Here is a 56,399-nt window from a genome sequence, read left to right on the forward strand (position 1 = left end):
TGTCCTTGACGAAGACCGCTGACGCTGGTGTTTGGAACGCTGGGAACCCCAGGTTCGCCAACCCCTCGATCGGTGTCGCCGCAACCGGGTTCCGCTGCAGATCCTGAAAAAACGCGTGTGCAGCGCCCGGGTCCGAGGCTTCCTTGACCGAGAGCACGAGCGCACCGCCCGGCAGAGCATAGGTGCAGGTATACAGCTTGTCTGCCCAAGTCGCCGCGGTGCCCGGAACAGACGGAAGGGCCAGGATCTGCACGATCTTCTCCTGGATCTCCTTGCTGCACACCATCAACGCCGCCGCCGAGGGCCCACCGGCCGCGGCAACGGGAACATCAGCCAGCGGCGACGCTGATGGGGAAACGGCACCCGGGTCAACACTGGGGGAGGCGGACACCGAAACGCTGGGCCCGGACACAGTGGCGCCGGGACCAGTGCCGCATCCGGCCAGAACCAGCACCGATAACCCCACAAGAGCCGGCGCCAGCACCCGATGCGCACGCCGGCCTCCTGACCATCTGACTCGCGCCACGAGCACCCACTTTCCACAGGTCTTCCCGGCCTACACTTTATCGCCCCTCCACCGGTTATCGGTTACCGGAGCGGCCCCGGACGGCCTTGCAACAAGTCCTGCGTCCCGGGTCCTTGCATGTCGGGACCGTGACGCGGGCAGAGGGCTTTGGGCGCGACGCGCCCGTGAACCCGCTGCATAACATGATCGACCTGGCCACTGGAGCGGCAATGTTGCTGGCGGGTCTGAAGTCCGTACCCGCGGCCCGCTCCGGTCGGGCATGTAACCCGCCACCGGGGCCGGCTCCTGGCCGAAGCTCACGGCCGCAAGCCACTGGACAATGACCGGAGCCGTCGGTGCCGGCCTTTGGGGGCTTGGCACTCACAGTGTGGGCGGTACGGAGGCTGCGCACCGGTACCCTAGTGTGGATCCGCGCGGTGCGAGTGGCCACCTGCCGGGGTGTCCTCCTAGTCCTCGTTCCTGGTGCTCCTGGCCAAGGGCCGCGGGACCAACGCCGCATGAGCCCACACTGCCTGCCACGCCCCGATCTCCGAAAGGCCCTCCCCATGAAGCGCCGCTTCCCGCACGTGAGCGAACTCCGCCCGCTGCTGCAGTTCGAGCTGCCCACTCTCGACCGCCGCGCCGCGCGGCTCGCCCACGCCGCGGACGTGTGGGACCTGAGGGCCATCGCGAAGCGGCGCACCCCCAGGCCCGCCTTCGACTACGTGGATGGCGCGGCCCAGCGGGAGCTCACGGTGCGCCGGACGCGCGAGGCGTTCGACGCCGTCGAGCTTCTCCCCCGCATCCTGCACGGGACCGAGAAGGTGGACCTCTCGACCACGATCGCCAGTGGGACCTCGGCGCTGCCGTTTGGCATCGCCCCCACCGGGTTCACCCGGTTCATGCATGCCGAGGGCGAGGACGGCGGCGCGGCCGCGGCCGCAGCGGCTGGCATCCCGTTCTCGCTGTCCACGATGGGCACGCGGTCGCTCGAGCACGTGGCCGCCGTCTCGGGCAGCGTCTCGCCGGGCGCGCGGCGCTGGTTCCAGCTGTACCTGTGGAAGGACCGGCAGAAGTCGCTGGACCTGCTCGAGCGCGCGGCGGCGAGTGGCTACGACACCCTGCTCGTCACCGTTGACACGCCGGTGGCAGGGCAGCGGCTCCGCGACGCACGCAACGGCATGGTCATCCCGCCCAAGCTCACGCTCAAGACCGTGCTCGATGCCTCCTACCGGCCCGAGTGGTGGTTCAACTTCCTCACCACCGACCCGCTCACGTTCGCCTCGCTCTCGGGGACGAGCCAGAACATCCCCACGCTCATCAACTCGATGTTCGACCCGACGCTGTCCATCGCCGATCTGGAGTGGATCCGGTCCGTTTGGCCCGAGAAGCTCTTCGTCAAGGGGATCCTCACGGCTGAGGACACCCGCCGGGCCCTCGGCGCCGGGGCTGATGGGCTCGTGGTGTCCAACCACGGTGGCCGGCAGCTCGACCGGGCGCCCGTCTCGCTCCGCGCCCTGCCCGAAGTGCGCGCCGCTGCCGGAGACGACGTGGAGATCATCCTCGACTCCGGCATCATGTCCGGGGCGGACATCGTCGCGGCCCTGTGCGCTGGGGCAGACTTCACACTCATCGGCCGCGCATACCTGTACGGGCTCATGGCCGGCGGCCGCGAGGGCGTGGCCCGCGTCATCGAGCTGCTCGCGAAGGAGATCGAGGTGACGATGCAGCTCGTCGGCGCCGCGACGGTCAAGGACCTGGGTCCGCACCTGCTGCGCCAGGCCTAGACTCGCCATGTGAGCGAGTCCTTCGGCCGGCAGGTCCAGTCGCGGATCTACCGCAATGGCGTGTTCGGGCACCGGCCCGCGGTGCCCACGAATCCCGCCGAGCTCGAGCGCCGCGCCCTCGCCCGGATGGGCCGCGACGCCCGCGGCTACGTGGCCACCGGGGCGGGGATGGGCTCGACGATGGCGGCGAACCGCGCGGCGTTCGACCGCTGGTGCCTCGTCCCGCGCCTGGCGCGGGACGTCTCCGCGCGGGACACGTCCGTCGAGCTGTTCGGCCGCCGCCACGCCTCCCCCTTCCTCGCGGCCCCAATCGGCGTCCTCGAGCTCGCGCACCCCGACGGGGACCTCGCCGTCGCCCGCGCCGCCCGAACCACCGGGGTGCCGATGATCATCTCGTCCCAGGCCTCGCACCCGATGGAGGCGATCGCGGCCGAGCTCGGCGACGCCGAGCGCTGGTTCCAGCTGTACTGGAGCAGCGAGGATGCGGTGGTCGAGTCGTTCGTGCGGCGGGCCGAGCGCATCGGCTGCGGCGCCGTCGTCGTCACCCTCGACACGATGGTGCTCTCGTGGCGCACGTTGGACCTCGACAACGCGTTCCTGCCTTTCGCGCGCGGGATGGGCATCGCGCAGTACACGTCCGACCCGGCGTTCCGCGCGCTCGTCGAGGAGCGGGTCGCCCACGGCAGTTCGGGGTCCGGGGAGCGTACGACGGCGCGCCCAACCCCCGCGGCGCTGCGCTCGCTCGTGCAAATGGCCCGCAACCACCCGGGCAGGCTCAGGGAGAACCTCGCCTCACCGGCGCCAAGGGCGAGCGTAGAGACGTTTCTGGATGTGTTCTCGCGGACCACGCTCACGTGGTCTGACCTCGCATGGCTGCGCGATCGGACCAAACTGCCGATCTTGGTCAAGGGGCTCCAGCACCCCGACGACGCGCGGGCCGCGCTCGAGCACGGCGCGGACGGGATCATTGTGTCGAACCACGGCGGGCGACAGCTGGACGGGTCGATCGGGTCGCTGGACGCGCTGCCCGGGATCGTCGAGGCCGTGGGCGGGCGTGTGCCGGTGCTGTTCGACTCCGGTGTGAGGTGCGCAGCGGACGCGTTCAAGGCGCTGGCCCTCGGGGCCTCGGCGGTGTGCATTGGGCGGCCGTACATGTACGGGCTCGCCCTTGCCGGCGAGGACGGGGCGCGCGAGGTGTTCGAAGGCTTCCGCGCGGAGTTCGACCTCACCATGGCGGTGGCTGGGGTGACGAGCGTTGACGAGATCCGGCGAGAGGGGGTGCTCCGATGGAGCTGACGTTCCACGGCGACGTGATCGAGTGGCATGGGCCGGCGCCGTTCGTGTTCGTCCGGGTGCCGGCCGAGGACTCGGAGGAAATCCACGCCGTCTCCAGCGAGCTCACGTACGGCTGGGGCTGCATCCCGGTATCCGTGCGCCTCGGCGGCTCAGAGGGGATTACGGCCCTCATGCCCAAGGACGGCCGCTACCTCGTCCCGCTGCGGAAGGTATTCCGCGAGGCAGAGGGAATCGAGGTCGACGACGTCGTGCCGGTCACCCTGACGTTCGCAGTGTGAATAATGAACCCGTGGAACTCTGGCAGAAGCTGCAGATAAGGCCCGCAGGTCTCGCTCGATGAGACGTGGTCGGCGCTGCGGTTCCGACCCGCGTTCCGCAGCGCCTAGCCGATCACGCCCGCGAGCTGGTCCAGGGACGTGACCGTCAGCTCCGGCCCGGCAAAGTAGCTCGGGTACGTCGCGCCGTCGCGGTTCACCCACGCCGTTCGCAAGCCCGCACGGGACGCGCCGTGGATGTCCCACGGGTGAACGGCAACGAGGAGCATCTCCTCCGGGGCGGTCCCACAAGCCTGAGCCGCGTACGCGTAGGACGACGAGTGCGGCTTCCAGGCGGGCGCGTCCTCGACGGAGAGGAGCTTCTCGAACTCGTCCAGGATGCCCGCAGCCGTGAAGAGCTTCTCGGCAACCTTCGCCGAGCCGTTGGTGAGGGTCACAAGACGGCATCCCGCCGCGTGCAGGGAGCGGACGCCATTGACCACGTCTGGGTGAAGGGGAAGGTCAGAGACGGACAAGGCGATGCGCTGCGCGGCTTCCCCCGGCTGGGCGACGCCGGCCGCAGCGAGCAGCGGCGTGAGGAGCTCGACACCGACGGCCGCGAAGCCGGCGGAATCACTCGTGGCGGCGAGGGCGAACCCGTCCCGGAGCAGCGTTGCGAACCACTGCTTTGCGAGAAGGGCCGGCGCCCCGGCTTCGGCGAAGCGCTCCCCCATCGGAGACATGTCGGACAGGGTCTCGTTGACGTCGAAGACGATGACGCTGGGCGTGCTGGGCATGGTGTCCTCTCGAAGGATTGGGGCCTTGTGCCAGCCTCTGCCAGCACCGTGCCTGTGCGCAACCCCTTGGGAAGAGCAGTCCCTCGACAAGAGCGGTATGGTCAGAAGCCGGCGCGGGCCACCTGCCCGAAGGCCCACCGCCGCACCCACGCGTGCATCGCGATCGCAGCAGCCGACGCCGCGTTGATGGACCGCGTCGATCCGAACTGCTCGATCGAGAGCGTCGCCTGGGCTGCTGCGTGCACCTCAGGGGTGAGCCCGGGCCCCTCCTGCCCGAACACGAGCACGCAGCGCTGCGGCAGCTCGTAGGTCTCGAGCGGCACCGAGTCGGGGAAGATGTCCACGCCCAGGATCGGCAGGTCCTCGGCTCGCGCCCACTCGACGAAGTCCTCCACGGATGCGTGGTGCCGGATGTGCTGGTAGCGGTCGGTGACCATCGCCCCGCGACGGTTCCAGCGCCGTCGTCCGATGATGTGCACCTCCTTGGCGAGGAAGGCGTTCGCGGTGCGGACCACGGTGCCGATGTTGAGGTCGTGCTGCCAGTTCTCGATCGCCACGTGGAACTCGTGCCGGCGCGTGTCCAGCTCGGCGACGATCGCCTCATGTGTCCAGTACCGGTACTTGTCCAGGACGTTGCGGCGGTCGCCGTGCGCGAGCAGCTCGGGGTCCCAGTGGTCGCCCTCGGGCCACATGCCCTCCCACGGCCCCACTCCTACCTCGTGCACTGATTGGTGCGCCCCAGCGGGCGTGGGACTGTGCTTGTGGCGCACGACGCCGCCCCCCTCCTCGCGCTGTTCAGTCACCCCGCCAGCCTAGCGGCGACTGGCTAGGAGCACTTCCCAGGGTTGGCGGTGCACCACTGCTGGTACTGGGCAACGTTCGCCTTGTGCTCGGCGTAGGTCTTGGCGAACTTGGTCTCACCCGTGTCGAGGTTGACCGTCACCCAGTACAGGTAGTCGTTGGCAGTCGGGTGCGCCGCCGCCGCGATTGCCTTCGACCCCGGCGAATCGATCGGCCCCGGCGGGAGCCCGGGATGCGCATAAGTGTTGTACGGGTTGTTGGCGTCCTGCTTCTGCACGTCCGTGAGCTGGACGGTTCGGGTGCCGAGTCCGTAGGTGACGCTCGCATCGGACTGGAGGAGGCCGCCAGTCTGGTCGTTCGGCTTGAGCCGGTTGTTGATGGCTCCGGCCACAGTGCCGTAGTCGGCACGTCCGCCCTCGGCCTGGACAATGCTCGCCACCGTCAGCACCTGGTACTGCTGGGCGGGATCGGTGATGCCGTCCTGCTTGAGTTCATCCACAGTGGTGGCGACGAGCTTGGCAACGATGTCCTTCGACGAGGTCCCGACCGGGAACCTGTACTCCCCCGGTGCTAGATAGCCCTCCAGGGTCTTCGCCCCGGCCGGCAGGCCGAAGTCGCCTGGCCTGCTGTTGAGCGCGTCGAGGTCCTTTCGGTCGGCCGATGACGCCTTCGCGATCGCGTCGAGGGACTCGTTAATCCGCATCCCAGCGCTCAGTGCGAAGTAGACGATCTTGTCGCTCGAGTTTCCCGCGAGGATCTGCGCGGCGTCGGACGCCTTCATCTCCTTCTTGAAGGTGAAGTCACCCGGGCTGACCTTTCCGCCGGTCTCGGCGAAGGCCCGGAGGAAGGCATCGGCGTCAGCCACGACGCCTTCCTGCTCAAGTTCCTTCGCCACCGCCAACGGGCCAGTTCCCTTCTGCACACTGACGTGGACCTCCCCAGTGCCCGGACCCGGGTAGTCGGTCACCCGATCCATCTTCAGGGCGGACCGCAGTACCAGCGCGACCACGACCGATGCGGCGATGGTGAGCACGATGAGGACTCCGAGGGCGGTTACGGCGATGCGGAACCTACGCCGGCGGCGGTGGCCGGGATTGCCCTCCGGGACTGGTTCGCCGATCGGCTTCTCCGAGGGGTCCTGGCCGGGCAAGATGCCTTCGAGGCCGTCGACCGGGTGGTGGCCAGCGGCAGCAGGCGTGTCTTGTGGCCCGGTGATCACCGTGTCAGTGCTCCTGTCGTGTACTGCGCCACACCTCACCGGGTTGGGGTGCCCGGCCGCGCAGACTTGAAGATTACCCGCACTCTGAGTGGGTGAAACGAGCGGACTCCCCTCAGGCCACGTAGACGGTCACCGCGGCAGCCTTCGCCACGAGCACGACGGCGGCCCCCGGGCCCAGGTCGAGGTCGGCGGCGGCGGCCGGGGTCAGATCCGCGACGACCGCATGCGCGCTGGCGGCGGTCCCTGCCTCACAGTGCACCCGCACCTGGGCGCCACGCGGCTCGAGTTCGCGCACGATCCCGCGCCAGGCGTTCCGGGGCGAGCCGTGAGGCGCCTCATCCGGCCGGAACACCGACACGTCCGCGGGACGGAACACCGCGATCGCCTCCTCGCCCGGCTCTGGCGCGTCCACGCCGCTCGGCACTGTCCCCAGCACCTGGCCGAGCCCGTCGACGGTGAGGTGCCCGGGCGGCGTCGTCCGCGCAGGGACCCGCCCCCGCAGGAAGTTGAGCCCCGCGAGGCCAGCGGCGAAACGGCTGCGGGGCCGTTCGAGGAGCTCGTCCGTGCGGCCGGATTCAGCCACGCGGCCGCCCTCGAGCACCACGACGCGGTGGGCGAGGAGGTGCGCGTCGAGCGGTTCGTGCGTCACGACGAGCGCGGTGCGCTCCGCGAGGACGCGCCGCAGGAGGCGGCGGAGCGCCGGGGCTGCGGCGACGTCAAGGGCCGCAAAGGGCTCGTCGAGCAGGAGGACTTGCGGCTCGGCCGCAAGCGCCCTGGCGATGGCGACACGCTGGGCTTGGCCGCCCGAGAGCTGGGAGGGGCGCCGGGAGGCGAGTTCGGCGGCGTCGACCTCCTCGAGCCAGCGCTCCGCGGCCGCTCGGGCGGCCGTCCGCGTCGTCCCGACGGCTCGGGGTGCGAACGCGACGTTCTCGAGCACGCTCAGGTGCGGGAAGAGCAGCGGCTCCTGCGCGAGCAGCGCGATCCCGCGCCGGTGCGGGGGAACCCATGCGCCGCCGGCATCGGCCAAGACCCGGCCTCTCAGCACGACCCGGCCGGTATCGGGCCGCAGCAGTCCCGCGCACAGGCCGAACAGGGTGGACTTCCCGGCGCCGTTCGGCCCCATCACGGCCACCGTCTCGCCGTCCTCGACGCCGAGGGTGAGCTGCACGCCGCGCGCGGTCACGGCGGCATCGACGGCCAGGAGACTCATCGCGCTCCTCCGGTACGCCGCCCATACGCGAGCCCGACCACAGCCGCCGCGACCGCCACCAGCACGAGCGCGAGGGCGACAGCCGCGTCAGGATCTGTTTCACGCTGGAGGTAGACCTCGAGCGGGAGGGTGCGCGTCACTCCTTGAAGACTTCCCGCGAACGTGAGCGTGGCCCCGAATTCGCCCAGCGAGCGAGCGAAGGCGAGCACGAGGCCGGATGCGAGCCCGGGCAGCACCAGCGGGAGGGTGACGCGGCGGAACGCGTGGGTCGGGGACGCGCCGAGGGTTGCTGCCACCGCCTCGTACCGTCCGCCGGCGGTGCGCAGCGCGCCCTCGAGGCTGACCACGAGGAACGGGAGCGAGACGAACGCCTGCGCCATGACCACGGCCGTGGTGGTGAACGCGATCTGCACGCCCACAACGTCGAGCCAGCGGCCCACGAGACCAAGCCTGCCGAAGGTGTACAGGAGCGCGAGGCCGCCCACCACGGGCGGCAGCACGAGCGGCAGGAGCACCAGGGCGCGCAGCCACCGCAGCCCCGGCACGCTGCCCCGAGCGAGTGCCATGGCCATCGGCACGCCGAGCACGAGCACCACCGCGGTGCTCGCCAGCGCCGTCTCGAGGCTCAGGCGGAGCGCGGCGAGGGACGAGCCCGAGGTGATGAGCGGGACGAAGTGCGCCCAGTCCACCCGGGCGAGGATGCCCACGAGGGGCACGACGACGAACAGCGCAGCCACGCCAGCTGGCACCCAGATCCAGCCCGGGAGGCCCGTGAATCGCCGGTCAGGGCGCGCCGAATCCTGCATCCCCCAACACCTTCCGCCCCTCCGGCCCGGCCACGAAGTCCGCGAACTCGCGGGCAAGCGCCGCCTCCTTCGACCCGCGCAACGCTGCGATGGGATACCGGTTCACTGCGGCCGAGGACTCGGGGAATGCGACGGCGTCCACCTTGCCCGCCGCTCCTTTGACGTCGGTGGTGTACACGAGCCCGGCGTCCGCCTCCCCGGCAATGACCTTGCCCAGCACGTCCGTGACGCTGGACTCTTCAGACACGGGCTTCAGGGCCACCCCCGCAGCCTTCTCCGCTGACCGGGCGGCCGAGCCACACGGCACCTGGGGCGCGCAGGCAACGAACTTCAGGCCCGGCTTCGCGAGGTCAGCGAGGCCCGTGATCCCTGACGGATTCCCTGGGCGCACGGCGATCGTGAGCACGTTGGTCGCGAACACCTTGGCGGACCCATCCGATAGGCGCGGCCCGGTGACCTTGTCCATAGTCGCCTGATCCGCCGAGGCGAACACGTCCGCCGGCGCCCCCTGCGCAATCTGGGCCGCCAAATCAGAGGACCCCGCGAAGCTGAACGCCACCGAGGTCCCCGGGTGCGCCGCCTGGAACTGCTGCCCCAGGGCAGTGAACGTCTGCTTGAGCGAGGCCGCGGCGAAGACCCTGATACTGTGCTGCCCCGCACCGCCGGTTGCGGACGACGCCGCTGGCCCGCCCGCCGTCGTCATCCCGCCGCACGCGGCGAGCAGCCCGGCGAGCAGTGCCGCGAGGAGCGCCACGAAGCCGGCAGGTGCGGCCCTCATGGGGCGCGGCCCGCGGGGGTCTCGACGATCACGGTGGTCGCCTTGACCACGGCGGTGGCCACAGATCCGGGTTCGAGGCCCAGTTCCCGCACCGCTTCAGAACTCATGAGGGACACGACGCGGTGGGGACCGCACTGGAGCTCCACCTGCGCCATGACCCCGTCCACCGTCACCCCGGTTACGAGTCCCACGAACTGGTTGCGCGCGGATCTGCCCACGCCTGACGGGTCCGCGGGCGCCGCCGAGATGCCGCGCGCGTGTGCCGCGAGCTCCGCGCCGTCAACTGCGGCGCGGCCCGAATCGTCCTTGTGGGCAGTGAGCGTGCCGGCGTCCACCCATCGGCGCACAGTGTCGTCGGAGACGCCGGTGAGGCGTGCGGCGTCGGCGATGCGGATGAGTGCCATGCGCCGAGTCTAGTTCCGCGCATGCGGAAGCCAAGCTCGTTTTGCTCCGCAAATGCGGTATCGATCTGAGAATGAGGAGGACATGGAAGAATTGGGGGTGCGTCCACCGCCGCACGCGTGCCCTCCACCCCCCACCAAGCGAGGAGCCGTCCATGAGCGAGTCCGCCCCGCACGAGCCCGAAGAGCACAACCGCCTCCAGCCCGACCCCACGAATCCAGCCGGGCCAGTCGTCTACCGCAGCGGCCAGGAAATCGAGTGCTGGCTCACCGATATGGACGGGGTGCTCGTCCACGAGAACCACCCCATCCCCGGTGCCTCGGAACTGATCCAGCGGTGGGTGGACACGTCCCGCCGCTTCCTCGTGCTCACCAACAACTCGATCTACACCCCGCGCGACCTCACCGCGCGGCTGGCCACCTCCGGCCTGAACGTGCCGGAGGAGAACATCTGGACCTCCGCACTCGCCACCGCGGGGTTCCTCAAGGACCAGATGCCCGGGGCGCGCTGCTATGTCATCGGCGAGGCGGGCCTCACGACGGCGCTCCACGAGGCCGGAATGATCCTCACCGACCAGGATCCGGACTATGTGGTGCTCGGCGAGACCCGCACCTACTCGTTCAACGCGATCACCATGGCGATCCGCCTCATCGTCGAAGGTGCCCGCTTCATCGCCACCAACCCGGATGCCACCGGCCCTTCGCGGGAGGGGATCCTCCCCGCCACCGGCTCCATCGCCGCCCTCATCACCAAGGCGACCGGCCGCGAGCCCTACACGATCGGCAAGCCGAACCCCATGATGTTCCGCTCGGCCATGAACCAGATCGACGCCCACTCCGAGACCACGGCGATGATCGGCGACCGCATGGACACCGACATCATCGCGGGCATGGAGGCCGGGCTGCACACGGTCCTCGTCCTCTCGGGGATCACCCAGCGGGAGGACATCTCGGCGTACCCGTTCCGGCCCAACCAGGTGCTCCCCTCGGTCAAGGACCTACTGCAGCAGCTCTAGGTGTCTGCCGCGTCACTCGGGGGTGTCGGCAACGAGACGCCGAGGCGCGAAATACCACCGTTCCTTCCGACGCTTACGTGAATAGTTCCCCGATAGCGGAGCAGAAGGAGATCGACATGGCACAGTTCACCGGCAGGGTAGCCCTCGTCACGGGGGGCGGTTCGGGCCTCGGAGAGGCGATCGGCAAGGAGCTCGCGGCGAAGGGCGCAAGCGTGGTCCTCACGGACATCAACCTCGAGGCGGCCCAGCACGTGGCGCAGGAGATCACGGACGCGGGTGGGACGGCGTCGGCCTTCCAGCAGGACACGGCAAAGAAGCAGGACTCCGAGAGGGCGGTCCAGTTCGCCGTGGAGACGTACGGAAAGCTCAACTACGCCGTCAACAACGCCGGAATCGGCGGGAAGAACGCCCCGACAGGCGAACTCGACCTCGATGATTGGGACAAGGTCATCGACATCAACCTGAACGGTGTCCTCTACGGGATGCGCTACCAGATCCCGGAGATGCTCAAGGCTGGGGCCAAGGACAGCGCGATCGTGAACATGGCCTCGATCCACGGCGCAGTCGCGGCGCTGGGCAACAGTGCCTACACGGCAGCCAAGCACGGCGTGGTGGGCGTGACGAAGAACGCCGCCGCCGAGTACGGCCCGCAGGGGCTGCGCATCAACGCGGTCGGCCCGGGATACATCCAGACCCCACTGTTGGAGAACAGCCTCTCCGCGGAGGTCATGGAGGCCCTCAAGGCCAAGCATGTCCTGGGGCGCCTCGGCCGGCCGGAGGAGGTTGCCCACGTCGTGACGTTCCTGCTGTCCGACGACGCCTCGTTCGTCACGGGCGGCTACTACCTGATCGACGGCGGCTACACGACCGTCTGACCCAGCCGCACCACGGCTGAAACGAACGACGCCGGCCGGTCACCTCCCGCGCGAGGTGACCGGCCCGCGTCGTCGTGCGCACTTCAGGTCCAGGCCTAGCCCGGACCGCCTCCCCCGCCGCCGATGCGGCGCGGCAGCGGCAGGAGCTGCGGGAGGATCTGGCTGAGCAGCCTGTTGTAGACGATGCCGCTCCACTGCGGGCTCGCGTGCGCCGGGAAGGCGCCGACGGTCTGGAGGTCCGAGCTCACGAGGTTCGGCGCGAAGAGCCGTTCCCAGCGGGAGCGTGCGGAGGCGTAGGCAACCGTCTGGTCGCCGGGGTTCCCAAAGAACGCCATCTGCGCGGTACCGAGGGCGCCCCCGAACCGGGTCGCGTCCCAGTCGTAGATGTACTGCGACTCGGTTTGGATGAGCACGCTCGAGGGAGCGAGCGGCGAGAGCTGCTCAAGAGTCTGGTTCAGGATCTGGGTCCACGTGCGCTCGTTCTTGTGGATCGCCCGTTCGCCGAACTCGTACCCGCCACGCACCACCGAGGGAATGCGGATCCCGATGTCGTACAGGTACACGACCGAGTCGAACCAGGTCTGGTCGAGGACGTCGAACTTCGAGGCCGGCGTCGAATCGAGCAGGATCACCTGGACCTGCAGCCCGTCCTCAGCGAGCAGCCGGGACGCGGCCTCGACCGCGACCATGCCTCCGAAAGAGTGGCCATAGAAGTACAGCGTCCGCAGGCGCTTCTGGCGGACGTACACCCGCAGCGTGTCCAGGACCTCGTCGATATCGAGGCCCGTGTTCGAGTAGCCCACAGCTGCGAGCTGCCCTCGCTCTGCAAGGGACGAATGCAGCGAGGCGAGAATGATCCTCGCCTCCTCCCAGCTCGTCTTGTAGCCGGGGAACAGGATCCAGGAGGTGCCGGGGAAGCGCTGCCGAGCGTCGTCGTCCGCCACCTCGAGGAGCACGGTCTGCCGGCGCCGGCTCTGCACCTCGCGGGTGACGAACGTGTCCGCCGCGAGCAGCGCCGAGGCCGTTGCACCTCCCAGAAAGGCCCGGCGGGAGAACGATCTGACCCGCCGCGCGGAACGCAGCAGGGACAGGTCAATCCCCGGCGGGCCCTCGGGTGGTCCTGGCACGTCTCCGCCCGGGCTAGGCCCCTCAGTCGAGGCCGAGCTCGTCCTTCCCGAACGCGAAGAGGTACGGCACGCCGGCCTCGGCCTCGATCCGCTCCTTTGCGCCCGTGGCTCGGTCCACGATGACGGCGACGGCGGCAACCTCACCGCCCGCGGTGCGCACGCCCTCGACGGCGGCAAGCGCCGACCCTCCCGTCGTCGAGGTGTCCTCGAGCACCACCACCTTGCGGCCTTCGACTCCAGGCCCCTCGACCTGCCGGCCCATGCCGTAGGACTTCTGCGCCTTGCGCACCACGAACGCGTCAACTGCGCGACCGGCCTCGCGTGCCGCGTGCATGACGGCTGTCCCCACCGGGTCGGCCCCCATCGTGAGGCCGCCTGCGGCGTCGACCTCGACGCCTGCTGAGTCGATGAGGTCCAGCATGACCTGGCCCACGAGTTGGCTCGCCTCATGGTGCAGCGTGATGCGGCGCAGGTCCACGTAGTAGTCGGCCTCCTTGCCGCTTGAGAGGATCACCTTGCCCCGCACCACGGCCAGCTCCTTGATCAGCTCGAGGAGGCGGGCGCGGGCGGCGGCGATGTCAACGGGGGCGGCGTCAGTCATGCTTGCGATTCTAGTAGCGACGACATCGGTGAGTGGCGGCGTCGTGCGCCTATCATGTGCCTTGAGTGAGCCACCCCAATGCGCCCTGAGGAGGCCAGTGAATACATCCCTCACCCCTGCCGAGGTCTACCATGCCACGCCTGACCCCGAAGAGGCCGCGCCTCCCGTGCTCGAGGTCACCTCGGCCGCCGCCGGGCGCCGGCTCTCGGACCGGGACGATCTGGTGCGCTTCAAGAAGCGCGGCTACGCACTGGTCAACACCACCCGGACACCCCACGAGGCAATGGTCGAGGACCTGCTGTTCGTGCGCGATGTCCTGGACCGCGCGGACATCCCGTACCTTCTGGTCCGCGGCAACGATGCCCGGCCCGTCATCGCGGTCGATTGGACCACCCGCAAGGACCTTCGCCGTGCCCTCGTCGAAGCATGCCAGGACGAGCCGTTCTACTCCCTGACGGTGGATACGCGGAAGGACAGGGCGCTGCTCGTCGCTGACGGCAGGCTCGCCGAGTCCGGACAGGCACGCATGTTCCGTCTCTACCGGCCCCGCATCGAGCCGAAGGGCGGGCTGCGGTACGGCCAGGAGACCGGCGTCCAGATCGAGCTGTGGAAGTGGGAGGGCGAGGACCTGCACCTCCCGATCGAGAACTCCCTCACCCGCCGCACCCTGCCGCGAAACGAGGCTGTGCGCGGGACGGTCGAGCGCTTCGGCCGGACCTGGCCCACCATCGAGAACATGTTCGCCGACCATGCCACGGACATCGACTTCCAGATCGACATCGTCTTCTCGTGGGTGGACGGTGCGGACGCCGAGTTCCGCAAGTATCGCGCCTCATTCCTGCCGGGTGTGGTGCTCGGTGAGGGCGACGACGCCGAAGCCCGCCACCGGCAGATCGACGAGCTCAAGTACGCCCTGCGCAGCGTCCACATGTTCGCGCCGTGGATCAACCGAATCTTCATCTGCACCGACTCCAAGCCGCCGGAATGGCTCGATCCGTCCAATGAACGGATCACCATCGTCCCGGCGGCTGACCACTTCAAGGACCCGTCGGTGCTGCCCGTGTTCAACTCGCAGGCCATCGAGTCGCAGCTCCAGCACATCAAGGGGCTCTCGGAGTACTTCCTGTACTCGAACGACGACATGTTCCTCGGCCGGCCCCTCGGCCCGGACATGTTCTTCTCCCCGGGTGGGATCACCAAGTTCATCGAGGCCCCGACCCGGATCGGGCTCGGGGACAATCACCTCGACCGCTCGGGCCACGAGAACGCTGCCCGTGTGAACCGGCGCCTCCTCTACGAGCGGTTTGGCCGGATCACCACGCGGCACCTCGAGCACACGGCCGCCCCGCTGCGAAAGTCGGTGCTGCTCGAGATGGAGCGCGAGTTCCCCGCGGAGTTCGCCAGGACGGCCGCCGCGCGCTTCCGCACGTGGGACAGCATCTCGGTGACGAACTCCTTCTACCACTACTACGCGCTCCTGACGGGGCGGGCCGTGACGAACATCACGGCGAAGGTCCAGTACGTCGACACGACCGTGCCGTCAGGGCTGGACCTCCTGGACCGGCTCCTCAAGAAGCGCAACCAGGACTTCTTCTGCCTCAACGACGGGTCCTTCCCCGAGGTCTCCCCTCAGGAGCGCCAGGAGCGCGTGACGGACTTCCTCGAGAAGTACTTCCCCATCCCGGCACCGTGGGAGCGCTGAGCGACCGCCCAGAGGCCCAGAGGCTCAGGGGCTCAGGGGCTTAGACCACGGGGAGCATGCCCGTTGACGGGCCTACGCCCTCGCGAGTGCCCCTGCGGACCGGCCGCGCGCCGTCGTCCGCGGGGAAGCTGACGCCCGCTTCGGCGAGAAGACGGGCGACGTCGGCCCCGCCCACCTCACGTCCCACCGTGCCGCCGCCCGCCGCGGGCACCACCGAATGCAGCACCGTGTCGGCGTACACGTGCACGAGGTTGTACGCCTGGGCTGCGTCACGCCCGCGCGTCTCGCGGAAGCCTGAGACGCGGTCCACTCCGCCGGCGAGGTCCTGGGTGTAGCACGTCGCGGAGGCCACGGAGACGGGGATCCCGGCGAACGTCCCGGACGTCGAGTAGTGCAGATGGCCGGCGAGGATCGCCCGCACGTCCGACCCGCGGAGCACGTCAGCGAGCGCGGCCTGCCCGCGCAGCTCCACGAGCACCGCGAGCTCCTGAACGGACGGCACGGGTGGGTGGTGCATCGCAAGGATCGTGCCATCCGGCGCGGGGAAGGTCAGCTCCTCCGCCAGCCACTCGAGCTGGGCGGACGAGAGCTCACCGTGGTGGAAGCCAGGCACGCTCGAGTCGAGCACGATGATCCGGAGCCCCTTCACCCAGTGGACCCGGTCGAGCGGCTCCGAGGAGGGGTCCTCGCCGAGCAGGTGCGTGCGGAGCGCGGAACGCGAGTCATGGTTCCCCATCGCCCAGATCAGGCGGGCACCGAGAGCCTCGGCTGCGGGCTCGGCGATGCCCCTCAGGCGCACATAGGCCTCGGGCTCTCCCCGGTCCGCGAGATCCCCGGTGACGACGATAGCCTCGGGCGAGCCGCCGGCGTCGTGCATCTGCTCGAACACGCGCCGCACGCGGGCCTCGGCGTCGAGAGACCCCGCGAGGAGGCCGTCGCCGAGCAGGTGCGTATCGCTGACGTGGAGGAGGAAGTGGCGCGGCCGCGGATGCTCGGCCTGAATGGTGCCCATCGGGACCCTTCTATCGTCTCGGAGTCAGTTTCCCCAGTGCACACATCCAAAACATCGGCACGGTGAATGTCCAGTGAACGCGCTGCAAACCACGCAACTTGAAGGAAACGCAGGGGCGGACGACGGCGGGAGCCTCCTCCCGCCGTCGTCCGCCTCTGGGCATCGGGTTGGCTCAGGCCTCCGGCTCGGAGTGCTTCGCCACGGTGTTCGCGTCGGCTCCGATCCCCGCACCTGCCTGCATGTGCCGTTCGCGGATCTCGGCGACGATCTTCGCGTGGCGATCGTCCGTGAGGTCGTAGAAGAACATGATCACGCCTGCGGCGATCGCGAGGACGGCGGGGATGAGGCCTGCCGCGATCTGGATCCCGAGCACCGCCTGCGAGGTCTGCTGGGCCGCGTGGCCGTCGTAGCCGCCCCACGCGATCGCGTAGCCGGCAAGGGCGCCGCCGACCGCCTGGCCCGTTTTACGGGTGAACGAGAAGAGGGAGTAGATGATGCCCTCCGAGCGCACGCCCGTCTTCCACTCGCCGTACTCGACCGTGTCCGCCTCGAGGGCCCACACCACGATGTTGACGCCCACCACGCCGGCCATCGCGATCACGAAGCCCAGGAAGCCGAACCATGCGAGGGAGGCGGGGGAAAGGAGCACGATCACGCCGCCCACCACGAGGACGCCGACGAACGTGATGTAGACGGCGCGCTTGCTTGTCCGGGCGACGAGGGCGGGAATGACTGCGCCGAGGGCGAGGGTCACGACGAGCTGGACGATCGAGAGCACCGGGATGAGGCCCAGATTGTGGAGCACGTCGCGGAAGTAGTAGACCTGCACGGTGGTCAGCGAGAGGTAGCCGGAGAGGAAGAGCACCGAGGAGAGGCACAGCATCAGCAGGGGCTTGTTCCCCTTGAGGGTGCGCATGCTCTGCTTGAACGAGACCTTCGGGACGTCGCGGACCACCTTCTCGCGGGTGGTGAAGAACGTGAACAGGTACAGGGCCACGCCGATGACCATGAAGATGATCGTCACGGTGGTGAAGATCGGCTGGAGGTCTGCTCCGGCCTTGAGCAGCGGCGCCACGAAGATGCCGAGGGCGGAGCCGACGAGCAGTGCACCGATAGTCCGCGAGGAGGCCAGCTTGGCGCGCTCCTTGGGCCGCGGGGTCATGGCACCGGCCATCGAGCCGTAGGGGATGTTGACCAGCGAATAGGCCAGGCCGAGCGCCGCGTACACGATGTAGGCGTAGACGAGCTTGCCGCCCTCGCCGATCTGGGGGATGTGGAAGTTCAGGAACGTGAGCACCATGAGCGGCAGCGCGCCGAACAGGATGAACGGGCGGAACTTGCCCCAGCGCTTCGTGTAGGTGCGGTCCACGAGCCGCCCGGCCAGGAGGTCGGAGAACGCGTCGAAGATCCGCACCACCAGGAACAGCGTTCCCGCAGCGGCCGCGGAGATCCCGGCCACGTCTGTGTAGTAGACGAGCAGGAACATCGTGGTGGTGGTGAAGGCGAGGTTGTTCGCGGCGTCGCCCGCCCCGTAGCCGATGATGCTCTTCAGGCTGAGCTTGCCGGCCTTCGACGGGGCGCTGGTGGGTGAAGACGTCATTGTCATGGTCCTTGGTCCTGGTCTTGCAGCCTCAGGCTTGAGGCGGGGTGGTAGTGGTCTTGTTCTGGGTCCAGCGGCGGCGCAGTGCGAAGGCGGCGGCCTTGGGCCGTCGGTCGCGGGTGAAGGCACCCTTCTTGTTGCCGTCCACGCGCATAATTCCGTTGGAGGTCGCGAAGTCGGCGAAGTTCCACACGTGCTCGCCGGCCATGGCGTCCACGCGGTCGAACACGCGGTGGAACATCTCCAGCAAGTCGGCTTGGTACTCCTCGCTCCACGGCTGGTCGTAGAGGGAATGGAAGCCGGCGAGGGTATCCGCGCCGTACTCCGTCATGATGATCGGCTTGCCGAGCTTGGCGTCCCACGCTCGCAGTTCGGCCTCGAGCGCGGCCTCCGCGGCCACGAGGTCGCCCGTGTTCACGTACCAGCCGTAGTAGCGGTTGAGCATGATCACGTCGAACAGATCCGTGATCGTGTCCTTGTCGGGGCCGTCGAACATGACGTTGACGAATCCCACGGGGCGGGTCGGGTCCAGCTCGCGCGCGAGCGCGGCGAGTGGCTCGAAGTATCCGCGCGCGCCCTCCTCGGAGGACTGGGGCTCGTTGGCGATCGACCAGATGACCACCGAGGGGTGGTTCTTGTCCCGTGCGATGAGCTCCTCGATGACCTGGCGGTGCGAGGCTGCCGTGTCGCCGCTGACGAACTCGGGCCCATAGGTCTTCTTCGCGCCCGTGCCGAAGAACCCGGCGAAGTCGGCATTGAGGCCCACGGCCGGGGTCTCGTCGATCACCACGATCCCGTGCCGGTCGGCGTAGTCCATGACGTCTTCCGAGTACGGGTAGTGCGAGGTGCGGAAGGAGTTGGCACCGATCCATTCCAGCAGCGAGAAGTCGTTGACCATGTGGGCGCCGGAGTGGCCCTTGCCGATCGTGCCGTGGTCCTCGTGCATGCCGAAGCCCGTGAAGTAGAACGGCTCGCCGTTGATGAGGACGTCGGTTCCACGGACCTCGACCGTCCGGACACCGAACGTCTGGGTGTAGGAGTCGACCACGGCGGCGCCGGCGGCCGGGGCACCCGCCGTCGACCCGGCGTCGTGCGCGAGGACCTCGACGACGAGGCGGTAGAGGTAACCCTTGCCGGGCTGCCAGCGGACGACGTCGGGAATCACCACCGTGCCGGAGATTCCTTCCGCGGTGCCCACCTCGGTGCCCGAAGCGTCCAGGGCGCGGACGCGGACGGTGTGGACCTCGGCGCCCTCGCCCGCCACGACTACGGAGTAGTCGACCGTGCCCGTGGTGCCATCCCCGTCGAACCCTGTCACCACAGTGACATCCTCGACGTGCACCGCGGGGGTCGTGTAGAGCTCTATGCTGCGGTGGATGCCGGCGTAGTTGTAGAAGTCGTGCATGTAGGTCTGGGTGCGGCGGCCCGAGGCGTCCTCGGTGATGCTGCCGGGTGGGATCGTGGCCTGGGTGAGCTCGTTGTTCACGGCGACCGTGAGGCGGAACGCTCCCCCGGCCGCGACGTGGTCGGTGATGTCCGCCCCGAACGGCGTGTACCCGCCCTCGTGCTCGGCGACCAGGACGCTGTCCACGAAGACCTTCGCCCCGTGGGTCACGGAGCCGAAGCGCAGCCAGATCCGCTCCCCCGCCCAGCCGCGGGGCACTCGGACCTCGCGCTGGTACCAGACCCAGCCGACGTGGCTGCGGATGGCCTGGTCGGCGAAGACATCGTTGTAGCTGGCGGGAACGGCCATCTCCAGCGCCGTGTCGAGGGCAGTGCCCTGCCACCCCTCACGGAGTCCCGCGTTCTCGGTGTCGACTCGGAAGGCGTATAGCCCGTCGAGGCTCACGAGTTCGCGGGTGGGTCCGTTCTGGGGCCTGAGCATTCCTGCACGTCCTTGGGCTGGGGAAATCTGTCCGATTCCAGCCTAAGAACGTATGGAAACGTGTGGCAATCGTTTGCCATAAATTGCCAAACCGCGGTGCATGCGCCGCGGTCGTTCAGCTTCGGAGCCACTCCGCGGCCTCGTGGGCAATCTGCAGAGGCGTCTCGGCGATGTCGAACACCCTCCCGCGCTCGTCCTCCTGGAGGGGCTCGAGCGTTGCCAGCTGCGAATCGAGCAGGGATACGGGCATGAAGTGCCCGGGCCGGGCCGCCATCCGGGCGGCGAGAAGCTCCCGCGTGCCGTGCAGGTGCACGAACACCGTGTCCGGCGCCGCCGCCCGGATGATGTCGCGGTACGCGCGCTTGAGTGCGCTGCAGCCGATCACCATCGTCCCCGATGCCGCCGCCATCTTCTCCCCGATCAGCCGCAGCCATGGCTCGCGGTCGGCGTCGTCGAGCGGGATGCCCGCCGCCATCTTGGCGACGTTCGCCGCCGGGTGGAGGTCATCGCCGTCGAGGAATTCCCCGCCCAACTCCTGGGCGAGGAACCGGCCCACGGTGCTCTTGCCGCACCCCGAGACCCCCATGGCAATGACGTGGAACACCCCGCTCTCCGCTGCCGTCGTCACCAGTCGTGGACCGTGCCGTCAATGAGGCGGTTGTACGGCAGGTACGCCTGCTGGTACGGGAACGAGTTCGCGGCCTCGTCATTGAACTCGACGCCGAGGCCCGGCTTGTCGCCGGGGTGGAGGTAGCCGTCCTTGAAGGTCATGGACTGCTCGAACACTGTGTTCGTCTTGTCGGAGTGCTGCATGTACTCCTGGATCCCGTAGTTGTGGATCGCCAGGCCCACGTGCAACTGGGCGGCGAACCCGATCGGCGAGATGTCGGTGGGTCCGTGGAAGCCGGACTTGATCTGGTACTGGGCCGCGTAGTCCATGACCTTCTTCAGCGGTGAGATCCCGCCGAAGTGGGTCGAGGCCGCGCGGACGTAGTCGATCAGCTGCTCTTTGATGAGCGTCTGGAAGTCGTACACGGTGTTGAAGACCTCCCCGATGGCCAGCGGGGTCGTGGTGTGCTGGCGGACCAGCCGCAGCGCCTCCTGGTTCTCGGCGGGTGTGCAGTCCTCGAGCCAGAACAGGTCGTAGGGCTCGAGGGCCTTGCCGAGCTTGGCGGCCTGGAGCGGCGTCATGCGGTGGTGGCCGTCATGCAGGAGGGGCAGCTCGGGGCCGAACTCGTTGCGCACTGCCTCGAAGACGGTCGGGATGTGGCGCAGGTAGGCGCGGGTGTCCCAGTCCTCCTCCTGGGGGAACGCGCCACGACCGGCCGGCTCGTAGTCATACCGCTCCCCCGAGGCCTGGGTCTGCGCGGCGACGCCGTAGACAGCCTTGATCCCGGGAATCGCGCTCTGGACGCGGATGGACTTGTAGCCCTTCTCGAGGTGCTCGCGGATCGAGTCGAAGAGCGAGGGGAGATCCGTGCCCGAGGCGTGGCCGTAGGCGCGCAGGCCCCGGCGCGACGCACCGCCCAGGAGCTGGTACACCGGCAGGCCCGCAACCTTGCCCTTGATGTCCCACAGCGCCATGTCCACGGCGGCGATCGAGGCCATCGTGACGGGGCCGCGGCGCCAGTATCCCGAGCGGTAGAGGAACTGCCACGTGTCCTCGATCCGGTGCGGGTCGCGGCCGATCAGGAGCTGGGCCACGTGCTCCTTGAGGTAGGCGGCGACGGCGAGCTCCCGGCCGTTGAGCGTCGCGTCGCCGATGCCGACGATTCCCTCGTCGGTCGTGACCTTGAGGGTCACGAAGTTGCGGGTCGGGCTCGTCACGAAGACTTCAGCGGAGACGATCTTCATCGTCGCTTCCTTTCATGCGGGACGCCGCCAGCCAACTGGAGGGGCTGAGGGGCGGAGGGATGAGTTCCAGCCTACGGGGGCAGCCCGGGGATGGCAACCGATTGCCAATATTTGCCTTCATGGTGCCACCCCTGCCGTCGCCGGCGGGTGGACCCGCGTCATTCCACGCCGAGCGTACCTCGGAGCGAGTCGATGCGGGAGACGACGATGGGATCACTCGCGAGCTGGGGAGAGACGAGTTCAGTGAGCGCCTGGGTGCGCTCCCGCCCCTCGAGGCCCGCGGCAGCCACGACGTCGTCCTTCTGCGGATCCTGGAAGTCGTCGCCGCGAGCCACGGCCACCGAGACGAAGTCGATCCACGCGGCGATCATCCGCGCGGCAGCCACGCCGCTGCGGCCCGCGGCGAGCTCGGCCGTGAAGACCGGGACCGCGCGCATACGCAGTTTCGTGGTTCCGTCCGCGGCGATCTGTGCGAGGTGATGCGCGATCCGCGGGTTTGAGAACCGCTCGAGGAGGGCTTCGCGGTACGCGGGCACGTCCAGCTCCGGCAGGGTCAGATGCCTTGCAGCCTCCTCCCAGTAGGCCTCCACAGCGTCGCGGCACGCCGGATCGTCGACCGCCTCCGCCACCGTCTCGTGGCCACGGAGCTGGCCCGCGTAGGCCATGATCGAATGCGCACCGTTGAGGAGCCACAGCTTCCGGTTCTCGAACGGCTCAATCTCGTCGACGAACTGGGCGCCGGCATCCTCCCACCGGGGACGCCCGGCGGGGAAGCTGCCCGAGAGGATCCAGTTCGCGAAGGGCTCCGCCACCACGGGCGAATCGTCCCGGTACCCGCACTTTGCAGCGACCTCCGCGATGTCCTCGGCCGTGGTGCGCGGAGTGATCCGGTCCACCGACGTTCCCACGAAGCTCACGTTCGCGCGGATCCACTCAGCGAGGCCCGCACGGTCACCGGGCCCGCCATCGTGCTCTTCGGCGATCGCCAGAACGGCCCGCCGCGCCACCTCGCCGTTGCCGGCCACGTTGTCGCAGCTCACCACGGCAAGGGGTCCTGTCCCGGCGTCCCGGCGCGCCGCGAGGCCGCGGACGAGCCGCGCGAGAGGAGAGTCGGCCTCGCGCTTCTCGTAGACGGCCTCGGTGACCGTCAGCGTGACGATCGCGGTACTCGGCGCGGCGAGGAGCTCGTTCAGGCGGTCGGTGTCGGCGCCGTCCACGGCCTCGGTGATCGCGCCGATCACCTCGAATCGGTCGCCCTCGGGGCCCCGCTCGACGAGGGTGAAGAGACCGTCCTGCGCCGCGAGGGTCAGGGCGGCGTCGGGCCGGCGCCCGGTGAACGAGGCGATGCCCCACTCGGGGGCGTCGCCCGCATGCTCGGTATACCAAACCTGGTGCGAGCGGTGGAAGGCGCCGAGGCCGAGGTGGACGATCCGCGCCGGCGGTCCCGGGGTTCCCTTGCGGGTGAGGAGGGGGATATCGGTGGTCGTGGGTGATGTGGTCACGAAGGCCTCTCCTAGAGCTTGAAGACTCGGCGCGGGGAACCGTCGACCAGGTCCACGATGATCTCGTGCGCGCGGGCCTCGGGCACGCGGTGCTCGGCGACGAGGCGGGCCAGGAAGCTCGCCTCGACCCGGCGGGACGCATCGTGGCGCGCGGGGATCGAACAGAACGCGCGCGTGTCGTCGATGAAGCCGGAGGTGCGGGTGAAGCCCGTCGTCTCGGTGACGGCGGAACGGAACCGCATCATGGCGTCGGGCGCGTCGAGGAACCACCACGGAGCACCGATGTACACCGACGGGTAGAAGCCGGCGAGGGGAGCAAGTTCGCGGGAGAACACGGTCTCGTCGAGCGTGAACAGGACCAGGTGGAAGTCCTGCGCCGTGCCGAAGTCCTCGAGCAGGGGCCGGATGCCAACCGTGTAGTCGATCGCGAACGGGATGTCGTGGCCCGTGTCCGGCCCGTACTTCTCGAACGTGGGCCAGTGGTGGTTGCGGAACGAGCCGGGGTGAATCGTCATGACGAGGCCATCCTCGGCGGACAGGCGCGCCATCTCGTACATCATGTGCGCCTCGAAGGCGTCCCGGTCGGACGTGGTGGCCTCTCCGCGGCGCGCCTTGGCGAACAGGGCCTCGGCCTCCGGCGCGCTCAGCTTGAGGGTGAGCGGTGTCCGCACGCCGTGGTCGGCCGAGACGGCGCCGTGCTCCACAAAGTAGCGGCGGCGGTTCGCCAGCGCCCGGAGGTAGCCCGCGTAGCCGCCGACGCCGTCACCTGCTTCCGCCGTGAGTCTGTCCACCCGCTCGGCCCACTCGGGGTGGGCCACGTTGATGTAGGGGTCGGGGCGGAACGTCGGCAGGACGCGGCCGGTGAACGCCTCGTCCGCTGCGATCCGTGCGTGCGCCTCGAGGGTGTCGAGCGGATCGTCGGTCGTGGCCAGGACCTCAATGCCGAAGTCGGTGAACAGCTCGCGCGGCCGGAAGCCCGGCTCGGCGAGCTTGGCAGCGATGGCGTCGTAGACGGCGTCCGCGTTGTCCGCGCCGAGGCCGTCCACCACATCGCCCGGCAGCCCGAAGACGTGCTGGAACGAGCTCCGCAGCCAGTACCCCGATGCCGTGCCGTCGAAGAGCGGCCACGCCTCGGCGAAGTGCCGCCACGCGGTGCGCGAGTCCACGCTGTACGGACCGGGCCCCACCCGGAGTTGCTCGAGCGGCACGCCGCTGGCGTGGATGAGGCGGGTCACGTAGTGGTCCGGGCTCACGATGAGCGCTGTCGGGTCGGGGAACGGGGCGTTGTCCGCGATCCAGTCCGCGGGCACGTGGCCGTGCGGGGAGATGATCGGCAGGTGCTCGACCTCGGCGAGCAGCTCGCGCGCGATCTGGCGCGTTCCCGGATCGGCGGGCAGGAGGCGGTCGGCGTTGGCCCCGATGGAATTAGTCACGGATAGGTCTCTTCTCTTGTCTCTGCTCGTCTTGGGTCTCTGCTCGGCGCTTCTGGCGCCCGCACGGCGGCGCGGGGGCAGCTCAGCCGGCCTCGACGCCTGCCGCCTCGAGCACCTTCGCGAACGCGCGGGCGGCCACGCCGAACGCGTACGGCCCGCTGAAGCCGCCGAGCTCGAACGCGTCGGCGAGATGCGGCTCAAGGGAGACGAAGCCCGAGTAGCCGCTGTCACGGAAGCCCTCCACGGTGGCGAGCAGCTCGCCGTCGCCCTCGCCAGAGGGAACCACCGTGCCGGAGGCCGCGAGCGCGTCCTTGACCTGGACGTACACGGTATGGGGGCGGAGCAGCTCGAAGGCCTCGGTGAACGGCTTGACGCCCACCTGGACGAAGTTGGCGTTGTCCCACGCGAGCTTGAGCGCGGGCGAGTCCACGGATTCGACGATGTCCAGCACACGCACTGGGATGTCCCCGTAGATGCCCTTCTCGTTCTCGTGGACCAGCACGACGCCGGTCCCCTCCGAGCGCTTCGCAAGCGCCGTCATGCGCTCGATCACGGGCTCGCGGGCCTCCTCGGGGGTCTTTCCCTCGTAGTAGAAGGAGAAGATCCGGATGTAGCCGGCACCGAGCACGCCGGCGGCGCGCAGGGCGCGCCCGAGCCGCTCCACCTCATGCTCGACGGGAAGGGAGACGTCCACCTTGCCGATCGGCGAGGCGATCGCGGAGGTCTTCAGCCCGGCCTCGTCGAGGATCGCCTTCAGCTCGGCGAGCTGATCCTCGGACAGGTCCACGACGTTGGTGCCCCACGCACTGCGGACCTCGATGTAGCTTGCTCCGAGCGCGCGCATCACCGCCGCCTGGATGCGGGGGTCGGCGTCGATCTCGTCGCCGAATCCGGAAAGGTCCCAGCTGGTCTCTGACACGGCCTACTTCACTCCTCCGGCGGTCAAGCCGCCCACTAGATACTTCTGGAAGAACAGGTACAGGATGACCACGGGCGCTGCACACACAAGGGAGGCCGCCATCATCTGGCCGTAGAACGGGATGGCCCCGCCCTCGGTCCCGCTCGCGAAGATCTGCAGCGCGACGGCGGCCGTCTGTGTGCCCGGGCGCGTCATGACGGACGCGAACAGCACGTCGTTCCAGCCGAGCAGGAACGCGAAGATGCCGGAGACGATGATTCCCGGCCAGCTCAGCGGCAGGATGATCCTCGTCAGGATGCCCATATTAGAGGCGCCGTCGATCCTCGCGGCCTCCTCGAGCTCCTTCGGCAGGCCGCGCAGGTAGGTGACCATGACCCACGTGGAGAACGGGAGTGCGAACGTCAAGTACGTGAGGATCAGTCCCCACTGTGTCCCGATCACGGTGACCCCGAGGTACGTCGCCGCCGAGGAGAACAGCACGAACACCGGCAGCACGAGCAGGGTGCCAGGCACGGACTGGAGGCCCAGGAGGCCGCGCAGGATCGTGAGCCTGCCGAAGAACTGGTAGCGGACCAGGACATATGCCGTGCCGATGGACAGCACGGCGGAGATGACCGCGGTCGTGCCGGCCGCGATGATCGAGTTCGTGAGCGCGTTGGCGAGGCCCACGCTCGACCAGATCGTGGAGTAGTTCCCGAGGGTGAACTCGGCGGGCCAGAAGTCCCCGCGGGCCACGGAGATGTCCGAGTTGATGCTCGCGAGGAAGATGTACGCGATCGGGGCGAGGACGAAGACAGCCAGGGCCGCGATGACCAGCCCCAGGAGCCATGTCGGCAGAAGGCGCGTGACCTCGCTCTGCTGGCGGGAGCCGGGCCGGTCGACGAGGGGGTTGAGTGCGGCCTGGGATGCCGACTGGGAGAGGGTCACTTGCGGCCTCCTCGGGGTTCGACGTCGTCGAGCTTCACAGCGCGGAGATAGACGAAGAGCGGGATGAGAATGAGGATGAGCGAGACCACGGCCATGGCCGCGCTGAGCCCGAACCGGAAGCTCTGGAAGCTCGTCACGTACGTCAGCACGGGCAGGAGTTCTACATCGTGCGGGGCCGGGATGCCGAACAGGACGAACGGCAGGGTGAAGTTGTTGATGTGGTTCAGCATGCCGATGATGAAGGCCAGCGAGACCGGTCCCTTGAGGTACGGGAACACCACGTAGCGCAGTTTGGTCCACCACAGCGCGCCGTCGAGCGCTGCGGCCTCGTGCACCTCGTGGTCCACGGACTGGAGGCCCGCGAGCGCGAGCAGGTACACGAAGGGCCAGGAGGCCCACAGCTGCACGAAGACGAGGGCCGGATACGTGTTGGGACCGTTGAGCCACAGCCCCGGGTCGATCCCGAACAGGTTGAACGCGTGATCCACCACGCCCCGCGGTTGGAACATCGTGCGCCACACGGTCGCGACGACGAACGAGGGCAGGACGTACGGGATCAGGAAGACGGAGCGGATGACGGCGCGGCCCTTGAACGCGTTCTGCGTCGCCACCGCGGCGGCTATCCCGATCGGCAGGGCGAGGACCGTGGCGATGAAGGAGTAGGAGACGCTGAGCCACACCGCGTGGAACAGCGAGCTCTGGGTGACGGCCTCGATGTAGTTCGTGAACCCCACGAAGGGCGCGGAGACCCACTTGCGCAGGGTGTACTGGTCGAGGTCCAGAAGCGACATGAAGATGCCCAGGATCAGCGGGACCACGATGACGATCGTCATGAGGAGCCCGCCGGGCAGGAGCAGCCAGAGGGGACGGTTCCGCTCGGAGAGGCCCTTGCGGGGCTTCCCGGAAGGGGGTCCTGGCACGGTGCCGTGGGTGCCAGTGGTGCTGGGCCGGGAGCCCCGGCCCACCGCGTGCGCGGCGGGCCGGGTCTCTGGCTTCGGGGTGCTTGCAGTGCTCATGTCAGTCACGCGGAGCCGGGTCCGCTGCTCACTTGGCCCTGTCGAGGGACTGCTGGGACTTGCCCTGAGCGTCCTTGATCCGCTGGCTCAGGGCAGCGTCCGGGACGCCGCCCGATGACAGGTCCGGGAGGGACTGGACCGTGACGTTGAGCAGCGCGAGCTGGATGTCGCCCCAGGCTCCCGTGAACGGCGTGGCCTTGGATTCCTTCGCCGATTCGGCAATCGCTCCCATGTGAGGCGCAGAGCTCAGGGACGCGAGGCCATCGGCGTTCGCGGGGAGGTCACCGAAGATCTTCTGGTAGTTCAGCTGCTCGTCCTTGCTCGTGACCAGGTTGACGTACGCATAGGCGAGGTCCTTGTTCTTCGAGTAGTCAGCCACCACGAGGTTGTCGCCGGAGAGGATCGACGCCGCCTTGGAGTCTCCAGACTTCGAGGACGTCTCGCCCGGTGCCACGGTCGGCATGAGCGCGTACTCGTACTGGTCCTTGATGGCGGACTTGTCCAGGGTGGGGATCGAGTTCGAGGTCGTCATGAGGAAGAACGCAGATTTCCCGGAGGCGAAGTCGGCGAGGGCCTGGCTGTTGCTCCAGCCGACAGCCGCGGGGTTGACCACCTTGTCCTTGGTGACCCAGCCGTAGAACGTCTCGTAGGCCTTCTTCACGGCCGGGTCATCGAGCTTGGCTGTCTTGCCGTCCACGAGCTGGTTGCCGGCCTGCACTGACATCGCCCAGATGTACTTCCACGGGTCGAAGTTGTCCTTATAGGCGACCGCCATGCCGTACTGCCCCTTGGCGGGGTCGGTGAGCTTCTTGGCCTGGTCGAGCAGCCCGTCCCACGTGGTGGCGGGCTTGTCGATCCCGGCAGCCTTGAGAAGGTCCTTGTTGTAGGCCATGACGAACGGACGGCTCACGAACGGGATGCCGGCCAGGTGGTCCTTGTCCGGGCCGGAGATGCCGAGGGCGGCCTGGTTGAAGCGGTCCTTGCCGCCCACCTTCTTCCAGTCGTCGTCGGAGAGCGTGACGAAGGCTTTGGTCGCGTAGGCGGTGGGCGTGAAGGTGGTGCCGAGCGAGTACACGTCCGGGCCCTGGCCTGCTACCACGGAGGTCTGGATCTTGGTCAGCTCGTCGTTCGCGGACGTGAACGTCTCGAACTTGAGGTCGGCGCCGGTCTGGTCCTTGAACTTCTTGGCCGTGTCCGTGAACCACTGCTTCTGCTGCTCGGGATACTGCGTGTTGACATTCACCAGGACATCGAGGGTCTTGCCCGCGCCGTTGACGGCGCCACCCGACGAGCCCCCCGACGAGCCCCCCGACGAACCGCCTGATCCGCAGGCAGTGAGGGCAAGTGCCGTTGCCGCCGCGACCGCGGCCAGCTTGGCGGAAGTGCGCATCCGCATGGTGTCTCCTCTTTGAGTACTCATGGAGCGGAACATGTGACCCCGCTCACAGGGGTGAGCTGTACTTGCGAGTCTAGGAAGAGCAAAACATTGCGGCAAGCGATTGCCAAAATTTGCCAGGCCTGCTTTAATTGATTTCATGACAAAGTCCCCGGGGGCCGCCGACGCTCCCGAGCGGATGCCGACCATCCGCGATATCGCGGACCGGGCCGGCGTCGCGACGTCGACCGTCTCGCGTGCCCTCTCCAACCCGCAGCGCGTCAACGCCCGCACGCGGGAGCGGATCGAGAAGATCGCGGCGGAGCTGCACTACGTGCCGAGCTCCCAGGCACGCGGCCTGAGCTCCGGCCGCACCGGTGCCATCGCGGTCCTGGTCCCGGACGTGACGAACCCGTTCTATTTCGACATCATCCGGGGCACCCAGAACCAGCTCAAGGCGGCCGGGTACACGCAGCTTCTCGTCGACACCGAGGAGGCCACCGACGTCGAACTCGATGCCCTGCGCAAGCTACGCCGCACTGCGGACGGCATTATCCTCGCGGCCTCACGCCTCACGGATGTCCAGCTCGCGGAGGCCGCACGCCTCCAGCCTCTCGTCACGATCAACCGCGCCACCGCGGATGCACCAACCGTGCTCATCGACACTCCCGGCGCCATGGTGCAGGCCCTCGAGCACCTCGCCTCGCTCGGCCACAGGACGGTGACCTACGTGGGCGGTCCCACGAGCTCGTGGTCGACCCACCGCCGGTGGAAGGCGATTGAGGAGGCCGCCGCCCGGCGGGGAATGGACGCCGTCCGGGTCGGGCCCTACTCCCCCAAGACCTCGTCCGGGGCCGCCGCTGCCGACGCCGCACTGGGCACCGGGGCGTCGGCGGTCATCGCATTCAATGACCTCATCGCCATCGGCATGCTCCAGCGATTCCGCGAGCGCGGCGTGCGGGTCCCCGAGGACGTGAGCATCGTCGGCTGCGACAACATCTTCGGCGCCGACTTCTGCAATCCACCCCTGACCACCATCGCCTCGCCCATCGAGCAGGCGGGCCGCACGGCGGTCTCGATGCTCCTCGCCCAGCTCGACCCGCTGCGCACGGCGTCGGCGCGCCGGCTCGCGGTCATGCCCACCCACCTCGAGGTCAGGTCCTCGACTGGCGCCGCGCCGGCCGCGGAGCGGCACGCGGGCTGAGTGGCCCCGAGCGAGCCGCGGTCGTGGAACACCGCGGTGTGGAACACCGTCGCGAAGCCCGTACGACGGCGGCGCAGGGGCCTCGTCAGCCAGCTCGGCCCGGCGCGGCTACGAGCGCTCGGCGAACTTCCCCTCGGCGGCGATGCGCTTGTTGAGCTCGGCGAGGAACTCGTTCTCGTCGAAGTCGATCGGCACTTCCCTGCCCGTCCAGCTTGAGAGGTGGATGGCGTTGGCCAGCCGCACGCCGAGAATGCCGTCGGTGCCCGGTGCGAGCAGCGGGGTGCCGTCGAGGATGTTCGCGGCGAAGTTCTCCAGGACCCCCGAGTGCTGCGAGCCCCAGGCGGACTCGAACTCGATGGTCTCCTGGGTGTAGTAGTCCCCGGGGTTGAAGTCGCCCCTGAACATCTTCCGGACGTCCTCGATGCCCATGCCCTCGCTGATCTCGCGCTCGGGCTTGCTCAGCCGCGTCACGACGGCGGTCTTGGAGTCCTCGACGACGATCTTGCCCCGGTCGCCGAGGATTTCGAAGCGGTCGGTGCCGGTGATGTCGTGGGTCGCGGTGACCAAGACGCCGGTGGCGCCGCCGCCGTAGTCGACCACCGCGGTGACCTCGTCCTCGACGGCGATGTTGCGGCGGAAGCCGTAGGCAACCTTCGAGAACACCTTCTCGGGCACCCCGCAGATCCACTGCCACAGGTCCAGCTGGTGGGGAGCCTGGTTGACGAGCACACCGCCGCCCTCGCCGCCCCAGGTGGCGCGCCACTCGGACTGGTCGTAGTAGCCCTGCGGGCGCCACCACGTGGTGATGATCCAGTTGGTGCGCTTGATCGTGCCGATCTCACCGGCGTCGACGATCTCCTTGAGCCTGCGGTAGAGCGGGTTGTTGCGCTGGTTGAACATGATGGCAAAGGTGAGCTCGGGCTTGGTTGCCGCGAACTCGTTGAGCGCCTTGACCTGCTTCGTGTAGACGCCGGCGGGCTTCTCGATGAGCACGTGGATGCCGCGCTCGAGTGCCTGGATGCCCATCTGCGGGTGGAGGTAGTGCGGCACGGTCGTGACCACGGCCTCGACCGCTCCGGACTCGAGCATCGTCACGTAGTCGTCGAAGACCTGCACCTCGGGATACAGCTCGGCGATCTTCTCGCGCTTGGCCGGGTCGGTGTCGGCGATGGCCGCGACGTCGATGTTCGGCACGAGTCCGTCCGCGATGAACTTCGCGTACGAGCTGCCCTGTGCGCCGAAGCCGACGATGCCGAGACGGACTTTCCTGCTCATGGATGGTGCCTTCCGTTCTTTTAGGTCTAGAAGAGGTTCTTGAAGCCGAGGCTCACGAGGTTGTCGTAGGAGGTCTGCAGGGCCTCAAACACGGTGCGCCCGTAGAGCTGGTCCTGCTCGACCAGGAGGTACTCGGCGCCGGATTCGATGGCGGCGGGCACAATCGAGGCGAAGTCGAGGTTGCCCTCACCGACCTCGGCGAACTGGACCACGTCCTTGAAGTGGCCCATGAAGCCCGCCACGTCGCCTGCCTCGTAGGCCGTGATGGCCTCCTCCGGGAGCGCGCCGATGCGGTAGTCCTTCAGGTGGACCATCGCGGTCCGGCCAGCGTACTTCGTCAGGGTCCGCACGGGGTCGAGGCCGCCGCGGGCCACCCAGTGGACGTCGATCTCGAGCCCCATCGCGGGAGCCGAGTCGGCCAGGACGTCGAGGATGTGGCGCCCACCGATCTTCGCGAACTCGACGTGGTGGTTGTGGTAGTACAGTGCAATGCCGTGCTCGGCGAGGGCCTCGGCGGTCTCGTTGGCGCGCTTCGCGTAGTCGAGGATCCGCTGTTCGGAGCGGAGCTCGGACATGGGCAGCATGCCGATGCGGAGCATCTTCGTCCCGAGGGTCTGGCAATCGGCCACGGTGCGGTCCAGATCGTTGAGCACCGCGTACGGGGTCTGGTCCTTCTCGCCGTCCACTTGGGCCGAGAGGGCTGCGAACTCGATGCCGAGTTCGGTACGCGCACGGTCCAGCTCGGCGACGTTCTGCGCGTCCATCGGGATCTGGGAGACTTCGACGGCCCGGTAGCCAATCTCGGCCACCTTGCGGAGTGTCTCGAAGGGGCCGATCTCCGCGAAGCTGTCCTTGAGCATCATCGCTTGGACGCCGATCGTGGCCATGGTTCTCCTAGTCTCGTGCTGCCTGGTTCTGGCGGACTCGTTTCCGCGGTGCACCGCCTCACACGCTTCATTCCACCGTAGCGACCATGGCACGGGACAGAAACCGTTTGCCGTTTCCGTTGCCACTGCGGCTCCGCGCGCACTTCAGCCAACGGGCAGCACCTATGGGCAATCGATTGCCACGGGGTTTGGCATCGACGAGGGTCAGCGCCACATGTCCGGCGCGTACGAGCGCGCGTACACGTCCTTGATGAGCCGCAGCGTCTGAGCGCCCTCCTCCGCCCCGATCCAGAACCGCTCGCGGGCACGGAGGCAGCGGTAGAAGTCGGCGATGAGCAGCTGATGGGACGCGCCCCAGTATGAGCGCTCCCCCACCAGCACGCCGGCCTCCTCGACGACCTCCACGCGTCCGTCCCCGTGCCGCACCGTCAGGGCTCCCCGCAGACTCAGCTCCCCGGCCTCGGTCTGGATGTCGAGCGTCACGGGCGCGTTGACGCCGTTGGCGTTCGTGGCAAAGAAGACGCTACGCTGACCGCCAGCGTGCTCGAGGACCATGTCCGCCGTGTCCTCGACCTCGATCACATTCCCGAGGGCGCGTGCGGACGCGCGCCCATCCACGAGGCGCGCAGGGCCCACGAGCCACTGCAGGAGATCGAGCGTGTGGATCGCCTGGTTCATGAGCAGTCCGCCGCCGCTGCCCGCCCAGGTCCCGCGCCACGGGCGGGCCGCGTAGTAGGCGGCCGGGCGGTGCCACATGACCGTTGCCTCCGCGCCTGTCACCGCGCCCAGAGTCCCGCCCTCGAGCAGGTCGCGCATCGCCACGACGGGGGCGTTGTAGCGGTTCTGGAAGCAGACACCGAGCTGCGTCCCGGAAGCCAGCCACGCGGCGTCGGCCGCCTCGGTGAGGCGCTCAGCATCGGCGAGGGTGTGCGCTAGCGGCTTCTCCGTCAGCACGTGCACGCCTGCCTCGAGCGCCTCGAGCGCCGCCGGAGCGTGCTCGCTGTGCGGAGTGCACAGATGCACGACGTCGACCCCTCCTCGCGCCAGCAGCTCGCCGACGCTCGCGTAACCCGGCGCGTGATGTGCCTCGGCCGCCGCCTCGCGGCGCCTTGGATCGGGGTCGACGACGCCCACGAGCCGCACTGCTCCCAGCGCCGCGAGCGACCCGATCGCCGCAAGGTGCTGCGCCGAGATGTCGCCGCAGCCGACAACCGCGGCGCGGGGAACTGACGGCTGAGCGGATTCGGGAGACGATGAGAGCACACCGGTGGGCATTCCCCCACGCTAGTGAACGGGCTGCCGTACCGCAATCGGTTGCCACCCGGTGCCGTCGGCACCTCCCCCCTGCGGCCGCCAGCCCTACCGGTGGGTCTCGCCGCCGCCCAGATCCAGGAGCGCGAGCTCATCCCGGCGCGGCAGCCCCTCCCAGTCGCCGAGGTGGCCCACGGCGAAGGCCCCCAGAAGGCAGCCGCGGCGCAGGCGCCCGGGCACATCCTCGCCGTCGAGCCTCGCCGAGAGGTACCCCGCCGTGAACGCATCGCCGGCTCCTACAGTGTCCACCGCCCTGACGGCCACCGCGGGCGCGTGGAGGACGGCGTGAGGCGTGAAGGCCTGCGCACCGTCGGCGCCGAGCTTCGCCACGACCTCGCCGACGCCGGTGCCGAGCAGTTCCTCGGCGGCGGCCTCGAGCGTTGTCCCCTCCGGTGCGGCCAACGCCAGCTCCGCGGGCGAGCCGATGACCACCTCCGCGCCCTCGATGAGCCACGGCAGCACCTCGGCGGCCTCGTCGGGACTCCACAGCTTGGCGCGGAAGTTCACGTCGACGGAGAACGGCACCGCCCGGCGGCGGCAGACCTGCGCGGCGTGGAGTACCGCTGCGCGAGCGACCTCCGAGAGCGCGGGCGTGATGCCGGTGAGGTGCAGCCAGCCGAGGTCGCGGTCCAGCAGGCGGTCGACGTCGTGCGGCGAGAGACGCGCCCCCGCGGAACCGCTCCGATTGTAGAAGATCCGGGAGACCTCGGGGGTTCGCGCCTCGAGGAACATGATGCCCGTGGGCCTCGAGTCCCTCCGTACGTGGGACACGTCGACCCGTTCGGCGGCGAGGCTGCGGAGGATGAACTCGCCGAGCTCGTCGTTACCGAGCACGCCGCCCCACGACGATGGATGGCCGAGCCTCGCGAGCGCAACAGCAACGTTCAGCTCGGCCCCCGCGGCGTGCATGGTCAGGGGTCCGCCGATCGCGAGCGGGCCCACCGACCGAAGCGAGACGAGGGCCTCGCCGAGGGTGACAACCGGGGCGCCGGCTCCGGTCACTCGGCGTCCTCGAGCTCTCGGGCGGCCGAGACGAAGGCCCGGGCGCGTTCGGCGAGCGCCTCGGTACTGCCGCCACGGGCGCCGTCGCCCACGAGAGGACCCCCCGCGCCGATGCCGAGCGCGCCGGCCGCGATGTACTCCGGAAGCTGCTGGAGCCCCATGCCACCCACGGCCAGGAAGGGGATCTGGGGGAACGGCTCGGTGAGCGCCCGGAGGTAGCCGGGCCCTACGGCTGAGGCGGGGAAGAGCTTGACGGCGGCGGCACCATGGCGCCACGCCTCATACGCCTCGGTGGGAGTGAACGCCCCCGCCAGGACCGGGATGCCCTGCCCGGCCGCGTACGGCACGGACTCGCTCACGGAGGGAGTCACCACGAACGTCGCACCGGCGGCCACGACGGAGTCGACGTCCTCGAGCGTGCACACCGTCCCGGCGCCGAGGTACGAACCTTCGGGGACGTCGGCGGCGAGGGACGCGATCGCGCCCAGCGTGCCCGGGGTAGTCAGGGCGATCTCGACGAGCCGGATGCCCTCGCGGAAGAGGACGCGTGCGGCGTCGGCGGCGTGCTCGGCCGAGTCGCCGCGGATGACGGCGACCACGCGGCTCGCGCGGACAACCTCGAGGAGGGTGCGGTTGTCGAGAGTGCTCATGACTGCCTTTCCTTCACTGGCGATCGGCCATCACCTACGTCTGGCTCGATCACCATTCCGCGAACGATCCGTCGGCGTGGCGCCACACCGGCCCGCGCCAGGCGTGGCCGCGGAGGTCCGCGTCGCGGACGGCCGCCTCGTCGACCTCGATGCCGAGGCCCGGCCCGGTGAGCCGCTCAATGCAGCCGTCCACGAACGCCAGCGGCTCGCTGTCCACCACATAGTCCAGCACTTCGGCGCCCTGGTTGTAATGGATGCCGATGCTCTGTTCCTGGATGAGGTAGTTGGGGGTCGAGAAGCCCACCTGCAGGCAAGCCGCGAGCGCAATGGGTCCGAGGGGGCAATGCGGGGCAAGCTGTACGTCGAACGTCTCGGCGAGCGCTGCGATCTTGCGGACCTCGGTGATGCCGCCCGCGTGGCTGAGGTCCGGCTGCGCGACGGCGATGCCGGCCCCGAGCACGGGCAGGAACTCCTGGCGCGAGAAGAGCCGCTCGCCCGTGGCGATCGGGATGGTGGTCGACTCCACCATGCGCCCGATCAGGTGCGAGTTCTCCGGCACCACTGGCTCCTCGAGGAAGAGGGGGTGCAGGTCCGCGAGGAGCGAGGCGGCACGCCGGGCGGTCGCCAGTGTGAAGCGGCCGTGGAAGTCGACCGCCACATCGCGGTCCGGGCCGAGGACCTCACGGGCCGCGGCGACTCGCCGGACGACGCCGTCGAGCTCGGCCGCGCTGCCCGCCGCCGACATGCGGCCGGAAGCGTTCATCTTCACTGCCGTGAGCCCCGCCTCGACCTGCGCCGTGATGGCTTCGGCCACCTCGTTCGGCTCGTCCCCGCCGACCCACCCGTAGACCCTGATGCGGTCCCGCACCGGGCCGCCGAGGAGCTGGTGGACGGGCGCGCCGAAGTACCTGCCCGCGATGTCCCAGAGGGCTTGGTCGAGTCCGGCCACTGCACTGGCGAGGATCGGTCCGCCGCGGTAGAAGGAGCCCTTGGTCAGTACCTGCCAGTGGTCCTCGATGTGCAGCGGGTCGCGCCCGAGCAGGAGCTCGGAGAGCTGGTCCACCGCCGTGCGGACTGTCTCGGAGCGGCCCTCGCAGGTCGCCTCGCCCCAGCCCACAACACCAGTGTCCGTCTCGACCCGGACGAACAGCCAACGCGGAGGGACCAGGAAAGTCTCGACTCTGGCAATCTTCATGCCTCAGCCCTTCGTTGCGCCCGCAGTGAGGCCCGAGACAATGTACCGCTGGGCGAAGAGCGCAATCACCATGATCGGCAGCGTCACCACTGTCGCTGCCGCCATAAGGCCGCCCCAGTCGATGCTCGCGTAGGAGACGAAGTCGAAGATGGCCACAGGCAGCGTCTTGGTCTTCGAGCCTGAGAGCACCAGGGCGAACATGAAGTTGTTCCACGAGAAGATGAAGGCCAGGATCCCCGCCGTCGCCATGCCCGCCACGGAGAGCGGCAGGGTGATCCTCCGGAAGGCCCCGATGGGCGTGAGCCCGTCCACCTGGGCGGACTCCTCCAGCTCGAGCGGCATGGAGTCGAAGTAGCCCATCATGATGTACACGATCAGCGGCAGGGCCACGAACATATGGCTCAGGATGAGCACCTCGAACCCGCCGACCATGCGCAGGTTCGAGAACACGTAGTACCACGGCACGAGGAGCGAGACCCCCGGGATCACGCGCGCCATGAGCACCACTAGGGCTGAGCGGTGCATCGTGAAGCGGCTCATCGAGTACGCCGCGGGGACACCGAGGACGAGGGAGAGCACGGTCGAGACGAACGCGACCCAGAAGCTGTTCGCGACGAACACGAAGTAGTTGTTGCGCGTGAGCACGTTGACGTAGTTCTCGAGCGTGGGCTGGAACAGGACCGACTTGGACAGGTCGTAGATGTCCACGTTGGTCTTGAGCGAGGCGAGGACCATCCACACGAGGGGAAGGAGGAGCGCGACCACCGTCGCGATGAGCGCCACGACCCTAAACGTCGGGTAAACACGGGTCGAGGCCGGCCTGCGGCGGCGGGCAGGCGTCGCGCGCGAGGCGGGCAGCGCCGTCGTGCGTGCCATCTCAGATCTCCTTCTTGCGGACGGTGAGGGCCCACATGATGCCGATGATGAGCAGGAAGAACAGGATCAGCACGGTCGAGGAGACACCGTACTGGTTGTAGTCGAACGAGAGGCCGTAAGCGTAGACGTTGAGGGTCTCGACCTCGTTGAACGAGCCGCCGCCCTTGCCCTTGGTCGCGTAGAGGATGTCGAACGTCTTGAGCGCGTCGATGCCCCGCAAGAGGATCGCGACGACCACCGTGGGCATCATGAGCGGGAGCGTGACGAACCAGAAGCGCTGCCACGTGCTCGCGCCGTCGATCTTCGCGGCCTCCTGCGGCTCCTCGGAGAGCGAGGTGAGGCCGGCGAGGAGGATGAGCGCGACCATCGGGGTCCATTGCCAGATGTCGATGACCATCGTGGTCCACAGGGCCGTCTCCTGACCCGCGAGCCACGGCTGAGGCGGGATACCGACCCAGCCGAGCGCCTGGTTGGCGAAGCCGATGTTCGGGTCGAAGATGAGCCGCCACATCATGCCGACGGCCACGGGGGTCGCGACGAGCGGGAGCAGGACGGCGACGCGGACCCAGCGTTCGCCGCGGAAGGGCCGCCACAGCAGGAGGGCGATGCACATGCCGAGCACCACCTCGAACACGAGTACGACGGCCGTAAACAGCACCGTACGGCCAACCGCAGGCCAGAAACGTGCCGTGTCGGTCAGGACGGTGGCGTAGTTCTGCAGGCCGGTGAAGCTGCTGGCGGCGCGCACCGACCCGTGGGCGTCGGTCAGCGACAGGTAGGCGGTCCAGACGAGCGGGATCACGATGAGGATGGCCACGAAGGCCATGGCGGGGGCGGCGAAGAGCCACTTGCGGTGGCGGTTGGCCCACGTGGAGAAGGCCGAGGTGGGCTTGGGCCGCAGGGGCGGGGCCTTGGTGAGGTCAGAGTCGATGGTGGTGGAAGACATGGGTTACCTTGCCAGGGGATCGGGCCGATCAGGCCGGGACGCACGACGGCGGTCGCGCGCCCCGGCCTTTTGCCGGCGGATCGGTGCGGCTACTTGTCCGACTCGAGGAACTTCGAGAAGTCGGACTGTGCCTGGTCGGCGGCCTTCGCGGAGTCGGCGCCGGTGATCGAGGCGACGATGGGGGCGCCGACGATCTCGCGGGCCTTGCTCACCGATACGACCTCGGGCCGGTCATGGCCCACGCCGTTCTTGGCGCTGACGGTGATCGCGTCGGCGAGGTCCTTCGGGTAGGTCGAGATGCCGTCCGGGCTGGACCACACCGACGTGCGGGCGCCCGGAACGCCTGCCTTCTGCGTGGCGAGCGTGCGCTCCTTGGACGTAGCCCATTGCACGAACTTCCATGCATTTCCCTTGTGCTTGGACGCGTCATTGATGCCGAGCGCCCAGGACGGGATGTTGTACGGCTTGGCGCCTGCGGGGCCGGCAGGGAGTGGCGCGAAGCCGACCTTGTCCGCGACCTTGGACTTTGCTGGGTCGGTGGCGTTCTTGTAGAGCGAGTCGGCCTCCGTGTAGAACGCAGCCTTGCCCTGTGTGAAGATCGCCATCGCCTCGGGCCAGCTCATGTCGGTGGAGACGTTTGCCGGGCCGGAGTCCTTGATGAGGCCACCGTAGAAGGCGTAGGCCTTCTTGGCCTCGTCCGTGTTGACCGAGGCCTTGCCGTCCTTCTTGAAGTCGCCGCCGAAGCTGTACAGGAAGCTCGAGAACTGGGTCACCGCGGTGGACTTGCCCGTGCGGGCCACGAAGCCGGCCGTGTCAGGGTTGGAGGCCTTGATCTTGGCTGCGGCATCCTTGAGCTCGTCCATGCTCTTCGGCACGCTGATGCCCGCGGCCGTCAGGAGGTCCTTGCGGTAGTAGAGGACCTCGCGTTCGGTGATGATCGGCACGCCGACCACCTTGCCATCAGCGGTCGTCGCCGCCACGGTGTTCTGTTGGAAGTCGTTCCAGTCCCAGGACGAGTCCTTCTTGACGTTGTCCGAGAGGTCTGCGAGGTACTTGTTCTTCGCGAAGAGCTTTCCCTCCTGGAGGGGCCGGTACATCATCACGTCGATGTCCTCGCTGCCCGCGTTGAGCTTGACATTGTACTGGTCCGAGAGCTGGTCCTCGCCGAGCTGGGTGAGCTCGATCTTGACGCCGGTCTCCTTCTCGAACTCCGGGATGGCTGCCTTGATCTGCTCTGTCCACACGTGGTTGGCCAGAGTGACGCGCAGCGGGCCGGCAGCATCGCTGCTCCCGCCCCCACCGTTGTCTCCCGAACCGCAGGCCGCGAGCCCGAGACTCGCGATGGCGGCGACCGCCGCCGCCCGCATGAATGACTGAACCTTCACCGTTGAACTCCAATCTCCCGGATCGCCTCGACGACCCGCGCCTGACGCCCCTTTACGTCAGATCTCAGCATGGAGACTAAGCCACAAGTACTACGTATTCAAGAGTTGCGCAGTTCACAGTATGATCTCTTCCATGGCGCATGCGACGGGGCTGCACACTGCCACCGCGGACGACGGCGAGCGGCCGAGTCTTGCGGCAGGCCCCCTTGCCGTCGTGGGCGTCAAGGCGTCCCGGCGCCACACCCAGATCCTCGACGCCCTCGGCGCGGGAATCTGCTCCGGCGAGCTCCCGCCGTCGTTTGTTCTGAACTCCGACGAGCTCGAGGCGCAGTACGGAATTTCGCGCACGCTCGTGCGCGAGGTGCTCCGCGTGCTTGCCTCTCTGGGCCTCGTCGAGGCAAGGCGCCGCGTGGGCACCGTAGTGCTGCCCGAGGAGTCATGGGATGCCTTCAACCCGCAGGTGATCCGGTGGAAGCTGGTCTCGCCCGCCCGGCTCGCGCAGCTGCGCGAGCTGACCGAGCTGCGCAGCGCCGTCGAGCCCCTCGCCGCGCTGCTGGCCGCCGAGCGCGCCGGCGACGCCGAGCGGGAGGAGATTGTCCGGCTCGCGGCCGCCATGTGGGCGGCGGGGAAGACGGGGCGGCAGCAGACGTTCCTGGAGCTCGATGTGTCCTTCCATCACAGGGTGCTCGCCGCCAGCGGCAACCGGATGATCGGCAAGCTCCACCTCCTCACCCAGGAGGTCCTCGAAGGGCGGGTCCAGTACGGGCTCATGCCGCAGCTGCCGGACCATGCAGCGCTGGAATGGCACATGGACGTGGCCGCGGCGATCCAACGCGGCGACGGAACCGCGGCGCGTGCTGGGATGGAGAAGATCGTGGAGCAGTCGCTCGTGGAGATGGCCCACATGTGGGAGGCGACCTGACCTCGTCGCGCCACCGTGTCGCGGCCCGACGGCTGGTCTAGGCTAGGCCCATGCGCGAACTCCAGGCGAAGATCATCGAGGAGATGGGCGTCAAGCCCGAGATCGACCCCGCGGCGGAGGTCGAGGCCCGCGTCGCGTTCCTCAAGGACTACCTCCGGGCGACCGGCTCCAAGGGCTTCGTCCTCGGCGTCAGTGGAGGGCTCGACTCCTCGCTCGCGGGCCGGCTCGCGCAGCTCGCCGTCGAGTCGCTTGCCGACGACGGCGTCGAGGCGGACTTCGTGGCTGTCCGCCTTCCCCACGGGGCCCAGCACGACGAGGAGGACGCCCAGGCAGCCCTCCGCTTCATCCAGCCGAAGTCCACCCGGACGTTCAACGTCAAGGCCGCCGTGGACGGGTTCGAGTCCGAGTACGAGCGCTCGTGCGACGACGAGCTGAGTGACTTCGTCCGCGGCAACACCAAGGCCCGCGCCCGCATGGTAGCCCAGTACATGATCGCCGGCGAACGGAACCTCCTCGTGGTCGGCACAGACCACGGCGCCGAGTCCGTGACGGGCTTCTTCACGAAGTACGGCGACGGCGGTGCCGACATCCTTCCGCTCTTCGGGCTCGACAAGCGCCAGAACCGGGCGCTGCTCCAGCATCTGGGCGCCCCGGAGCAAGTGTGGCAGAAGATCCCGACGGCGGATCTCCTCGACCTCCAGCCGGGACGCACGGATGAGCACGAGCTCGGGATCACCTACAACGACATCGACGACTACCTCGAGGGACGCGCCGTCTCGGACGAGGTCGCGGAGTCCATCGAGTACCGGTACCTGATCACCCGCCACAAGCGCGCCACTCCGGTGACCCTCTTCGACACGTGGTGGCGTGAACAGGCCACGAGCTGGTCGAAGTAGCGATCCCGCACCCTCACATCGCAGCGAGTAGGCACCGCACGGTGCCTACTCGCTGTGCGGTTGATAGCGTGGGCGGCGTGAAGCTTGCTACCTGGAACGTCAACTCCCTCCGTGCCCGCGCCGACCGCGTTGAGAACTGGCTCCTGCGCAGTGAGGTGGACGTGCTCGCAATCCAGGAGACCAAGTGCAAGGACGAGAACTTCCCGTGGGAACTGTTTGAGCGCAACGGCTATGAGGTGGCACATTTCGGCGTGAGCCAGTGGAACGGCGTCGCGATCGTCTCGCGCGTTGGGCTCGACCAGGTCGAGCGGACCTTTCCGGACCAGCCCTCGTTCGGGAAGAACGGCGAGAACCTGGCTCAGGAGGCACGGGCGATCGCCGCCACCTGCGGTGGCGTACGCGTGTGGAGCCTCTACGTCCCGAACGGCCGCGCGCTCGATGACGAGCACATGCCGTACAAGCTCGAGTGGCTCAAGATCCTCAATGGCCACGCGGCCGAATGGCTCGCGCAGGATCCGGGCGCCGAGATCGCGCTCGTCGGGGACTGGAACATCGCCCCGAAGGACGAGGATGTCTGGGACATCGAGCTCTTCCGCACTGGAGGGTTCACGCACGTGAGCGAGCCCGAACGGGAGGCCTTCCGGGCGTTCGAGGCCTCGGGCTATACGGACGTGGTCCGGCCCTACACGCCAGGCCCGGGCGTCTACACCTACTGGGACTACACGCAGCTGCGGTTCCCGAAAAAGGAGGGTATGCGCATCGACTTCGTACTCGGCTCGCCAGCTCTCGCCTCGCGTGTCACGGGCGCGATGATCGACCGTGAGGAGCGCAAGGGCAAGGGCGCTTCGGACCACGCGCCCGTGGTCGTGGACCTGATGGACGCTTGGTGATCCGCGGGCGGCGTACGGCCTCCTCGGGGAGCGGGCCGGGATGAGCGCGGGGCACGGCCGTGCGGGGCGTCCCCTCACGTCGCAGCTGCGAGTCTACGAGCCGCTCTCGGCCTTCACGTCCGAGGAAAGGGAGCGGATCGAACGGGGGCTGTCCGGCGACGGGCGTGCGGCGCTCGACAAGGCCGAGGCCGAGGACGCCCTGCTGCGGATCGTCCGGCCCTCCGGCGACCCCTTCCCGGACGGCCGCGACGAGTTCACCCGGACTCTCACTGTAGAGGGCCGCACGCTCTATTGCCCGTCGCAGCTCATACTGCGCTCGGGCCTGGCCGCGGAGTCGGTACTCACGACGGCGCCGGCTCCCCTCGCATCCGTCCTGTTGCCGGAGAGCGCACGGGCCCGCCATCAGGAGCGGGTGGACCGGCTCGCCGAGGAGTCGGGCACGCCCCGGATCAGCACGCGCGAATCACTGTGGGGTATCCCCTTCAGCTGGTTCGTGCTGTTCCATGAGGGCGATCCGACCGAGGTGGTCGAAGAGAACGACCACCTCGTGACCGTCCGGATGACCGTTACGTGGGCCAAGGCCATCAGCCGGGCGCGCTTCGCGGTGGCCAACCTCGCCCTCGCGGCCCCCGAGATGAACCTCCTCGACGAGCTCACGTCCCTCACTGAATGGCTCGAGGAGTTCAATCCGGACTCGGTTGTTGAACTGGACTACGGCAGCGTTGCTGACCGCGTCTTCCCCGACGAGTCGCCCACCGATGTGCTGCTCGGCATCGAGTGCCTCGCAGAAGGGGACATGACGGGCGCGGCGGCCGCGTATCGCAGGCTCGCGTCACGCTGGATCCCCATCCGTCAGCTGGCCCGAGCTTCTTGACCCAGCTGGCAGACGGAGCAGTGATCAGCTTTCGCTGACGTTCCGCTTCGCTTCCTGCACACGGTCCTGAACCGATGAGCTCTGGTTCTGGGCCTCGCCCTTGACCGACTCCACTCCCTCTGTGGCCGTCTGCTTCACGGACTCCACGGCCTCCCGGGCCGGCTCCTTGAGCTGGGATGCCACGTGCGAGGCGGCCGCGGAGAGCTCCTCCTTGAGAGGCTCGGCCTTCTCCTGGAGCGTCTGGGCGAGCTCCTGTTCCTTCTCGCTCGGCGGGAAGAGTGAGGCGACGAGGAGCCCGGTGCCGAACGCGACCAGCCCTGCTGCGAGCGGGTTGCCCTGCGTTTTCCGGACCACACGACGCTGCGTATTGTCCACTGCATCTCCGACCCTGTGGGTAGCTGATTCCATGGAACCAGCGGCGTCATCGGCCGAGCCCATGACCTTCTCCTTCATGTCGGACACTGCACCTTTGATCCTCTCGCCCTGCCGGTGGGCAATGTGCGAGGGACTGACCTTGTCCGCGACGGCGTCGACGTCGTAGCCCAGTCGCTCACGGGTGCGTTCAATGTCGGATCGGATGGCGTCGGGGTTCTGGCTCATCGTGGCTCCTCACTAGGTTTAAGGGATTCGGGAATCTTCTTCACGGACTCAGTTGTTCGGGGCAGGCCCTTGGCGGCCTCCAGCTCCTTCTTCGCCCTCATGGCGAGGACGGCTGCGATGATGCCCCAGATAACGGCGACGATCACGGCGGACCAGCCAAGTCCCACAAGGTAGAAGCCCAAGGCCCACCAGAGCGCCAGCGAGAGGAACAGGAGGACGAAGTGACCGGCAACGCCTGCCCCTCCATACATCCCGGCCCCCTTGCCCACGCGGGAGCCTGTCTCTCGCAGCTCCGCCTTCGCGAGCTCGAGCTCCTGGCGCATCAGGGTCGAGAGGTCGGCCGCCACATCGCCCACAAGGTTGCCCAAGGACGTATTGGTGGCCTTCTCCTCGGCTGGCGGCACCCCGGTCGCGGGCGGCGCTACCCCAGCGGCGGCTGCGCGCGCATAGCCGTCCTCTCCTTGATAGGCGCCGGGCCCGGACGCGTGGCCGGGCAAAGTACCCGGTTGGGGCTCGGGGGCGCCGTAGCCCGGAGTGTGGCTCATCGCCGGCCCTCCCATTTCTCATCCAGGGGTGGTACAGCGCTCTGGCCCGTCAGGCCCGACTCATCCTCCCTCACGTGGCTAGGGCGGGAACCGTCGGCGCCCAAGATCCCCTCGAGATCCGTGTTCTCTACCGCCGGCCTGCTCTCGTGAGTACCGCCGGTGCCGACCGTGCCAGCAGTGCCGCCCGGTCCGGCGAAGCCAGCACCAGCTGTGCCGCCGGGAACGGTGCCAGGAGGAACGGTGCCAGCCGCGGGATTTGCCTGCGGTACGCCAGTTCCGAGCCGCTCACTCGCGTCGGCGGAGTACCCGGCGCCCGCGGTGTACGGGGTGGGAGTTGACGACGGCTCATTGGCCGGCCGCGGCGGGATCGCGCCCTGCGTGCGGTCATCCTGCCCGGCAGCGAGCGATCGACTCAGGCGTCCGGCAAGAAGTCCCGCACCGGCCGCGATTGCCAAGAACATCCCCGGCCTGCGCCTTGCGTACGACTTCACTTCCTGGAGGACCGAACCGGGGTCGCGCTGGTCGAGCCATTCCGCGAAGGCCCCGGTACGGCTGGCGGCCCGCCTGACCAGGTCCGTGCCTACTCCCTGTTCCTCGCTGTTCGAAGCCATCGAGTGGAGCTGGCGGTGAATGGCGCGCAGGCCTTCCGCTGCCCGGGCCTGCTGATGCGCGGCCTGATCCTTCACCTCGTCCCGGCTTTGGGCCATCAGATCGCTGATCTGCGACTTGGTCTCGCCGGCGACATTGGCCGCCTCGTCCTTGGCGACGCCGCCGACCGCCTGGGCCGAACTGGCCGCATCGCCGGCGACGCCGCGTGCCTCGTCCTTCACTGTTGCCGACGTTCCGGACTGCTGCGGCTGGCTGGTGCCGCGGGGCAGAAATTCGCTCATCGTGTATTCCTTTCGCGCTTGTCACTCGGTCCAGCTGCTGACTGTGGACCGTTACCCACGAGCGCGTGTATTACACGAAACGGCGGCAAATGGATGCCCGAGCCCGCTCGAGCGCCACGCGAGTGCTCGAGAACGCGGCTAGAACGCGGCGGGCGGGGCGGTGGTCTCCCGGACGACGAGCCTCTGTTCGGCCACTTCGCTGTGCACCGCGCCTACCTCGCCGCCGAGCTCCGCCAGGAGCATTTGAGTCCCGCGGCGTGCCTGGCCCGTTGGGTCCTGCCACACGGTGGTGAGACCGGCGCATGCGCCCATCTCGTGGCCGTCAATCCCCACGATCGAAAGGTCTTCGGGCACGCGGAGTCCATGCCGGCGGGCCTCGAAGAGGACTCCGAGGGCCATCTCGTCCGATGCGCACACCATGGCCGTGGGCCTCGGCTCGGGGAGCGTCAGGAAGCGGCGCAGAGCCTCAGCCCCGCTGGCCACCGTGAAGTTGCCGAAGAAGACCGCGTCGGGGTCAATCTCCAGGTCCGCGGCGTGCACCGCGTCGTGGAATCCCTCCACTCGGATCTTCGGAACGGAGAAGTTCAGCTCAAGGTCGTCGCTGCCGTGCAGGAGTGCGATGTGCCGGTGGCCGAGGCCGATCAGGTGCTCCGTGATAGTCCGCGCAGCCTGGTAGTCATCGATCCCGACGGTCGCGATGCCCGCCACCGGACCTCCCACCACCACGAGGGGCATGTCGATCTCATGCAGGTCTTCGACTTCCTCGGGATAAAGGTACATGCACAGCAGCAGGAGCGCGTCGATCTGCTTGTGTACCATGGAGCGGCTGAACAGCCGTTCCCGGGGCGCGGACCGGCCGCCGAGATTGAACAGGGAGAGGTTGTAGCCGCGCCCGTGCAGTTCACGGTCGACGCCGGCGATCGCCTTTCCGAAGAACCACCGGTCCACGTACGGGGCAAGGACGCCGACCGTGCGCGTCTTGCCGGTAGCAAGACGGGACGCGGCGGAGGACGGCACGTACCCCAGTTCCTCGGCCTTGGCGAGGATTCTTGCCCGCGTAGCCGGGGAGACGCGTGGGAGGCCGCGAATGGCCCGCGATACTGTGGCCGTCGAGACGCCCGCGGCCGCCGCGACCTCCTCGATCCCTACCATGGCCTCCCCTAATGGACCGTCTCCTTCGGCGGCCCGGGCCTTCTCAGTCTTTGTTCTCGTCCCGTTCCCCGCGCAGCACCTTAAGTCTCAACGCCCATATCCCCACCATTGCGAGCACCACTGCGAGCAGGCCGAGCGCCCATCCGAGCGCGAATTGTCCGGTGACCTCGAGCCAGACTGTGAGGCCCAGAAGGATGAGACCCCAGAAGGCCAAGAAGCCCATGAAGATCTCGAACTGCTCGACTACCGCCTTCCGATGCCGGGAGGAGCGGCGGTAGGCCGCCCCTCCCACGGACATCGGATCCTTCGGATTGATCATTTGACCGCGCCGGCGGTGAGGCCCGCGACGATCTTGCGCTGGAACACCAGGACGAGGATCACCAACGGGACGGTGACGATCGTTCCGGCTGCCATGACGGCGGTGTACGGCTCCTGGTGCGGCTGGGCGCCCGCGAAGAACGCGATCGCCACGGTCACCGTACGCGTCGCGTCCGAGGACAGCTGGCTCGCGATCAGGAACTCGTTCCAGGCCGAGATGAAGGCGAGGATCGCCGTCGTGAACGTGGCCGGTGCGGCGAGCGGGAGGATCACCTTCCGGAACGCCTGGCCCTGGGTGCAGCCGTCGATGCGCGCGGATTCCTCGAGCTCCCACGGCATCTCGCGGAAGAAGGAGGTCAGGGTGTACACCGTCAGCGGAAGCACGAACGAGATGTTCGGGATGATGAGCGCCTGGTAGCTGCCCATCCAGCCGATGTTCGTGAACAGCTGGAACAGCGGCGTCACGATCGCGACGCCCGGGAACATCGAGGCGCCGAGGATGAAGCCCATGACCGCGAACTTGAACCGGAAGTTCAGCCGCGCGAGCGCGTAGGCGGCGAAGACGCCGACCACGAGGGCGACAATCGTGGTCACGCCCGCGACGAGCAGGCTGTTGAGGAGGTTCCGGCCGAAGTGGTTGCCGCGGTTCTCATCGAACACCGTCGCGAAGTTGTCCCATGTGACATGCGTGGGCCAGAACGACGGGTCGAACGTGAAGGCGGTGTCCCGGAAGGCCGTGACGATCATCCAGTAGGCCGGCAGGAGGCACCAGACGAGGATGATCGCCGCGGAGATATAGGTGCGGACCTGCCCCCAGTCAAACTTGCGACGGCGCTCGGACACTGTCGCCGTGCGCGGGAGTGTGGCGGTGGCGGCCATGTCACTTCCTTCCCGACGAGGTGGCTGCCACGGCGTTCGCGCCGAGGAAGCGGACGAAGATGAACGCCACGATGAAGATCACGATGAAGGTGATCGTCGAGAGCGCGGCGGCGCTGTTGAAGCCTTGGCGGATCTGGTCGACCACGAGGATCGAGAGTGTCGAGGTGTTGTTGGCGCCCTGCGTCATGATGTACGGCAGGTCGAACATGCGCAGCGCGTCGAGGGCGCGGAACAGGATCGCCACCATGAGTGCCGGCTTGACCAGCGGGAGCGTGATCTGCGTGAATCGCTGCCACGCATTGGCACCGTCCACCTTCGCGGCCTCATAGACCTCGTCCGGGATGAGCTGCAGACCCGCGAGGATCAGGAGGGCCATGAACGGCGTGGTCTTCCAGACGTCCGAGATGATGATCGCCCACTTGGCTGGCCATTCAGAACCGGTCCAGAGGATCTGGGTGCCGAAGACCTTGTTGGCGATGCCGTCGAAGGCGAAGATGAAGAACCACAGCTTCGCTGTCACTGCAGTCGGGATGGCCCACGGCACGAGGACGGCGGCGCGGACCGCACTACGCCCGCGGAAGGAGCGCGCCATGATGACGGCCATCCAGAATCCGATCACGGTCTCGAGGACCACGGTGACGATCGCGAAGAAGAAGGTCGTGCTCATCGAGTTCCAGAACTGGGCGCCGAGAGTTCCCGCTGGGCAGGCCTGGCCGCCGCACTGCTGGAGGAGCCAATTGGTGTAGTTGTCGACACCGGCGGGACCGCCGGCCTCGAAGAGTCCTGTGCTCGCGTTGAGGGTCTCGTCCTTCTGGAAGGACATGATGATGGCGTTGACCACCGGGTAGATGATCACAATCGCCAGGAGGATAAGCGTCGGCAGCAGGAGCGTATAGGCCCAGCGCCCCTGCGTGACCAGCTTGCGGTCGGCGCTCTCCCGCTTGGGCATGTGGTGCACCGTCGTCGGTGCGGTCTGCTCTGTGGAGCGTGAAGGGACCTCAGTGGACATGATGACTCCTGTTCTCCCCTGTCCGGAGGGATTTCTCCCCTATGGGGAGGGAAGGGGATGGCCCGGCGCCGCGGGGACGCCAGGCCATCCCGAGGGCTACTTGGCCGCGGAGATGGCCGACTGCATGTCGCTCAGGGCCTGGTCCACGGACTTCTCGCCCTTGAGGGCCGAGTAGGAGTTGTCCTGGATGGCCTTCGTGACAGCCGGGTAGAACGGGCTGACCGGGCGCGGGACCGCGTTCTGGATCGACGTCAGCAGGGTCGGCAGGTATGGGAGCTTGCTCGTGAGCGCTGAATCCGAGTAGAGGTTCGAGAGCACCGGAGCCAGCGAGCCCTGGAGCGCGAACGCCTTCTGCTGCTCAGCGCTGGTCATGAACTTCAGGAAGTCCAAGGCCGTCGCCTTGTTCTTGGAGTAGACGCTCACGGCGGCGTTGTGGCCACCGAGCGACGAGGCACCGGGGCCGTCCTTGCCCGGAAGCGGGGCGACGCCGAACTTGTCCGCAACCTTGGACGAGCCATCAGTCTTGGACGCGATGTTGTACACGTAGGGCCAGTTGCGGAGGAAGAGGAGCTTGCCGTCCTGGAAGGCGGTACGGCTGTCTTCTTCCTTGTAGGTGATAGCCTCCGGCGCGATATTGCCGCTCTTGAAGGCCTCCACGAGCTTGTTCAGGCCCGCCTTGGACTCGGGCGAGTTCACGGTGGCCTTGCCCGAATCATCGACGACCTTGCCGCCCCACGTGTTGATGGCCTCAGAGGCGTTGACCGTCAGGCCCTCGTACTTCTGGAACTGGCCTGCGTAGCAGCCCATATTGTTCTTCTTCGCGGTCGAGCACATGCCCATCATCTCGTCCCACGTCTTGGGCGGAGTGGGCACCAGATCCTTGCGGTAGTAAAGCAGACCACCGTCAGAGGACTGGGGGGCTGCGTAGAGCGTGCCACCGTAGGTGGCAGTCTTGACCGTCGCGGGCAGCATCCCGTTCGTGTCGATGGTCATCTTGTCCTTGAGGGGCTGAAGCCAGCCCTTGGCCGCGAACTCGGCCGTCCAGACGACGTCGACGTCGACCACGTCGTAGTTAGCGTCCTTCGCCTGGAAGTGCTGGACGAGGTCGTCGTGCTGCTGGTCGGCGGAGTCCGACTGCTCCTTGAACGTGACCTTCTCATTCGGATGGGAGGAGTTCCACTTGTCGACCATCGGCTGGACGACGTTGGAGTTGTCCTTGCCCTGAACGTAGGTGATCGGTCCGCGGCCGTCGACGTTGCTGCCCGCGTCCCCTCCGCCAGCGCTTCCCCCGCCCCCTCCACTGGACCCGCCGCTGCAGGCCGAGAGTGCCAGGGCTAGGACGCTAGCCACCGCGAGAGGAGAGGAATACCTGGAGAACTTGCGGTTTCTCATGCTCGACTCCTGTATCGGTCGAGGAGGCATGCTCGGCCGGATCCACCCGGTGCCGCATTGCCGCCCCAATGTTGTGTGGTGGACCTCACACTAGGTGCGGGGTTGCTCGGAGTGCAAGCGCTTACGCAGATCGTTTCCTCCCCGTGACCTTCTCCCCAGCACCCGGTACCAGGGCACCAGAATCCACGTGCAGGGCACCCCCCAAGAGGAGCACCCTGCAGCATGCTCTGAGCCGAGACAGACCGACTACTCCGGCTTGTCCCCCGTGAAGATCTCGGTGATCTTGCCGCCGAGGCCCTTGACGTTCTCGGTCACGTCCTCGACGAGGTCCTTAGCGTGCTGGCCGACGTCACCCGAGAAGAACTCCTTGACGTTCTCGGCAGCACCCGAGGCGAAGTCCTTACGTTCTCGGCAGCCTCCGCTGCGAACTCCTTGCCCTTGTCCATCGCGGCGCCGAAGCCGTCCTTCGCACCGTCGGCGGCGCCGTTGTTGCCCTCGCTCATTCCTCTACCTCCTGTCCTGGCCGGTCAGGGCCGCACTGGGGTGGGCGAGAATGCTCCCCATGCACTCAACGTAGGCGGCTGCCCAGGTTGGTTCAAGGTGGCCGAGTCAGCGGACGCGCTCGGCCCGGCTGAACCTTGCACGTGCACCCGAGGTGATGTGCACAAGCACGGGTGCCGAGAAGCCCATGACGAGTTCAAGTCCGCTGACTATCCGCTCGACGTCCGCGGCGATGGCGCCGGGATCGGCGCCCTGACGCGCCACCAGCCTCACCCGCAGGGACGTCCGTCCCTCGAAATCCAGCGCGACAACGCTGCTGCCGAGCACGTCCTTGCGTGGCGCGAGAGCCGTTCGGACAGCCTGTTCGACTGCTGCAGCGGCGATGCTCACCCGCCCCGGCGCCTCGCCGAGGGTGAACTCCCCGCCCGGCCCGGCACCGCCGTCCGGACCGGTCGAGGCTACGAGGTCCCGGCGGCCTTTCCCCTGCTGCGCGACCCACCAGACCATGAGGAGCTCGATGACGATGGCGGCGAGCGTCAGGAGCAGCCACAGCCAGGACACCCTCGTTCCGGCAACCCGGGACCCCTCGAACACCGTGCCCACCGCTTCCGCGGCGGAGGGCGCCCATCCATGCCACCACACGGCGATGAAGGGGATGGTTGCCAGCAGTACGAGCAGGGCGCCCGCCATCAGGACGGCGAGCCCGAAAAGGAAGATGAGAACTCGGTTGAGCGCCCGCGGGGTGCCATTCACGCCCCGACCACCCCCGCTCCCTCGACACGCACGCGCAGCTGCGGATACGGCGCCGGTCGCAGCCGCATGAGTTCGTCCTCGGTGGCCGTCAGCACATCCTCGGCCCGGACGGGGATGCCCGACGTGGGCCGGACAATGACGATCGCCTCGCGCTCGGTGATCACCACGGTGACCTGCTCCGGGCGCACGAGTGCCGCTGCGCGCGCCCGGCGGGCGAGCGTGGAGGCGAGCACCTCGTCGTCGACCACGACGGCGATCCGACGGCCGGGCAGCGATCGCCTCCCCCGCCGTCCTGGTGTGAGCGCAAGGACGACCAGGAAGAGGCCCACCATGGCGATCACGCCGCCGATGAGCCCAAGCAGACCGCGGTTGACTCCCTCGGGCAGGCCCGCCACTCTTCGGGCGGCGGTTTCGGGGTCGACGAGCCACGCTGGCTGGCCGAACGCCTGGAGCGTGGATTCCAGGAGCACGTACGCACATCCGATGGCCACGGCAAGGGCGACGAGACCCGCCACGTAGGCACGCGAGGAACTCGTCTCGCGGCGCACGGCAGATTCGAGTCCGTGCTCGGATGCGCCCGGCCTGATGGCACCTGGGACCTGGGTTGCGGACCTCTCAGCCACGGCCTGGCTCCCCCGCCGGTGCGAACGCCGCGATGGGGCGTCCGACCCGAACCCCGGAGATACGGAGGTCCACTCGCGAGAGCGTCGCCCCACTGAGTCTCGAGACGGACTCGAGGATGCGCCCTTTGGCTGACGCCGAGCGTTCCCACACGCTCCCACCCCACACGTGGAGATCGTCGGGCCCCACCACATCTGCCAGCGGCGGAATGGCAACGGGCGCCGTGAGGCGGAGGGCGAGCAGGCCGGCGTCGTCCGTCCAGTCCGCCCGAACGTCCGAGGGCCGGACGCCCAACTCAACCGCGGCAGCAACCTTGGCGAGGATGGTCAGCGCCTCCGTGCTCACGCGGTTGAGCCCCGCGTGCATTCGCTCTGCTCGAGGCTCGTGCGACGGCGGTGGGGGAACCGAGTGCGGGTCGCCTTCGGGGCCGGGGAGCGAGTTCACGAGGAGGATCGCCGCCCGAGCAGAGCCTCCCAGACGCTCCGTAGATCGAGGCGCCCCTCGGCGGCACGGCCGAGGACTGCGCCGACAAACATGAACACGAGGGACCCAAGGAAGCCCCACACACCGAACTGGAAGGACATGAACGCGAGGAACGCCCCCACACCGATGCCTACGACGACCAGATTCACTGCACCTCGATTCCGGGCTGCCTGACGCCCTGACGTGCCTCCCCGATGAAGACATCGGTGATCTCGACGTTGACTTCGATGACCGTCAGCCCGGTCAGCCCCTCGACCGCACGGTACACCGCCGCCCGGACTGCATCTGCCAGCTGCTGCAGTGGAACGCCGTACTCCGCCACGAGCGTGATGTCGACGGCGGCCTGCTCCTGCCCGACTTCTGCACGGACACCGGCGGCGTGGTCGCTCGGCGTCTGGACTACGGCATCGCGGATGGCCCCGAGCGCGCGGGACGGTGCCGTGCCGAGCGAGTGCACGCCGGGCACCTCGCGGGCTGCTGCGGCAGCGACCTTGGCAACGGCGGCCTCATGGACGACCGTCCGCCCGGTCGCCGCGGGATTCTCGGTGCCGCGCACTTGGGGGTATCCGGCGGCGTGCGCGGGCCCCTCCCCCATGGCGCCTGGTTGTTGGGTCACCGTGCCGTCCCCTTCCGCCTGCTGCACCTACGGGCACCACATTAGTTGGGCACCACCTTAGTACGGCCAACCGGCACTGGCCCGGCACGCGCGCCTGTGACAGCATGGCACACAAGAACTCTCACGGATGGGCCTGGCTGGGGAGCCTCGCACACAGTGAAGGGGAACATCGTGACCGTTCCAGCAGGTCCCATGGGAGAGGCATCCGCCGGAGGCGGTTGGCACGTCGGCCCGCTGCCGCCCGAGCCCGTCCCGCCCGAGGTCCTCGAACTCTTCGACGGGGAGCAGCTCCGTCTGCTCGAGGGATTCGTCCTCACCGCGCCGCTCGACCGTCGCCCGGGAACCGTCAACGTGCTGCTCCGGAAGCCCCCGGCGCGTGGCCGTGAGGTGCTCGTGCTGTTGCGCGAGGCCAAAACGCCCGATCTGGTCGATCCGGTCGACGCCGGCGGAGCGCTCCTCTTCAGCTTCGAAGCCGGAGCGCACGACGACGGCGCTCGCCTCCTGCTGCTGACCCTGCGGTCATGGTCTGCGTGACGGACGAGCTCGAGCGGGAGGTTGGTTCACCGATCCTCGGGCTGCTCGCCGTCGCCGAGTCGGGCCGGCTCAACCCATCGAGAAGAGGTGAATGACGACCCGGTCGGGGTACCGCTCGCCCCTGCCGACGAACAGGGTGCGGTTGACCCAATCCCAGGCCGGCGAGGAGGTCCGCAGGCGCACGGCGCAGCGGAAGTAGATCTCGGAAGGCGCCACTTCCTCGCCACGGACAAGGCGGGCCATGGCCTCAGGGCTCCCTGAGCGGAGGGCGGCGTTGTCCACCGAGATGATAGCGCCGTCCTCCGTCTCGATCGCATAGCGCGCCTCAAGTTAGCTGAGCTCGGGCGAGTGGAGGGTCTGGAAGTCCGCCCCGCCCGCCAGGATGCGGCCCGTGAGGCGCGGGCCGGTGACGGTTCCGCCTGTGATCCCGATGATCCGGCGGTGGCCTTCCGGAGTGGGCCCAACGTCGATCGGCTCCGCGATGAGCACCGAGAGGGTTCCGACGTATTCGAGGGCAGGCGCCTGTGGGACCGGATTCGAGGTCATGCCCAGGACAGTACCCCAAGGGTGATGCGGCTCGGCGCGCCTCCACCGAAGTGCACCTGCTGATGTGCCACCAGGGTGTCCGACGAGTCGAGCGCCTTGGCACCCGTGTTGAGGCTTCGGTCCCAGCGCGGGTGGCAGCTCGATGTCACCTGGACGCGGATGCGGTCGCCGGGCTTGAAGGTGCACGCTGTGGACCAGAGGCTGATGGTGAATTCCTCAACCTGGCCGGGCGTGAGCGGGCGCCGCGGCGCGCCGGCGCGGAAGACGCCGTCGCCTGCGCACGCGTCGCGCCAGGACGCGCGCACGATTCCGTCGGTGAGCCCCATCGAACGGCCGTCTGGGCTCACCCTGCAGAGCCGGATCACGAAGTCGGTGTCAACGGCCGATGACGCCGCGAACAGCGTCGCAGTCACGTCGCCGAAGACGGTGAGCGGCTCGGTCAACGGCTCGGTCGTGAAGACGAGCACGTCATCGCGGGCCTCGACCCCCGACTGCTCGGCAGGCCCGGAGTAGTCGGGACCGAGGTGCATGGTGTTGCCTCCGGCGGTGGGCACCGGGTCGAGCGGGTCGTAGTCGTAGTCGACCGATCCTTCAGCGCCGCCCTCCCGGCCGAGGGAACCGTCCGCACCGAGGTACAGCTCCACGCGCCGGCCCGGATCGGGCAGTTCGTCGAAGCCCCGCCAGCGGTTCTCGCCCATGACGTACACGAGGACCTGCGGGAACGTGGGCTCGGGACCGTCGTGCAGGACGTGGCTGAACCACTCGGCGTGAAGGAATGAGAGGTCCCCGTACGGTCCAACGGCTGCAGCGGACCCACCGGGGAACACCGAGTCGGGGAAGGTGCCCGTGTAGTTGGTGTGGCTCCATGGCCCGAGGATGAGGCGGGGCTGCGGGACGGAGGGATCCCGACGCGACGCCTCGACCTGAACCCGGTACTGGCCCAGCGTATTCGGCAGGAAGATGTCGAACCATCCCCCGATGTTCAGGGTGGGCAGCGCGACGGGCTTGGAGCTTGGCCAGTTCCAGGCCTCCGAGATTTCGCCGCCCGGGTCCTCACCCATGGGGGGGATGACATAGGCCTGCATGAACGTGCTTGCACGGGACTTGAGATCGTTGAGCGGGAGGGTGCCGTAAGCGGAACCGTCGGCGAATGAGGCATCGAGTTCCCTCCACGCCTCGAGCTCGCACTGCATCCGGGCAGGATCCGAGGCGAACTCGCGGCGAATCGTCTCGAGCGAGTTCGAGCCGTGGCCCCAGCCCAGCCTCGAGCCGAGCTCGAATGCCCCTCCTCGGAAGAGGGCACCGTTGTCCGCGTTGCCGGCGGCACAGACCCCTGGGGCCAACGCATGCAGGCCGCGCGGACTGCGACGTGCGGCACGCCACTGGGTCTCCCCGAAATAGGAGCGGCCCCACATCCCCACCTTCCCGGTGGAGTACGGAAGGCTCGCCGCCCACTCCACGGCCTCGGCGCCGTCGTCCGCTTCCTGCTCGCTCGGGCTGAACACGCCGTCGGAGCCGAAGCGTCCGCGCACGTCCTGGAGGATGACGACGAAGCCGGCAGCTGCGACCGTGGCGGGGTTGAAGTAGGCCGAGTTGACGGAGAGGTCGCGGCCGTACGGGGTGCGGGTCATGAGAACCGGGAAGCGCTCGCCTTCGGCGGAGGGCCGGTACACCGTCGAACGAAGGATGGTGCCGTCGCTGAGCGGCGTCTCAACGTCGTTTTCAATCAGGACGTTGTGCATCAGCGAACAGCCTTCTTGCCAAGCTCATCGGTGTCGATCTTGTAGGTCTCGCGGACCCAGATGAGGGTGACGAGTGCAGAGATACCGCAGCAGATTGCTGTGAAGACCGCAACCGGAACCCATCCATCTGGGCCCGGACGCACAACGGCGGCGGCGATGGTGGGCGCGAAGCCGGTCACGATGAGCCCGAGCTGGGATGAGATCGCCGCACCCGAGTAGCGGATGCGGGTCGGGAACATCTCGGCCACGATGGCCGGACCGAGAGGGTTGACCATGCCGTAGCCAGCCACCATGACGAGGATCGAGGTGAAGAAGACGAGCGGGACGTTCTTCTCCGAGATCGACCAGAAGTAGGCGAAGATGGCCGCGGCGCAGATCACGTTGCCCACGATGAAGACGGGCTTGCGGCCGATCCGGTCGGCGAGGATGCCGAACAGGGGCTGCGCGATGATGCCGAGGCCCGCTGTGACGATCGTGGTGGCGAGCATGATGCTGCTCGAGACGAGGTGGCCATTCGTGGCGTACGAGAGGCTGAATGCTGAGACGATCGTGGAGACGACGGCCCAGACACCGAAGAAGATGACCTTGATGATGGTGGGCCAGTAGTCGCGGAAGACGACCTTGAGCGGAAGTTCGGACTTCGTTTCTCCGATTTCGCGGACTTGCTCGAACACCTCTGCCTCGGGGACGCGGCGGCGGATGACGAACCCAGCGGCGGCGACGATGAAGCTCGCGAGGAACGGAATGCGCCAGCCCCACGCGAGCAGGTCGTCCTGTGGCATGAACGAGACCAGCAGGAACGCGATC

56 protein-coding genes and 2 pseudogenes (1 of these 58 running past the window's edge) are annotated in these 56,399 nt (G+C 68.2%); 12 read left to right on the forward strand and 46 right to left on the reverse strand.

Features of this window, described 5'->3' with window-relative positions; genetic code table 11:
- Window positions 1-253: pseudogene (locus LF262_RS13950) on the reverse strand (hypothetical protein); the annotation flags it as partial.
- A gap of 818 nt (window positions 254-1,071) precedes the next feature.
- Here LF262_RS13950 and LF262_RS13955 point away from each other — a divergent pair.
- From LF262_RS13955 to LF262_RS13965, 3 genes are read left to right on the forward strand one after another with little or no spacing between them, the layout of a single operon-like run.
- On the forward strand, window positions 1,072-2,292 hold the full coding sequence (locus LF262_RS13955) for an alpha-hydroxy acid oxidase (RefSeq protein WP_235781011.1): 1,221 nt from the start codon (window positions 1,072-1,074) through the stop codon (window positions 2,290-2,292).
- Between the two features lie 9 nt (window positions 2,293-2,301).
- Window positions 2,302-3,588, forward strand: coding sequence for a lactate 2-monooxygenase (locus LF262_RS13960; RefSeq protein WP_235781012.1), 1,287 nt, complete (start codon window positions 2,302-2,304; stop codon window positions 3,586-3,588).
- Window positions 3,579-3,866, forward strand: a complete 288-nt coding sequence (locus LF262_RS13965; protein WP_235781013.1) for a DUF1905 domain-containing protein — start codon at window positions 3,579-3,581, stop codon at window positions 3,864-3,866. The genes LF262_RS13960 and LF262_RS13965 overlap by 10 nt, the downstream gene beginning before the upstream one ends.
- Before the next feature lie 104 nt (window positions 3,867-3,970).
- Here LF262_RS13965 and LF262_RS13970 read toward each other — a convergent pair whose 3' ends face one another.
- The 7 genes from LF262_RS13970 to LF262_RS14000 form a co-directional block, all read right to left on the reverse strand.
- A complete protein-coding gene (locus LF262_RS13970) occupies window positions 3,971-4,639 on the reverse strand; it encodes a haloacid dehalogenase type II (RefSeq protein ID WP_235781014.1) in 669 nt (222 codons plus the stop codon).
- Window positions 4,640-4,740: 101 nt separating this feature from the next.
- The gene (locus tag LF262_RS13975) at window positions 4,741-5,331 is read right to left on the reverse strand and encodes a TrmH family RNA methyltransferase (protein WP_235781098.1); all 591 of its coding nucleotides are present in this window, start codon (window positions 5,329-5,331) and stop codon (window positions 4,741-4,743) included.
- Between the two features lie 134 nt (window positions 5,332-5,465).
- Entirely contained in the window at window positions 5,466-6,659 is a 1,194-nt protein-coding gene (gene mltG / locus LF262_RS13980; RefSeq protein WP_308190540.1) for an endolytic transglycosylase MltG, read from the reverse strand.
- 112 nt (window positions 6,660-6,771) lie between these two features.
- The gene (locus LF262_RS13985) at window positions 6,772-7,869 is read right to left on the reverse strand and encodes a sulfate/molybdate ABC transporter ATP-binding protein (RefSeq protein ID WP_235781015.1); all 1,098 of its coding nucleotides are present in this window, start codon (window positions 7,867-7,869) and stop codon (window positions 6,772-6,774) included.
- Entirely contained in the window at window positions 7,866-8,675 is an 810-nt protein-coding gene (locus LF262_RS13990) for an ABC transporter permease (RefSeq protein ID WP_235781016.1), read from the reverse strand. Before LF262_RS13990 ends, LF262_RS13985 begins: the two co-directional genes overlap by 4 nt.
- Window positions 8,653-9,453, reverse strand: a complete 801-nt coding sequence (gene modA, locus LF262_RS13995; RefSeq protein ID WP_235781017.1) for a molybdate ABC transporter substrate-binding protein — start codon at window positions 9,451-9,453, stop codon at window positions 8,653-8,655. The genes LF262_RS13990 and modA overlap by 23 nt, the downstream gene beginning before the upstream one ends.
- Window positions 9,450-9,857, reverse strand: a complete 408-nt coding sequence (locus LF262_RS14000) for a TOBE domain-containing protein (RefSeq protein WP_235781018.1) — start codon at window positions 9,855-9,857, stop codon at window positions 9,450-9,452. Before LF262_RS14000 ends, modA begins: the two co-directional genes overlap by 4 nt.
- A 152-nt stretch (window positions 9,858-10,009) precedes the next feature.
- Between LF262_RS14000 and LF262_RS14005 the strand changes: the two genes are divergently transcribed.
- Together LF262_RS14005 and LF262_RS14010 are read left to right on the forward strand one after the other, a co-directional pair.
- Window positions 10,010-10,870, forward strand: a complete 861-nt coding sequence (locus LF262_RS14005) for an HAD-IIA family hydrolase (protein ID WP_235781019.1) — start codon at window positions 10,010-10,012, stop codon at window positions 10,868-10,870.
- 116 nt (window positions 10,871-10,986) lie between these two features.
- Complete coding sequence (locus tag LF262_RS14010; protein ID WP_235781020.1) at window positions 10,987-11,745, forward strand: SDR family NAD(P)-dependent oxidoreductase; 759 nt, start codon at window positions 10,987-10,989, stop codon at window positions 11,743-11,745.
- A gap of 95 nt (window positions 11,746-11,840) precedes the next feature.
- Here the strand turns inward: LF262_RS14010 and LF262_RS14015 are convergent, their stop codons facing one another.
- Together LF262_RS14015 and pyrE are read right to left on the reverse strand one after the other, a co-directional pair.
- On the reverse strand, window positions 11,841-12,872 hold the full coding sequence (locus LF262_RS14015; protein WP_235781021.1) for a thioesterase domain-containing protein: 1,032 nt from the start codon (window positions 12,870-12,872) through the stop codon (window positions 11,841-11,843).
- Between the two features lie 22 nt (window positions 12,873-12,894).
- On the reverse strand, window positions 12,895-13,473 hold the full coding sequence (gene pyrE, locus LF262_RS14020) for an orotate phosphoribosyltransferase (protein WP_235781022.1): 579 nt from the start codon (window positions 13,471-13,473) through the stop codon (window positions 12,895-12,897).
- Window positions 13,474-13,570: 97 nt separating this feature from the next.
- Here pyrE and LF262_RS14025 point away from each other — a divergent pair, with 97 nt between their 5' ends.
- Entirely contained in the window at window positions 13,571-15,175 is a 1,605-nt protein-coding gene (locus tag LF262_RS14025) for a stealth family protein (RefSeq protein WP_235781023.1), read from the forward strand.
- Window positions 15,176-15,215: 40 nt separating this feature from the next.
- Here the strand turns inward: LF262_RS14025 and LF262_RS14030 are convergent, their stop codons facing one another.
- The 11 genes from LF262_RS14030 to LF262_RS14080 all read right to left on the reverse strand — a co-directional run bounded on the left by LF262_RS14030 (window position 15,216) and on the right by LF262_RS14080 (window position 28,719).
- A complete protein-coding gene (locus LF262_RS14030) occupies window positions 15,216-16,187 on the reverse strand; it encodes a phosphodiesterase (RefSeq protein ID WP_235781024.1) in 972 nt (323 codons plus the stop codon).
- Window positions 16,188-16,359: 172 nt separating this feature from the next.
- Complete coding sequence (gene uidB, locus LF262_RS14035; protein ID WP_235781025.1) at window positions 16,360-17,787, reverse strand: glucuronide transporter; 1,428 nt, start codon at window positions 17,785-17,787, stop codon at window positions 16,360-16,362.
- Window positions 17,788-17,818: 31 nt separating this feature from the next.
- On the reverse strand, window positions 17,819-19,672 hold the full coding sequence (gene uidA / locus LF262_RS14040; RefSeq protein ID WP_235781026.1) for a beta-glucuronidase: 1,854 nt from the start codon (window positions 19,670-19,672) through the stop codon (window positions 17,819-17,821).
- Between the two features lie 115 nt (window positions 19,673-19,787).
- Window positions 19,788-20,300 carry a gluconokinase gene (locus LF262_RS14045; RefSeq protein ID WP_235781027.1) on the reverse strand — a complete coding sequence of 171 codons (513 nt, stop codon included), beginning with the start codon at window positions 20,298-20,300 and terminating at the stop codon, window positions 19,788-19,790.
- Entirely contained in the window at window positions 20,297-21,526 is a 1,230-nt protein-coding gene (manD, locus tag LF262_RS14050; RefSeq protein WP_235781028.1) for a D-mannonate dehydratase ManD, read from the reverse strand. Before manD ends, LF262_RS14045 begins: the two co-directional genes overlap by 4 nt.
- A gap of 158 nt (window positions 21,527-21,684) precedes the next feature.
- Window positions 21,685-23,028, reverse strand: coding sequence for a mannitol dehydrogenase family protein (locus LF262_RS14055; RefSeq protein ID WP_235781029.1), 1,344 nt, complete (start codon window positions 23,026-23,028; stop codon window positions 21,685-21,687).
- A gap of 11 nt (window positions 23,029-23,039) precedes the next feature.
- Entirely contained in the window at window positions 23,040-24,461 is a 1,422-nt protein-coding gene (uxaC, locus tag LF262_RS14060) for a glucuronate isomerase (protein WP_235781030.1), read from the reverse strand.
- Window positions 24,462-24,543: 82 nt separating this feature from the next.
- Window positions 24,544-25,380 carry a sugar phosphate isomerase/epimerase family protein gene (locus tag LF262_RS14065; RefSeq protein ID WP_235781031.1) on the reverse strand — a complete coding sequence of 279 codons (837 nt, stop codon included), beginning with the start codon at window positions 25,378-25,380 and terminating at the stop codon, window positions 24,544-24,546.
- 3 nt (window positions 25,381-25,383) lie between these two features.
- A complete protein-coding gene (locus LF262_RS14070; protein WP_235781032.1) occupies window positions 25,384-26,307 on the reverse strand; it encodes a carbohydrate ABC transporter permease in 924 nt (307 codons plus the stop codon).
- On the reverse strand, window positions 26,304-27,323 hold the full coding sequence (locus tag LF262_RS14075; protein ID WP_235781033.1) for a carbohydrate ABC transporter permease: 1,020 nt from the start codon (window positions 27,321-27,323) through the stop codon (window positions 26,304-26,306). Before LF262_RS14075 ends, LF262_RS14070 begins: the two co-directional genes overlap by 4 nt.
- 28 nt (window positions 27,324-27,351) lie before the next feature.
- Entirely contained in the window at window positions 27,352-28,719 is a 1,368-nt protein-coding gene (locus tag LF262_RS14080) for an ABC transporter substrate-binding protein (protein ID WP_235781034.1), read from the reverse strand.
- 139 nt (window positions 28,720-28,858) lie between these two features.
- Here LF262_RS14080 and LF262_RS14085 point away from each other — a divergent pair, with 139 nt between their 5' ends.
- Window positions 28,859-29,902 carry a LacI family DNA-binding transcriptional regulator gene (locus LF262_RS14085; protein WP_235781035.1) on the forward strand — a complete coding sequence of 348 codons (1,044 nt, stop codon included), beginning with the start codon at window positions 28,859-28,861 and terminating at the stop codon, window positions 29,900-29,902.
- A 108-nt stretch (window positions 29,903-30,010) separates the two neighbouring features.
- Here LF262_RS14085 and LF262_RS14090 read toward each other — a convergent pair whose 3' ends face one another.
- The 9 genes from LF262_RS14090 to LF262_RS14130 form a co-directional block, all read right to left on the reverse strand.
- Complete coding sequence (locus LF262_RS14090; RefSeq protein WP_235781036.1) at window positions 30,011-31,177, reverse strand: Gfo/Idh/MocA family protein; 1,167 nt, start codon at window positions 31,175-31,177, stop codon at window positions 30,011-30,013.
- 26 nt (window positions 31,178-31,203) lie between these two features.
- On the reverse strand, window positions 31,204-32,064 hold the full coding sequence (locus tag LF262_RS14095; protein WP_235781037.1) for a sugar phosphate isomerase/epimerase family protein: 861 nt from the start codon (window positions 32,062-32,064) through the stop codon (window positions 31,204-31,206).
- A 204-nt stretch (window positions 32,065-32,268) separates the two neighbouring features.
- Window positions 32,269-33,339 (reverse strand): Gfo/Idh/MocA family protein, encoded by a 1,071-nt coding sequence (locus LF262_RS14100; protein ID WP_235781038.1) that lies wholly within the window; start codon window positions 33,337-33,339, stop codon window positions 32,269-32,271.
- 84 nt (window positions 33,340-33,423) lie between these two features.
- Entirely contained in the window at window positions 33,424-34,377 is a 954-nt protein-coding gene (locus LF262_RS14105; protein WP_235781039.1) for a sugar kinase, read from the reverse strand.
- Window positions 34,374-35,027 (reverse strand): bifunctional 4-hydroxy-2-oxoglutarate aldolase/2-dehydro-3-deoxy-phosphogluconate aldolase, encoded by a 654-nt coding sequence (locus LF262_RS14110; RefSeq protein WP_235781040.1) that lies wholly within the window; start codon window positions 35,025-35,027, stop codon window positions 34,374-34,376. The genes LF262_RS14105 and LF262_RS14110 overlap by 4 nt, the downstream gene beginning before the upstream one ends.
- A 49-nt stretch (window positions 35,028-35,076) precedes the next feature.
- Window positions 35,077-36,222, reverse strand: coding sequence for a galactonate dehydratase (dgoD, locus tag LF262_RS14115; RefSeq protein WP_235781041.1), 1,146 nt, complete (start codon window positions 36,220-36,222; stop codon window positions 35,077-35,079).
- Window positions 36,223-36,225: 3 nt separating this feature from the next.
- Window positions 36,226-37,098: a carbohydrate ABC transporter permease gene (locus LF262_RS14120; RefSeq protein WP_235781042.1), complete on the reverse strand. Its 873-nt coding sequence runs from the start codon at window positions 37,096-37,098 to the stop codon at window positions 36,226-36,228.
- A gap of 1 nt (window position 37,099) precedes the next feature.
- Window positions 37,100-38,044, reverse strand: a complete 945-nt coding sequence (locus LF262_RS14125) for a carbohydrate ABC transporter permease (RefSeq protein ID WP_235781043.1) — start codon at window positions 38,042-38,044, stop codon at window positions 37,100-37,102.
- Between the two features lie 89 nt (window positions 38,045-38,133).
- Window positions 38,134-39,429, reverse strand: coding sequence for an ABC transporter substrate-binding protein (locus LF262_RS14130; protein WP_235781044.1), 1,296 nt, complete (start codon window positions 39,427-39,429; stop codon window positions 38,134-38,136).
- Window positions 39,430-39,562: 133 nt separating this feature from the next.
- Here LF262_RS14130 and LF262_RS14135 point away from each other — a divergent pair, with 133 nt between their 5' ends.
- From LF262_RS14135 to LF262_RS14150, 4 genes are all read left to right on the forward strand, one after another.
- Window positions 39,563-40,351 (forward strand): FadR/GntR family transcriptional regulator, encoded by a 789-nt coding sequence (locus tag LF262_RS14135; protein ID WP_235781045.1) that lies wholly within the window; start codon window positions 39,563-39,565, stop codon window positions 40,349-40,351.
- A gap of 50 nt (window positions 40,352-40,401) precedes the next feature.
- Entirely contained in the window at window positions 40,402-41,247 is an 846-nt protein-coding gene (nadE, locus tag LF262_RS14140; protein ID WP_235781046.1) for an NAD(+) synthase, read from the forward strand.
- Window positions 41,248-41,324: 77 nt separating this feature from the next.
- Window positions 41,325-42,137, forward strand: coding sequence for an exodeoxyribonuclease III (locus LF262_RS14145; RefSeq protein WP_235781047.1), 813 nt, complete (start codon window positions 41,325-41,327; stop codon window positions 42,135-42,137).
- Window positions 42,138-42,177: 40 nt separating this feature from the next.
- A complete protein-coding gene (locus tag LF262_RS14150) occupies window positions 42,178-43,011 on the forward strand; it encodes a DUF8083 family protein (protein ID WP_235781048.1) in 834 nt (277 codons plus the stop codon).
- A 24-nt stretch (window positions 43,012-43,035) separates the two neighbouring features.
- Here LF262_RS14150 and LF262_RS14155 read toward each other — a convergent pair whose 3' ends face one another.
- The 13 genes from LF262_RS14155 to LF262_RS14215 all read right to left on the reverse strand — a co-directional run bounded on the left by LF262_RS14155 (window position 43,036) and on the right by LF262_RS14215 (window position 52,749).
- Entirely contained in the window at window positions 43,036-43,611 is a 576-nt protein-coding gene (locus tag LF262_RS14155) for a DUF3618 domain-containing protein (RefSeq protein ID WP_235781049.1), read from the reverse strand.
- A complete protein-coding gene (locus LF262_RS14160; protein WP_235781099.1) occupies window positions 43,608-44,015 on the reverse strand; it encodes a phage holin family protein in 408 nt (135 codons plus the stop codon). Before LF262_RS14160 ends, LF262_RS14155 begins: the two co-directional genes overlap by 4 nt.
- 137 nt (window positions 44,016-44,152) lie before the next feature.
- Complete coding sequence (locus LF262_RS14165) at window positions 44,153-45,046, reverse strand: hypothetical protein (protein ID WP_235781050.1); 894 nt, start codon at window positions 45,044-45,046, stop codon at window positions 44,153-44,155.
- A 138-nt stretch (window positions 45,047-45,184) separates the two neighbouring features.
- Window positions 45,185-46,198, reverse strand: a complete 1,014-nt coding sequence (locus tag LF262_RS14170; protein WP_235781051.1) for a LacI family DNA-binding transcriptional regulator — start codon at window positions 46,196-46,198, stop codon at window positions 45,185-45,187.
- A 43-nt stretch (window positions 46,199-46,241) separates the two neighbouring features.
- Window positions 46,242-46,517, reverse strand: coding sequence for a hypothetical protein (locus LF262_RS14175; RefSeq protein WP_235781052.1), 276 nt, complete (start codon window positions 46,515-46,517; stop codon window positions 46,242-46,244).
- A complete protein-coding gene (locus tag LF262_RS14180) occupies window positions 46,514-47,395 on the reverse strand; it encodes a carbohydrate ABC transporter permease (RefSeq protein ID WP_235781053.1) in 882 nt (293 codons plus the stop codon). Before LF262_RS14180 ends, LF262_RS14175 begins: the two co-directional genes overlap by 4 nt.
- A gap of 1 nt (window position 47,396) precedes the next feature.
- On the reverse strand, window positions 47,397-48,404 hold the full coding sequence (locus LF262_RS14185; RefSeq protein ID WP_372462783.1) for a carbohydrate ABC transporter permease: 1,008 nt from the start codon (window positions 48,402-48,404) through the stop codon (window positions 47,397-47,399).
- Window positions 48,405-48,500: 96 nt separating this feature from the next.
- Complete coding sequence (locus LF262_RS14190; protein ID WP_235781054.1) at window positions 48,501-49,796, reverse strand: ABC transporter substrate-binding protein; 1,296 nt, start codon at window positions 49,794-49,796, stop codon at window positions 48,501-48,503.
- A gap of 609 nt (window positions 49,797-50,405) precedes the next feature.
- Window positions 50,406-51,050, reverse strand: coding sequence for a hypothetical protein (locus LF262_RS14195; RefSeq protein WP_235781055.1), 645 nt, complete (start codon window positions 51,048-51,050; stop codon window positions 50,406-50,408).
- Window positions 51,047-51,673, reverse strand: coding sequence for a DUF6286 domain-containing protein (locus LF262_RS17145; RefSeq protein WP_235781056.1), 627 nt, complete (start codon window positions 51,671-51,673; stop codon window positions 51,047-51,049). The genes LF262_RS14195 and LF262_RS17145 overlap by 4 nt, the downstream gene beginning before the upstream one ends.
- A complete protein-coding gene (locus tag LF262_RS14205; RefSeq protein ID WP_235781057.1) occupies window positions 51,666-52,037 on the reverse strand; it encodes a hypothetical protein in 372 nt (123 codons plus the stop codon). The genes LF262_RS17145 and LF262_RS14205 overlap by 8 nt, the downstream gene beginning before the upstream one ends.
- Window positions 52,038-52,111: 74 nt before the next feature.
- Window positions 52,112-52,303, reverse strand: a complete 192-nt coding sequence (locus tag LF262_RS14210) for a hypothetical protein (protein WP_235781058.1) — start codon at window positions 52,301-52,303, stop codon at window positions 52,112-52,114.
- Window positions 52,300-52,749, reverse strand: coding sequence for an Asp23/Gls24 family envelope stress response protein (locus LF262_RS14215; protein ID WP_235781101.1), 450 nt, complete (start codon window positions 52,747-52,749; stop codon window positions 52,300-52,302). Before LF262_RS14215 ends, LF262_RS14210 begins: the two co-directional genes overlap by 4 nt.
- A gap of 192 nt (window positions 52,750-52,941) precedes the next feature.
- On the opposite strand from LF262_RS14215, the gene LF262_RS14220 reads away from it, so the two are divergent.
- Window positions 52,942-53,304 carry a hypothetical protein gene (locus LF262_RS14220; RefSeq protein WP_235781059.1) on the forward strand — a complete coding sequence of 121 codons (363 nt, stop codon included), beginning with the start codon at window positions 52,942-52,944 and terminating at the stop codon, window positions 53,302-53,304.
- Between the two features lie 69 nt (window positions 53,305-53,373).
- Here the strand turns inward: LF262_RS14220 and LF262_RS14225 are convergent.
- The 3 genes and pseudogenes from LF262_RS14225 to LF262_RS14235 all read right to left on the reverse strand — a co-directional run.
- Window positions 53,374-53,850 (reverse strand): annotated as a pseudogene (locus tag LF262_RS14225) (DUF3237 domain-containing protein).
- Window positions 53,847-55,592, reverse strand: a complete 1,746-nt coding sequence (locus LF262_RS14230) for a CocE/NonD family hydrolase (protein WP_235781060.1) — start codon at window positions 55,590-55,592, stop codon at window positions 53,847-53,849. Before LF262_RS14230 ends, LF262_RS14225 begins: the two are co-directional and overlap by 4 nt.
- On the reverse strand, window positions 55,592-56,399 hold the 3' portion of the coding sequence (locus tag LF262_RS14235) for an MFS transporter (protein WP_235781061.1). The gene runs 533 nt beyond the window's last position; the window shows 808 of its 1,341 coding nt (coding positions 534-1,341); its start codon lies beyond the right edge, outside the window; its stop codon occupies window positions 55,592-55,594. Before LF262_RS14235 ends, LF262_RS14230 begins: the two co-directional genes overlap by 1 nt.

This window comes from Sinomonas notoginsengisoli (assembly GCF_021554725.1).
GTDB lineage: Bacteria > Actinomycetota > Actinomycetes > Actinomycetales > Micrococcaceae > Sinomonas > Sinomonas notoginsengisoli.

Excerpts from the sequence above, each read along its gene's own strand:
- LF262_RS13955 (WP_235781011.1), top strand. The coding sequence starts at position 1,072 with ATGAAGCGCCGCTTCCCGCACGTGAGCGAACTCCGCCCGCTGCTGCAG.
- LF262_RS13965 (WP_235781013.1), top strand. The coding sequence starts at position 3,579 with ATGGAGCTGACGTTCCACGGCGACGTGATCGAGTGGCATGGGCCGGCG.
- LF262_RS13970 (WP_235781014.1), bottom strand. The coding sequence starts at position 4,639 with ATGCCCAGCACGCCCAGCGTCATCGTCTTCGACGTCAACGAGACCCTG.
- LF262_RS13975 (WP_235781098.1), bottom strand. The coding sequence starts at position 5,331 with ATGTGGCCCGAGGGCGACCACTGGGACCCCGAGCTGCTCGCGCACGGC.
- LF262_RS13985 (WP_235781015.1), bottom strand. The coding sequence starts at position 7,869 with ATGAGTCTCCTGGCCGTCGATGCCGCCGTGACCGCGCGCGGCGTGCAG.
- LF262_RS13990 (WP_235781016.1), bottom strand. The coding sequence starts at position 8,675 with ATGCAGGATTCGGCGCGCCCTGACCGGCGATTCACGGGCCTCCCGGGC.
- modA (WP_235781017.1), bottom strand. The coding sequence starts at position 9,453 with ATGAGGGCCGCACCTGCCGGCTTCGTGGCGCTCCTCGCGGCACTGCTC.
- LF262_RS14000 (WP_235781018.1), bottom strand. The coding sequence starts at position 9,857 with ATGGCACTCATCCGCATCGCCGACGCCGCACGCCTCACCGGCGTCTCC.
- LF262_RS14005 (WP_235781019.1), top strand. The coding sequence starts at position 10,010 with ATGAGCGAGTCCGCCCCGCACGAGCCCGAAGAGCACAACCGCCTCCAG.
- LF262_RS14010 (WP_235781020.1), top strand. The coding sequence starts at position 10,987 with ATGGCACAGTTCACCGGCAGGGTAGCCCTCGTCACGGGGGGCGGTTCG.
- pyrE (WP_235781022.1), bottom strand. The coding sequence starts at position 13,473 with ATGACTGACGCCGCCCCCGTTGACATCGCCGCCGCCCGCGCCCGCCTC.
- LF262_RS14030 (WP_235781024.1), bottom strand. The coding sequence starts at position 16,187 with ATGGGCACCATTCAGGCCGAGCATCCGCGGCCGCGCCACTTCCTCCTC.
- uidB (WP_235781025.1), bottom strand. The coding sequence starts at position 17,787 with ATGACGTCTTCACCCACCAGCGCCCCGTCGAAGGCCGGCAAGCTCAGC.
- uidA (WP_235781026.1), bottom strand. The coding sequence starts at position 19,672 with ATGCTCAGGCCCCAGAACGGACCCACCCGCGAACTCGTGAGCCTCGAC.
- manD (WP_235781028.1), bottom strand. The coding sequence starts at position 21,526 with ATGAAGATCGTCTCCGCTGAAGTCTTCGTGACGAGCCCGACCCGCAAC.
- LF262_RS14075 (WP_235781033.1), bottom strand. The coding sequence starts at position 27,323 with ATGAGCACTGCAAGCACCCCGAAGCCAGAGACCCGGCCCGCCGCGCAC.
- LF262_RS14080 (WP_235781034.1), bottom strand. The coding sequence starts at position 28,719 with ATGCGGATGCGCACTTCCGCCAAGCTGGCCGCGGTCGCGGCGGCAACG.
- LF262_RS14085 (WP_235781035.1), top strand. The coding sequence starts at position 28,859 with ATGACAAAGTCCCCGGGGGCCGCCGACGCTCCCGAGCGGATGCCGACC.
- LF262_RS14090 (WP_235781036.1), bottom strand. The coding sequence starts at position 31,177 with ATGAGCAGGAAAGTCCGTCTCGGCATCGTCGGCTTCGGCGCACAGGGC.
- LF262_RS14095 (WP_235781037.1), bottom strand. The coding sequence starts at position 32,064 with ATGGCCACGATCGGCGTCCAAGCGATGATGCTCAAGGACAGCTTCGCG.
- LF262_RS14100 (WP_235781038.1), bottom strand. The coding sequence starts at position 33,339 with ATGCCCACCGGTGTGCTCTCATCGTCTCCCGAATCCGCTCAGCCGTCA.
- LF262_RS14110 (WP_235781040.1), bottom strand. The coding sequence starts at position 35,027 with ATGAGCACTCTCGACAACCGCACCCTCCTCGAGGTTGTCCGCGCGAGC.
- dgoD (WP_235781041.1), bottom strand. The coding sequence starts at position 36,222 with ATGAAGATTGCCAGAGTCGAGACTTTCCTGGTCCCTCCGCGTTGGCTG.
- LF262_RS14120 (WP_235781042.1), bottom strand. The coding sequence starts at position 37,098 with ATGGCACGCACGACGGCGCTGCCCGCCTCGCGCGCGACGCCTGCCCGC.
- LF262_RS14125 (WP_235781043.1), bottom strand. The coding sequence starts at position 38,044 with ATGTCTTCCACCACCATCGACTCTGACCTCACCAAGGCCCCGCCCCTG.
- LF262_RS14135 (WP_235781045.1), top strand. The coding sequence starts at position 39,563 with ATGGCGCATGCGACGGGGCTGCACACTGCCACCGCGGACGACGGCGAG.
- nadE (WP_235781046.1), top strand. The coding sequence starts at position 40,402 with ATGCGCGAACTCCAGGCGAAGATCATCGAGGAGATGGGCGTCAAGCCC.
- LF262_RS14150 (WP_235781048.1), top strand. The coding sequence starts at position 42,178 with ATGAGCGCGGGGCACGGCCGTGCGGGGCGTCCCCTCACGTCGCAGCTG.
- LF262_RS14155 (WP_235781049.1), bottom strand. The coding sequence starts at position 43,611 with ATGAGCCAGAACCCCGACGCCATCCGATCCGACATTGAACGCACCCGT.
- LF262_RS14165 (WP_235781050.1), bottom strand. The coding sequence starts at position 45,046 with ATGAGCGAATTTCTGCCCCGCGGCACCAGCCAGCCGCAGCAGTCCGGA.
- LF262_RS14170 (WP_235781051.1), bottom strand. The coding sequence starts at position 46,198 with ATGGTAGGGATCGAGGAGGTCGCGGCGGCCGCGGGCGTCTCGACGGCC.
- LF262_RS14175 (WP_235781052.1), bottom strand. The coding sequence starts at position 46,517 with ATGATCAATCCGAAGGATCCGATGTCCGTGGGAGGGGCGGCCTACCGC.
- LF262_RS14180 (WP_235781053.1), bottom strand. The coding sequence starts at position 47,395 with ATGGCCGCCACCGCCACACTCCCGCGCACGGCGACAGTGTCCGAGCGC.
- LF262_RS14185 (WP_372462783.1), bottom strand. The coding sequence starts at position 48,404 with ATGTCCACTGAGGTCCCTTCACGCTCCACAGAGCAGACCGCACCGACG.
- LF262_RS14190 (WP_235781054.1), bottom strand. The coding sequence starts at position 49,796 with ATGAGAAACCGCAAGTTCTCCAGGTATTCCTCTCCTCTCGCGGTGGCT.
- LF262_RS14205 (WP_235781057.1), bottom strand. The coding sequence starts at position 52,037 with ATGCACGCGGGGCTCAACCGCGTGAGCACGGAGGCGCTGACCATCCTC.
- LF262_RS14215 (WP_235781101.1), bottom strand. The coding sequence starts at position 52,749 with ATGGGGGAGGGGCCCGCGCACGCCGCCGGATACCCCCAAGTGCGCGGC.
- LF262_RS14230 (WP_235781060.1), bottom strand. The coding sequence starts at position 55,592 with ATGCACAACGTCCTGATTGAAAACGACGTTGAGACGCCGCTCAGCGAC.